The organism is Fluviicoccus sp. (assembly GCF_030646115.1).
Taxonomy (GTDB): domain Bacteria; phylum Pseudomonadota; class Gammaproteobacteria; order Pseudomonadales; family Moraxellaceae; genus Fluviicoccus.
The window spans coordinates 113,681-170,952 of the sequence record NZ_JAUSMX010000002.1; the positions used below are offsets into that span (position 1 = coordinate 113,681).

Annotated in this window: 50 protein-coding genes, 1 tRNA gene and 1 pseudogene (1 of these 52 cut by a window edge); 24 read left to right on the forward strand and 28 right to left on the reverse strand. The window is 57.2% G+C overall.

Annotated features, from left to right (window positions below; genetic code table 11):
* Positions 1-75: 75 nt before the first annotated feature.
* Positions 76-297 (forward strand): translation initiation factor IF-1, encoded by a 222-nt coding sequence (infA, locus tag Q7T36_RS00580; RefSeq protein ID WP_304842893.1) that lies wholly within the window; start codon positions 76-78, stop codon positions 295-297.
* A 131-nt stretch (positions 298-428) separates the two neighbouring features.
* On the opposite strand, the gene clpA is transcribed toward infA, so the two are convergent.
* The 3 genes from clpA to icd all read right to left on the reverse strand — a co-directional run bounded on the left by clpA (position 429) and on the right by icd (position 4,547).
* Entirely contained in the window at positions 429-2,720 is a 2,292-nt protein-coding gene (clpA, locus tag Q7T36_RS00585) for an ATP-dependent Clp protease ATP-binding subunit ClpA (RefSeq protein WP_304842895.1), read from the reverse strand.
* A 21-nt stretch (positions 2,721-2,741) separates the two neighbouring features.
* Complete coding sequence (gene clpS / locus Q7T36_RS00590) at positions 2,742-3,107, reverse strand: ATP-dependent Clp protease adapter ClpS (protein WP_304842897.1); 366 nt, start codon at positions 3,105-3,107, stop codon at positions 2,742-2,744.
* 180 nt (positions 3,108-3,287) lie between these two features.
* The gene (gene icd / locus Q7T36_RS00595; protein ID WP_304842899.1) at positions 3,288-4,547 is read right to left on the reverse strand and encodes an NADP-dependent isocitrate dehydrogenase; all 1,260 of its coding nucleotides are present in this window, start codon (positions 4,545-4,547) and stop codon (positions 3,288-3,290) included.
* A 158-nt stretch (positions 4,548-4,705) separates the two neighbouring features.
* On the opposite strand from icd, the gene Q7T36_RS00600 reads away from it, so the two are divergent.
* On the forward strand, positions 4,706-5,284 hold the full coding sequence (locus Q7T36_RS00600) for a pseudouridine synthase (protein ID WP_304842901.1): 579 nt from the start codon (positions 4,706-4,708) through the stop codon (positions 5,282-5,284).
* Here Q7T36_RS00600 and Q7T36_RS00605 read toward each other — a convergent pair.
* Positions 5,263-7,017: a GspE/PulE family protein gene (locus Q7T36_RS00605; protein ID WP_304842903.1), complete on the reverse strand. Its 1,755-nt coding sequence runs from the start codon at positions 7,015-7,017 to the stop codon at positions 5,263-5,265. The genes Q7T36_RS00600 and Q7T36_RS00605 overlap by 22 nt on opposite strands.
* A 380-nt stretch (positions 7,018-7,397) precedes the next feature.
* Here Q7T36_RS00605 and Q7T36_RS00610 point away from each other — a divergent pair, with 380 nt between their 5' ends.
* Complete coding sequence (locus tag Q7T36_RS00610) at positions 7,398-9,374, forward strand: SDR family oxidoreductase (protein ID WP_304842905.1); 1,977 nt, start codon at positions 7,398-7,400, stop codon at positions 9,372-9,374.
* A gap of 163 nt (positions 9,375-9,537) precedes the next feature.
* On the forward strand, positions 9,538-10,386 hold the full coding sequence (locus tag Q7T36_RS00615) for a PA4780 family RIO1-like protein kinase (RefSeq protein WP_370690030.1): 849 nt from the start codon (positions 9,538-9,540) through the stop codon (positions 10,384-10,386).
* Positions 10,387-10,455: 69 nt separating this feature from the next.
* Here the strand turns inward: Q7T36_RS00615 and Q7T36_RS00620 are convergent, their stop codons facing one another.
* Both Q7T36_RS00620 and Q7T36_RS00625 read right to left on the reverse strand, forming a co-directional pair.
* Positions 10,456-10,833 carry a SirB2 family protein gene (locus Q7T36_RS00620; protein ID WP_304842909.1) on the reverse strand — a complete coding sequence of 126 codons (378 nt, stop codon included), beginning with the start codon at positions 10,831-10,833 and terminating at the stop codon, positions 10,456-10,458.
* 3 nt (positions 10,834-10,836) lie between these two features.
* A complete protein-coding gene (locus Q7T36_RS00625; RefSeq protein ID WP_304842911.1) occupies positions 10,837-11,148 on the reverse strand; it encodes a BolA family transcriptional regulator in 312 nt (103 codons plus the stop codon).
* Between the two features lie 129 nt (positions 11,149-11,277).
* Here Q7T36_RS00625 and Q7T36_RS00630 point away from each other — a divergent pair, with 129 nt between their 5' ends.
* Positions 11,278-12,399 (forward strand): ferritin-like domain-containing protein, encoded by a 1,122-nt coding sequence (locus tag Q7T36_RS00630; protein WP_304842913.1) that lies wholly within the window; start codon positions 11,278-11,280, stop codon positions 12,397-12,399.
* Positions 12,400-12,630: 231 nt separating this feature from the next.
* Here the strand turns inward: Q7T36_RS00630 and Q7T36_RS00635 are convergent, their stop codons facing one another.
* Complete coding sequence (locus tag Q7T36_RS00635; RefSeq protein WP_304842916.1) at positions 12,631-13,326, reverse strand: hypothetical protein; 696 nt, start codon at positions 13,324-13,326, stop codon at positions 12,631-12,633.
* Positions 13,327-13,967: 641 nt separating this feature from the next.
* Here Q7T36_RS00635 and Q7T36_RS00640 point away from each other — a divergent pair.
* Together Q7T36_RS00640 and Q7T36_RS00645 are read left to right on the forward strand one after the other, a co-directional pair.
* Positions 13,968-14,741 carry a ferredoxin--NADP reductase gene (locus Q7T36_RS00640; protein WP_304842918.1) on the forward strand — a complete coding sequence of 258 codons (774 nt, stop codon included), beginning with the start codon at positions 13,968-13,970 and terminating at the stop codon, positions 14,739-14,741.
* 129 nt (positions 14,742-14,870) lie between these two features.
* Positions 14,871-15,518, forward strand: a complete 648-nt coding sequence (locus tag Q7T36_RS00645; RefSeq protein WP_304842922.1) for a hypothetical protein — start codon at positions 14,871-14,873, stop codon at positions 15,516-15,518.
* A gap of 30 nt (positions 15,519-15,548) precedes the next feature.
* Here the strand turns inward: Q7T36_RS00645 and Q7T36_RS00650 are convergent, their stop codons facing one another.
* The 8 genes from Q7T36_RS00650 to cysS all read right to left on the reverse strand — a co-directional run bounded on the left by Q7T36_RS00650 (position 15,549) and on the right by cysS (position 25,110).
* On the reverse strand, positions 15,549-16,385 hold the full coding sequence (locus tag Q7T36_RS00650) for a M48 family metallopeptidase (RefSeq protein ID WP_304842924.1): 837 nt from the start codon (positions 16,383-16,385) through the stop codon (positions 15,549-15,551).
* Between the two features lie 72 nt (positions 16,386-16,457).
* Positions 16,458-17,987, reverse strand: a complete 1,530-nt coding sequence (locus Q7T36_RS00655) for an FGGY-family carbohydrate kinase (RefSeq protein WP_304842927.1) — start codon at positions 17,985-17,987, stop codon at positions 16,458-16,460.
* 95 nt (positions 17,988-18,082) lie between these two features.
* Positions 18,083-19,684 (reverse strand): glycerol-3-phosphate dehydrogenase/oxidase, encoded by a 1,602-nt coding sequence (locus Q7T36_RS00660; protein WP_304842929.1) that lies wholly within the window; start codon positions 19,682-19,684, stop codon positions 18,083-18,085.
* 16 nt (positions 19,685-19,700) lie between these two features.
* Entirely contained in the window at positions 19,701-21,296 is a 1,596-nt protein-coding gene (locus Q7T36_RS00665; protein ID WP_304842932.1) for an FAD-binding oxidoreductase, read from the reverse strand.
* Between the two features lie 21 nt (positions 21,297-21,317).
* Complete coding sequence (locus Q7T36_RS00670) at positions 21,318-22,364, reverse strand: DUF4062 domain-containing protein (protein WP_304842934.1); 1,047 nt, start codon at positions 22,362-22,364, stop codon at positions 21,318-21,320.
* Positions 22,365-22,573: 209 nt separating this feature from the next.
* Positions 22,574-23,407: a glutamate racemase gene (gene murI, locus Q7T36_RS00675; RefSeq protein WP_304842936.1), complete on the reverse strand. Its 834-nt coding sequence runs from the start codon at positions 23,405-23,407 to the stop codon at positions 22,574-22,576.
* Between the two features lie 109 nt (positions 23,408-23,516).
* Positions 23,517-23,592: transfer RNA gene (locus Q7T36_RS00680), tRNA-Gly, on the reverse strand.
* Between the two features lie 111 nt (positions 23,593-23,703).
* On the reverse strand, positions 23,704-25,110 hold the full coding sequence (gene cysS, locus Q7T36_RS00685) for a cysteine--tRNA ligase (RefSeq protein ID WP_370690010.1): 1,407 nt from the start codon (positions 25,108-25,110) through the stop codon (positions 23,704-23,706).
* A 99-nt stretch (positions 25,111-25,209) separates the two neighbouring features.
* On the opposite strand from cysS, the gene Q7T36_RS00690 reads away from it, so the two are divergent.
* Genes Q7T36_RS00690 through Q7T36_RS00715 form a run of 6 tightly spaced genes read left to right on the forward strand, consistent with a single transcriptional unit; the run spans position 25,210 to position 29,732 of the window.
* Positions 25,210-26,181 carry a KpsF/GutQ family sugar-phosphate isomerase gene (locus tag Q7T36_RS00690; RefSeq protein ID WP_304842940.1) on the forward strand — a complete coding sequence of 324 codons (972 nt, stop codon included), beginning with the start codon at positions 25,210-25,212 and terminating at the stop codon, positions 26,179-26,181.
* Positions 26,182-26,183: 2 nt separating this feature from the next.
* Complete coding sequence (kdsC, locus tag Q7T36_RS00695) at positions 26,184-26,714, forward strand: 3-deoxy-manno-octulosonate-8-phosphatase KdsC (protein ID WP_304842942.1); 531 nt, start codon at positions 26,184-26,186, stop codon at positions 26,712-26,714.
* A 2-nt stretch (positions 26,715-26,716) separates the two neighbouring features.
* A complete protein-coding gene (lptC, locus tag Q7T36_RS00700) occupies positions 26,717-27,283 on the forward strand; it encodes an LPS export ABC transporter periplasmic protein LptC (RefSeq protein ID WP_304842944.1) in 567 nt (188 codons plus the stop codon).
* The gene (gene lptA, locus Q7T36_RS00705) at positions 27,264-27,794 is read left to right on the forward strand and encodes a lipopolysaccharide transport periplasmic protein LptA (protein WP_304842946.1); all 531 of its coding nucleotides are present in this window, start codon (positions 27,264-27,266) and stop codon (positions 27,792-27,794) included. Before lptC ends, lptA begins: the two co-directional genes overlap by 20 nt.
* Entirely contained in the window at positions 27,791-28,513 is a 723-nt protein-coding gene (gene lptB / locus Q7T36_RS00710; RefSeq protein WP_304842948.1) for an LPS export ABC transporter ATP-binding protein, read from the forward strand. The genes lptA and lptB overlap by 4 nt, the downstream gene beginning before the upstream one ends.
* A gap of 13 nt (positions 28,514-28,526) precedes the next feature.
* Positions 28,527-29,732: a TCR/Tet family MFS transporter gene (locus Q7T36_RS00715; RefSeq protein WP_304842950.1), complete on the forward strand. Its 1,206-nt coding sequence runs from the start codon at positions 28,527-28,529 to the stop codon at positions 29,730-29,732.
* Positions 29,733-29,914: 182 nt separating this feature from the next.
* Here the strand turns inward: Q7T36_RS00715 and Q7T36_RS00720 are convergent, their stop codons facing one another.
* The gene (locus Q7T36_RS00720; RefSeq protein WP_304842952.1) at positions 29,915-30,355 is read right to left on the reverse strand and encodes a hypothetical protein; all 441 of its coding nucleotides are present in this window, start codon (positions 30,353-30,355) and stop codon (positions 29,915-29,917) included.
* Positions 30,356-30,370: 15 nt separating this feature from the next.
* Positions 30,371-30,943, reverse strand: a complete 573-nt coding sequence (locus tag Q7T36_RS00725; RefSeq protein ID WP_304842954.1) for a hypothetical protein — start codon at positions 30,941-30,943, stop codon at positions 30,371-30,373.
* A gap of 287 nt (positions 30,944-31,230) precedes the next feature.
* Between Q7T36_RS00725 and purB the strand changes: the two genes are divergently transcribed.
* The 6 genes from purB to Q7T36_RS00755 all read left to right on the forward strand — a co-directional run bounded on the left by purB (position 31,231) and on the right by Q7T36_RS00755 (position 36,991).
* Positions 31,231-32,598 carry an adenylosuccinate lyase gene (gene purB, locus Q7T36_RS00730; protein ID WP_304843579.1) on the forward strand — a complete coding sequence of 456 codons (1,368 nt, stop codon included), beginning with the start codon at positions 31,231-31,233 and terminating at the stop codon, positions 32,596-32,598.
* Positions 32,598-33,374 (forward strand): nucleotidyltransferase domain-containing protein, encoded by a 777-nt coding sequence (locus Q7T36_RS00735; protein ID WP_304842956.1) that lies wholly within the window; start codon positions 32,598-32,600, stop codon positions 33,372-33,374. Before purB ends, Q7T36_RS00735 begins: the two co-directional genes overlap by 1 nt.
* Positions 33,375-33,526: 152 nt before the next feature.
* Positions 33,527-34,720, forward strand: a complete 1,194-nt coding sequence (locus Q7T36_RS00740; protein ID WP_304842958.1) for a cupin domain-containing protein — start codon at positions 33,527-33,529, stop codon at positions 34,718-34,720.
* Positions 34,710-35,369: a hypothetical protein gene (locus Q7T36_RS00745; RefSeq protein ID WP_304842960.1), complete on the forward strand. Its 660-nt coding sequence runs from the start codon at positions 34,710-34,712 to the stop codon at positions 35,367-35,369. Before Q7T36_RS00740 ends, Q7T36_RS00745 begins: the two co-directional genes overlap by 11 nt.
* Before the next feature lie 74 nt (positions 35,370-35,443).
* Positions 35,444-36,241: an SDR family oxidoreductase gene (locus tag Q7T36_RS00750; RefSeq protein WP_304842963.1), complete on the forward strand. Its 798-nt coding sequence runs from the start codon at positions 35,444-35,446 to the stop codon at positions 36,239-36,241.
* A gap of 3 nt (positions 36,242-36,244) precedes the next feature.
* Entirely contained in the window at positions 36,245-36,991 is a 747-nt protein-coding gene (locus Q7T36_RS00755; protein ID WP_304842965.1) for an enoyl-CoA hydratase/isomerase family protein, read from the forward strand.
* A 46-nt stretch (positions 36,992-37,037) separates the two neighbouring features.
* Here Q7T36_RS00755 and Q7T36_RS00760 read toward each other — a convergent pair whose 3' ends face one another.
* The 6 genes from Q7T36_RS00760 to Q7T36_RS00785 form a co-directional block, all read right to left on the reverse strand.
* Complete coding sequence (locus tag Q7T36_RS00760; RefSeq protein ID WP_304842967.1) at positions 37,038-38,276, reverse strand: oxygenase MpaB family protein; 1,239 nt, start codon at positions 38,274-38,276, stop codon at positions 37,038-37,040.
* Positions 38,277-38,417: 141 nt separating this feature from the next.
* Positions 38,418-39,590 (reverse strand): sterol desaturase family protein, encoded by a 1,173-nt coding sequence (locus Q7T36_RS00765; protein WP_304842969.1) that lies wholly within the window; start codon positions 39,588-39,590, stop codon positions 38,418-38,420.
* Positions 39,591-39,613: 23 nt separating this feature from the next.
* Positions 39,614-40,015 carry a GFA family protein gene (locus Q7T36_RS00770; protein ID WP_370690011.1) on the reverse strand — a complete coding sequence of 134 codons (402 nt, stop codon included), beginning with the start codon at positions 40,013-40,015 and terminating at the stop codon, positions 39,614-39,616.
* Between the two features lie 14 nt (positions 40,016-40,029).
* Complete coding sequence (locus Q7T36_RS00775) at positions 40,030-40,476, reverse strand: SRPBCC family protein (RefSeq protein WP_304842971.1); 447 nt, start codon at positions 40,474-40,476, stop codon at positions 40,030-40,032.
* A gap of 93 nt (positions 40,477-40,569) precedes the next feature.
* Complete coding sequence (locus tag Q7T36_RS00780; protein ID WP_304842973.1) at positions 40,570-42,753, reverse strand: 3-hydroxyacyl-CoA dehydrogenase NAD-binding domain-containing protein; 2,184 nt, start codon at positions 42,751-42,753, stop codon at positions 40,570-40,572.
* 33 nt (positions 42,754-42,786) lie between these two features.
* Positions 42,787-44,001 (reverse strand): acetyl-CoA C-acetyltransferase, encoded by a 1,215-nt coding sequence (locus tag Q7T36_RS00785; RefSeq protein WP_304842975.1) that lies wholly within the window; start codon positions 43,999-44,001, stop codon positions 42,787-42,789.
* A gap of 326 nt (positions 44,002-44,327) precedes the next feature.
* On the opposite strand from Q7T36_RS00785, the gene Q7T36_RS00790 reads away from it, so the two are divergent.
* A complete protein-coding gene (locus Q7T36_RS00790) occupies positions 44,328-45,710 on the forward strand; it encodes an adenylate/guanylate cyclase domain-containing protein (RefSeq protein WP_304842977.1) in 1,383 nt (460 codons plus the stop codon).
* Between the two features lie 90 nt (positions 45,711-45,800).
* Here the strand turns inward: Q7T36_RS00790 and Q7T36_RS00795 are convergent, their stop codons facing one another.
* Genes Q7T36_RS00795 through Q7T36_RS00805 form a run of 3 tightly spaced genes read right to left on the reverse strand, consistent with a single transcriptional unit; the run spans position 45,801 to position 48,151 of the window.
* On the reverse strand, positions 45,801-46,133 hold the full coding sequence (locus Q7T36_RS00795) for an Hpt domain-containing protein (RefSeq protein ID WP_304842979.1): 333 nt from the start codon (positions 46,131-46,133) through the stop codon (positions 45,801-45,803).
* A 21-nt stretch (positions 46,134-46,154) separates the two neighbouring features.
* Positions 46,155-47,831, reverse strand: a complete 1,677-nt coding sequence (locus Q7T36_RS00800) for a SpoIIE family protein phosphatase (RefSeq protein WP_304842981.1) — start codon at positions 47,829-47,831, stop codon at positions 46,155-46,157.
* A gap of 14 nt (positions 47,832-47,845) precedes the next feature.
* A complete protein-coding gene (locus Q7T36_RS00805; RefSeq protein WP_304842983.1) occupies positions 47,846-48,151 on the reverse strand; it encodes an STAS domain-containing protein in 306 nt (101 codons plus the stop codon).
* A 310-nt stretch (positions 48,152-48,461) separates the two neighbouring features.
* Between Q7T36_RS00805 and Q7T36_RS00810 the strand changes: the two genes are divergently transcribed.
* A complete protein-coding gene (locus Q7T36_RS00810; RefSeq protein WP_304842985.1) occupies positions 48,462-49,655 on the forward strand; it encodes a patatin-like phospholipase family protein in 1,194 nt (397 codons plus the stop codon).
* An 87-nt stretch (positions 49,656-49,742) separates the two neighbouring features.
* Here the strand turns inward: Q7T36_RS00810 and Q7T36_RS00815 are convergent, their stop codons facing one another.
* On the reverse strand, positions 49,743-50,285 hold the full coding sequence (locus tag Q7T36_RS00815) for a response regulator transcription factor (protein WP_304842987.1): 543 nt from the start codon (positions 50,283-50,285) through the stop codon (positions 49,743-49,745).
* Positions 50,278-51,543, reverse strand: coding sequence for an ATP-binding protein (locus tag Q7T36_RS00820; protein WP_304842989.1), 1,266 nt, complete (start codon positions 51,541-51,543; stop codon positions 50,278-50,280). Before Q7T36_RS00820 ends, Q7T36_RS00815 begins: the two co-directional genes overlap by 8 nt.
* A gap of 120 nt (positions 51,544-51,663) precedes the next feature.
* Between Q7T36_RS00820 and mfd the strand changes: the two genes are divergently transcribed.
* The 3 genes and pseudogenes from mfd to thpR all read left to right on the forward strand — a co-directional run.
* Positions 51,664-55,110: a transcription-repair coupling factor gene (mfd, locus tag Q7T36_RS00825; protein WP_304842991.1), complete on the forward strand. Its 3,447-nt coding sequence runs from the start codon at positions 51,664-51,666 to the stop codon at positions 55,108-55,110.
* A 197-nt stretch (positions 55,111-55,307) separates the two neighbouring features.
* Positions 55,308-56,501: pseudogene (locus Q7T36_RS00830) on the forward strand (PilT/PilU family type 4a pilus ATPase); the annotation flags it as partial.
* A gap of 194 nt (positions 56,502-56,695) precedes the next feature.
* Positions 56,696-57,272, forward strand: the 5' portion of a protein-coding gene (gene thpR / locus Q7T36_RS00835) for an RNA 2',3'-cyclic phosphodiesterase (RefSeq protein ID WP_304842993.1). The gene runs 20 nt beyond the window's last position; the window shows 577 of its 597 coding nt (coding positions 1-577); it begins with the start codon at positions 56,696-56,698; its stop codon lies beyond the right edge, outside the window.

Here is a 57,272-nt window from a genome sequence, read left to right on the forward strand (position 1 = left end):
ATCCGGAGGGAAATAAGGCAGAATATTCGCCCACCGGCACGCATGTGCATGTTATTTATTCGCTTCAGGGTTGCTATGTCAAACAAAGAAGAGCAGATCGAGATGGACGGCACGGTGATTGACACCCTGCCCAACACCATGTTCCGCGTACAACTGGAAAACGGTCACGTCGTGATCGCCCACATCTCGGGCAAAATGCGCAAACACTACATCCGCATTCTGACGGGTGATCAGGTCAAAGTCGAAATGACCCCTTATGACCTGAGCAAAGGCCGCATCACCTACCGCGTCCGCTAAGCTTGTTGATTAGTAAAAAGCCACATTCAAGTGGCTTTTTGCGTTTGTTGGCAAGTTGGAAATGCCACCCTCTTCCGGAATTCCTGTGAACTTCCCCCCTGGCTTTGCAGGAAGGAAGAAACGCAGGAATTTCAAGCCGGGGTCGCGGTCTTCCGCTCCGCTGTTTCCACATGCAGTGCAATCTTGCCGTTCTCTACGGTGACATGCACCTGACCGCCATGCCCGGCCAGCTCTCCAAACAGAATGATTTCGGCCAGCGGCTTCTTCAGATTTTCCTGAATCACCCGCGCCATGGGGCGTGCGCCCATGTGCTTGTCATAGCCATGCTCGGCCAGCCACAAACGGGCGCTCTCATCCACATCCAGCACCACATGCTTGTCATCCAGTTGGGCTTGAAGTTCGGTCAGGAACTTGTCCACCACTCCGGCAATTACCAGCATATCCAGCGACTGGAACTGAATGATGGCGTCCAGCCGGTTACGGAACTCCGGCGAGAACATTTTCTTCATCACCTCAGCGCCGTCGGTGCTGTGATCCTGTTGGGTGAAGCCGATACTGGCGCGGGTCATGCTTTCCGCTCCGGCATTGGTGGTCAACACCAGGATGACGTGGCGGAAGTCTGACTTGCGGCCGTTGTTGTCGGTCAGCGTGCCGTGATCCATTACCTGCAACAGCAGGTTAAAGACCTCGGGGTGCGCCTTTTCGATTTCATCCAGCAACAACACGCAATGCGGATGCTTGGTGATGGCTTCCGTCAACAGGCCGCCCTGATCAAAACCGACATAGCCGGGCGGAGCGCCAATCAAACGCGATACCGTGTGACGTTCCATGTACTCGGACATGTCGAAGCGCACCAGCTCAATGCCCATGATCTTGGCCAACTGCTTGGTGACTTCTGTCTTGCCAACGCCGGTAGGCCCGGCGAACAGGAAGCATCCCACCGGTTTTTCCGGAGCCTTCAAACCGGCGCGTGACAGCTTGATGGCGGAGGTCAGCGCATCAATCGCCTGATCCTGGCCAAACACGGTCATCTTCAGGTCACGTTCCAGATTGCGCAGCGATTCCTTGTCGTTGGTGGAAACCGATTTCGGCGGGATGCGGGCAATCCGTGCCACCACATCTTCAATCTCGCCAACGCCAATGGTTTTTTTGCGCTTGCTGGGCGCCTGCAGGCGCTGGAAGGCGCCCGCCTCGTCAATCACGTCAATAGCCTTGTCCGGCAGGAAGCGTTCGTTGATGTAGCGGTCCGCCAGTTCGGCGGCCACTTCCAGCGCCTTGTCGGTATAACGCACGCCATGGTGCTCTTCAAAACGCGACTTCAAGCCCTTGAGTATCTGGTAAGTCTCGCCGACCGTCGGCTCAGGAATGTCGATCTTCTGGAAACGGCGCGACAGCGCCCGGTCCTTCTCGAAAATGCCCCGGTATTCCTGATAAGTGGTGGAACCCATGCAGCGCATGCTGCCGTTCACCAGCACCGGCTTGATCAGGTTCGAGGCGTCCATCACGCCGCCGCTGGCCGCCCCGGCGCCGATGATGGTGTGGATTTCATCAATGAACAGGATGGCGTCTTCATGCTTTTTCAGTTCGTTCAGCAGAGCCTTGAAGCGCTTCTCGAAGTCGCCGCGATACTTGGTGCCGGCCAGCAACGCACCCATATCCAGACTGTAGACCACCGCTTTTTGCAGTGCCTCGGGGGCTTTGCCGCTGACAATCAGCCAAGCCAGACCTTCGGCAATGGCGGTTTTGCCAACACCAGGCTCGCCCACCAGCAGCGGGTTGTTTTTGCGGCGGCGGCAGAGAATCTGGGCGGCGCGCTCCACTTCGGCGTCACGGCCGATCAATGGATCAATCTTGCCGTCACGGGCCAGGTCATTGAGGTTGGAGGCATAGGCCGCCAACGCGCTTTTGGGCATGGCATCGCCGCCCTCTTCATCCATGGAGGAAGCGTCGTTGCTGCCGGCGGCATCGTCATTGCTGCTTTCGTCGCCTTGCTTGGTAATGCCGTGTGAAATGAAGTTGACCACATCCAGTCGGCTGATGTTCTGCTTTTTCAGGAAATAGACAGCCTGTGACTCCTGCTCGGAGAAAATGGCCACCAGCACATTGGCGCCGGACACTTCTTTCTTGCCTGAGGACTGGACATGAAACACCGCCCGCTGCAAGACCCGCTGAAATCCAAGCGTCGGCTGGGTTTCACGGTCTGCCTCGCGTGAGCCCAACTTGGGCGTTGTTTCATCAACAAACTGGGTGAGATCGCGACGAAGGCCGGGCATATCCACGCCACAGGCCTTGAGCACCTTCACGGCCGAGTCGTTATCGAGCAAGGCCAACAGCAGGTGTTCCACGGTCATGAACTCATGGCGCTTCGAACGGGCATCCCGGAAGGCCAGATTGAGCGAGACTTCTAGATCGCGACTGAGCATTTCACCACCTGTCTTATCCGCTCATGCGGATTTCTGTTCGACCCGGCACATGAGCGGATGCTCGTGTTCGCGGGCATGGTCTACGACTTGTTGAGCCTTGGTTTCGGCGATATCGCGGGGATAAACCCCGGCAACTCCCTTACCTTCGTAATGTACCGCCAGCATGACACGGGTGGCTTGCTCGCGATTCAATCCAAAGAAACCTTCCAGCACTTCTACCACAAAATCCATGGGTGTGTAGTCGTCATTCAGCAACACCACCTGAAACAGTGATGGCATTTTGAGCGCCGGTTTGGCTTCCTGGACAGCCAGGCCGCCTTCACCGGATTCGCTGCCCTCATCGGGCAACTGGTTTGATATTAGGTCAAATGGAAAGGTATTTCCCATCACAAGGTGCCTACAAAAAGGTATGGGTTTGGTAGCCGCTTTTGACAAGGGGGAACGGACAAGCGGTTAGTTTAAGACTTTGGACGGAGATGGGGGAAACAAAATCGTCAGCAGTGATTACCAAAAACCACAGGCCCCCGGAGGAGCCTGTGGTTATATTGCTTCAGATTGAAGAACGCATCAGTCCATGTGACGGATGATGGCGTCGCCGAACTCCGAACAACGCATCAACGTGGCGTCGGGCATCAGGCGTTCAAAGTCATAAGTCACCGTCTTGGCGTCGATGGAACCCTGCACGCCCTTGATGATCAGGTCGGCGGCTTCGAGCCAGCCCATATGGCGCAACATCATTTCCGCCGAGAGGATGATGGAGCCTGGGTTCACTTTGTCCTGACCAGCGTACTTCGGTGCTGTGCCGTGGGTGGCTTCGAAATTGGCCACGGAACCGCCGAGGTTGGCGCCCGGAGCAATACCAATGCCGCCCACTTCCGCCGCCAGCGCATCAGAGATGTAGTCGCCGTTCAGGTTCAGCGTCGCAATGACGGAGTACTCGGCGGGACGCATCAGGATCTGCTGCAGGAAGGCGTCGGCAATGACATCCTTGATGATGATTTCACGACCAGTCTTGGGATTCTTGAAGGACATCCACGGACCGCCGTCAATCAGTTCGGCGCCAAAACGTTCAGCGGCCAGCTCGTAGCCCCAATCACGGAATGCACCTTCGGTGTACTTCATGATGTTGCCCTTGTGCACCAAGGTGACGGAGGGCTTGTCGTTGTCGATGGCGTACTGGATGGCCTTGCGCACCAGGCGCTGCGAACCTTCCTTCGAAACCGGCTTGATGCCGATGCCGCAACCTTCGGGGAAACGGATCTTCTTGACGCCCATTTCCTCACGCAGGAACTTGATGACCTTGATGGCTTCGGGGCTGTCGGCTTTCCACTCGATACCGGCATAGATATCTTCGGAGTTTTCACGGAAGATGATCATGTCAGTCAATTCGGGGTGGCTGACGGGACTGGGCACGCCCTTGAACCAGCGCACGGGGCGCATGCAGACATACAGATCCAGTTCCTGGCGCAACGCCACGTTCAGCGAACGCATGCCGCCGCCAACCGGAGTGGACAACGGACCTTTGATGCTGACCACGAATTCGCGAAGCGCCTCAATGGTTTCTTCGGGCATGTAGTTGTTGTTGCCATACAGGCGTGCGGACTTGTCGCCGCAGTAGATTTCCATCCAGGAGATGGCGCGCTTGCTGCCATAGGCCTTGGTCACGGCGGCATTGACCACCTTGATCATGACCGGGCTGATGTCAACGCCGATACCATCGCCTTCAATAAATGGGATAATCGGAAAATTGGGGACATTCAGTGACAGGTCGGCGTTTACGGTGATTTTGTCACCATCGGCCGGAACCTTAATCTTCTGGTAACCCATTGTGCAGGTACTCCCTTGTAGGTGTTGGTGTGTGAGCGCCGGCGCGGGGGATGAGGCGCCGGAATCTGCCGCCTATGTTAATGCCTTGGCGGGCAAAAATGACCGTCAACGGGATTTATTAGGGAAATATGCCCATAAGCCAATTTAATGGTAAGTCCATGTCTGAGCTGATTCTTTTTAACAAACCCTATGGCGTGCTGACCCAATTCCGGAAGACCGACGATCGGTCAACACTGGCTGATTTCTTCAATGATCCGGACATTCACCCCTGCGGGCGTCTCGACATGGATTCGGAAGGGTTGTTGCTGTTGACGGCTGATGGCGCGTTGAACGCCCGTATCACCCATCCCAAATTCAAGTTGCCGAAGACTTATTGGGCGCAAGTAGAAGGAGACATTACCGAGGAAGCGGTTTCCTCTTTGACACGGGGCGTGATGTTGAATGACGGCCCCACCCGTCCGGCGCGGGTTCGCAAGCTGGATGCGCCCGGGTTATGGCCGCGTACGCCGCCGGTGCGTTATCGAGCCGCCATTCCCACCAGTTGGGTGGAACTGGAAATCACGGAGGGCCGCAACCGTCAGGTGCGGCGGATGACGGCGGCGGCCGGGTTTCCAACCTTGCGGCTGGTAAGGGTCAGAATCGGGGATTGGGAGCTGGGAAAGCTGTTGCCGGGAGAATGTCGGGAAGTGGAAGCCGGCCTGCCCCGCAGCGGCCGTCAATCCAGCCTGACCCGGTAGGCTTCATGCAGGGAAATATACTTTTGCTGCGCCAGATGCAAGGCATGGGTCGCCAGCGTGGTCATGCCGTTATCGACAGCCAGTTGCTGGATTTCATGGGCGGCAATACCGCCCACCAGCGCTGTGCGAATGACATTGGTCATGACCAGTAGTTCATAGACAGCTCGGCGTCCATGGGTGCCGCGCTGGTCGCATTTGTCGCAGCCCGCTCCCTTATAGAAGAGCTCGTCCAGTGTCGCCCCCATTTCCAAGCGGATGCCTTCGCTCACCTCTTCCACCACCAGGCAATGCGGGCAATTGGAGCGCACTAGTCGTTGGGCCAGCACCCCGCTCAGCGTGCTGCTGATGAGATAGGACGGAATACCGATTTCCAGAAAACGGGTGATGGTGGCCGCCGCGCTGTTGGTATGCAGTGTGCTTAACACCAAATGGCCGGTCAGGGCGCTTTCCACGGAAATGCGGGCAGTTTCCTCATCCCGGATTTCACCGACCATGATCACGTCCGGGTCATGACGCAGAATGGCGCGCAAGGCCTTGGCAAAGGTGTAGCCGGTTTGCTGGTTGACCTGGATCTGCGCGATACCTTTCATATGGTATTCGACCGGGTCTTCAATGGTGATGATGTTGATGGTGTCGCTCTTGATTTGCGCCAGCACCGTGTACAGCGTGGTTGATTTGCCGGAGCCGGTGGGGCCGGTCACCAGGAACATGCCGCTGGTGCGGTCCAGCAGGCTCTTGATGCGTTCGGCATCCGTCCCTTCATAGCCCAGGTCCTCCAGGCGGTGCATGGCATATTGCGAATCGAGAAGGCGGATCACGACGTCTTCACCATTGACGTCCGGCACCACGGACAACCGTAAATCAATGTCCTTGCCCGAGAAGCTGACCCTGGCCCGCCCGTCTTGGGGAATGCGGCGTTCCGAGATATCCATGCCGCCCAGGATCTTGAGCCGCGAAACGATGGTGGCATGCAAGCGCTTGTTGAGGGTGAGCTGGTGCCGCAACTCGCCGTCAATGCGGAACAGTATATCGGCGCTGTCTTCCTCGGGGCGCAGATGGATGTCGGAGGCGCGTTTGATGATGGCGTCGGCAATCAGGTTCTGCACCAGTTGCACCAAAGGGCCCTGGGCGGTTTCGTTGAACCGGGCGGTGTCTTCGGCTTCCGGTGTCTGGCCGATATTGACAAAATCCAGGGCATTGGCAATTTCCCCTGTGTTGTAGTGGGCGGAAATGGCCAGCAGGATTTCATTCCGGGTGGCCACGGCCAGCTCAATGCCTTTATTGGTCATGAACTGCAGGCGTTCCAGCAACTCGTTGTCTGCCGGGTCGGTAACGGCCACCACCAGCATGCCTTCGTGCATCATCAGCGGCATGACCAGTTGTTGCCGCGCAAAGGCCACCGGAATCATTTTGAGGATTTCCGGCTGGATGTCGAATCCAACGGGGTCGACCAACGGCAACCCGAAACCCGCACTGAGGATCAGCGCCAAGTCCCTTTCATTGATGAAGTCGAGTCGATGCAGGGTTGCAGCCAGATGCCGGTCCGGGGCCTTGACCGATTCGGCCAGCGCGGCCTTGAGTTGTTGCGGGGTAATCTGGGTGGAAGTCTCGATGTATTCCTGCAGCGAGTGGGCGGGCATGGGGTGAGGCGTAAACAGGTAACGCCGCAACTCTTCGGAGTTGTAGATGAATCTGTCGACGGTTTGACCCTCTAGCCGGATGGCGTCGCTCATGCGCTCCTCATGTTGTTATGCCCGAACTATCCTGAGTTGTGAGTTGGATTATCGTTGGAATATGGGTGTTGTGCATAAAGCTAAGCCAATGATGCCACACAGGGATATAGCAATATAGTTGGGATGGCTTCAAACCTAAGGGTTGTCTTCCCCTCCTTACTTTGGCCAGTTGACAATCATCCTCAATTAGACTTGTTTGTTTAGTGCTATTGCTCTACACAAAATGTCAAGACTTCTGCTAAAAATAGTGCATTTTATGAGCGTTTTAGAATACTAGCACTATAGACCTCTCCCCTATAATGCCTCACACAACGTCGGGCGATGATGTTTGGGCATGTCAATCCGCCAGACTTTTTTCTAATAAAAGAGGGGTAACTCACATGAACTATTTCGTCACCGGCGGTACCGGCTTCATTGGACGCTTCCTGCTGGCTCGCCTGCTGCGTCGCGAAGGCGCTGTGGTCTATATGCTGGTCCGCAAGTCCTCCCAGCACAAATTCGAAGAACTGCTGGATGAGCTGGGCGCCACCGAACAACAACTGATTCCCGTCTTCGGCGATATTTCCCAGCCGGGCCTTATTTCCGCCGAAGACACTGCGAAACTGACCGGCAAGATCGATCACGTTTTCCACCTCGCCGCCGTCTATGACATGAACATGGACGACGCCACCGGTGAAGCCGTCAACAACCAGGGCACGGCCAATGTGGTTGATTTCGTCAACCGCCTGGGCGGCAAGGTGCGCCTGCACCATATGAGCTCCATTGCCGTTGCCGGCACCGAATGGGACGGCGTGTTCAAGGAAACCCATTTTGATGAAGGTCAGAACCTGACCCATCCGTATTACCGCAGCAAGTTCACCGCCGAAAAAATCGTACGCGACGAAAGCAAGGTGCCCTACCGCATCTATCGTCCGGGCGTGGTGGTGGGCGATTCACAAACGGGCGTCATGGACAAGATTGACGGCCCCTACTATTTCTTCAAGTTGATTCAGCGCATCCGCGACAATGTTCCGAAGTGGTTACCCCTGCTCGGCATTGACGGCGGCCAAATGCCCGTTTGCCCCGTTGATTACGTGGCGGATGCGGTGGATCACATTGCTCACAAGGAAGGACTGGACCGCAAAGTGTTCTGTCTTGTGCAAAACCCGGCTCCGACCGTTGGCGAGATGATGCAAATCCTCTTCGCCGCCGCCCACGGACCGGAGTTTGCCAAGAGCCTTCCCCTGGGCGATGTGAAAATCCCCGGCATGGCCCGCGAACTGCTGGGCAGGCTGGGCAGCAGCCATCTGGCAACGTCCATTTCCAAGTCCATCGGCATTCCCATATCGGCTATCGGCTTTGTCTTCAACAAGGCCATCTATGATGACAGCCACACCCGCAAGGCGCTGGCCGGCAGCGGCATCCAGTGCCCGTCGCTGGAAACCTATGCCGAGAAGCTGTTCGAATACTGGGAATGGTACCTGGATGACACCGCTTTTGCTTCCGGCAAGGCGCTGCGTGTGGTGCGCGGCAAGACGGTGTTGATCACCGGTGCTTCCAGCGGTATCGGCCTGACTGTGGCCAAGAAGCTGGGCAAGGCCGGTGCCCGCGTCTTGCTGGTGGCCCGTGGTGTGGAGAAGCTGGAGCAGACGGCGGAAATGATCCGCGCCGTGGGTGGCGAGGCTTATATTTACCCCTGCGACCTCACCAACCTGCAAGCCATTGACGCCATGGCCGCCCAGGTGCTGGCGGAACAGGGCCATGTGGATATCCTGATCAACAACGCCGGCCGTTCCATCCGCCGCGCCGTGATCGAGTCCTATGACCGTTTCCATGACTTCGAACGCACCATGCAGCTGAACTATTTCGGCACCATCCGCTTGATCATGGCGCTGCTGCCGTCGATGCAGGTTCGCAAGCGCGGCCAGATCATCAACATCTCGTCGATTGGCTGCCTGGCGAATGCGCCCCGCTTCTCCGCCTACGTGGCCAGCAAGGCGGCGCTGGATGCGTTTACCCGCTGCCTGTCGGCCGAGGTGAAGGCCTTCAACATCGAAACCACCGCTATCTACATGCCGCTGGTGCGCACACCGATGATTGCCCCGACCAAGATGTATGACTATGTGCCGACCTACACGCCGGACCAGGCCGCCAATCTGGTGATCAGGGCCATTGTCGAGAAGCCGAAGCGCATCAAGACCTCGCTGGGTCAAACTGCCGAGATTTCCTATGCACTGTGGCCGAAGCTGAATGACCGCATCCTCAGCCTTGGTTTCAAGCTGTTCCCGTCGTCGGCGGCAGCCAAGGGCCTGAACGAGAAAAAACCCAGTGCAGCGGCCATTGCGCTGGCCAATGTGCTGCCGGGTCAGCACTGGTAATCGATTTTTCCGAGTTGGAAGCGATTGGGGGCACTTCGGTGCCCCTTTTTTTATTTTTTCAACGTTCCGGTGCTTTGTGCTGGCCGGTACGCTATCGGCCAATGGTAAGATGACGCCATCTGAACTGACCGGCCACACCAACCGGAAACGACACGCCCCATCGATGAAAACACCGAAACGACTTGAACCCCTGCTGGAAGACGGCATCATTGACGAAGTGGTTTCCCAGCTGAAAAGCGGCAAGGAAGCCACCGTTTACCTGGTTCGCTGCGGCGAAACCTTGCGTTGCGCCAAAGTCTACAAGGATCTCCAGCATCGCAGCTTCCGGCAGGCCTCGGTCTATCGTGAAGGCCGCAAGGTGCGCAATACCCGTGACGCCCGCGCCATGGCCAAAGGTTCGCGCTTCGGCAAGCAGGAAAGTGAAGAAACCTGGCAGAATGCCGAAGTCAGCGCCCTGTATCGCTTGTCCGAAGCCGGGGTGCGCGTACCCGTTCCTTTTGGCTGCCATGACGGCGTGTTGCTGATGGAAATGGTCAACGACGGTGAAGGCCACCCAGCCCCCCGCCTCAGTGAAGTGGATTTCAGCCCTGAAGACGCCGTGGAGTGCCACCAGCAGCTGATTCGTGAAGTGGTGCGGATGCTCTGCGCCGGTCTGGTTCACGGCGATTTGTCGGAATACAACATCCTGATGGACCCGCAGGGCCCGGTCATCATTGACCTGCCTCAAGCGGTGGATGCCGCCGCCAACGCTCATGCGCGCACCATGCTGGAACGGGACGTGCGCAATCTGGCGGAATATTTCGGCCAATTTGCCCCGGAATTGCTGGATACCGCCTATGAACGGGAAATCTGGGCGCTGTATGAAGAGGGAATGCTGACGCCGGAGACGCACCTGACGGGTGTGGCTGAAGAAGATACGACGCTGGTGGATCTGATCAGTATCTTTCAGGCCATTGATGACGCCAAGAAAGAGGAAGAAGACCGGATACGGCGCTTGCAGGAAGATTCTTGAAAGTGCAGGTTGCGTGACTTGAGTTGTTAATGGAGCCATCCATGGCTCTTGAATCAAGCGATCCAACTTTCAGGAAAACACGCCCAACAGTTGCTTGGTCATCGCCACGCTGATGATGAACAGGAATACTGTCAGGGCGGCCAGCAAAAACCCGGCTTTCTGTCCCTGGGTTTTCGCCTTGCGGAATGCCATGACGCCCAGCCCGATGTAAACCACCAGCAGCGCCAGCTTGACATGGACAAACGGCGGGAAGAACCCGCCCGCCACCAGCATTCCAACGCCGGACAACAGCAGCAGCGTATCAATGATGTGCGGGCTGATACGCACCCATTTGGCTTGCAGGCGTTGCGGCGTTTGCAGCAACCACATCCCCCTCACCATGAAGAAGACACCGCTCAACGCCACGCAGGTCATGTGCAGGTGTTTCAGGGCAATATAACCGTCCATAACCTACACCTCCCGCTGATGCTGGCAAGCGGGACTGGCCGGGGCCGCGCCGGTTTCCTGCCATTCTGCCGGGGTATAGGTATGCAGCGCCAGAGCATGCAGTCCGGTTTTCAGTTCTTCCCCCAACACCGCATACACCGCCTGATGGCGTTGCACAGCGCGCTTGCCCGTGAATTCCGGCGACACCAGAACCACCTTGAAATGGGTCTCGCGGTTGGGAGGGCCGCTGTGCATGTGGGATTCGTTGATGATTTCGAGGTGTTCCAGGGTCAGGGCCGCCTGCAGGCGTTCCCGGATGGACTGTTGGCGCGACATGGGCGTCTCCGGAGAAAGTGACTCATCGTATCACAAAAGTTTTTGCGCTCCGAATGCCGCCGGAGTATAAGAAATGGACTAGAAGTTGGCACTATCGTACAACAACAAGATCAGGCAGAGGATACCGTCATGGCCATTACCGTTGTCAGTAAAACACCCGATGAAGTCCGTTACTTTCCGGAGGCCGGTGACCCCGCCGCGCAAATGACAGCACAGCACATGGAAGACTTGATCGAAATCTTCCAGACGCCGCTTTCCGGTGCGTACAACTGGGATTACAGCACGGCAGACGGACGCATCCGCAAGCTCTACAAATTGGGCAAGGAGTTGAACTGGAATGCCGATACCGACCTCGACTGGAGCCAGACCTATTCCAAGGACCTGCCGCCCAGCGACATGGCCTACAACCCTTTTCACGGTTATGAGCCCTTCGAATCGCTGACTCCGGAAAAGCAATTGGAGTTCGGCTGGCATTATCAGGCTTGGACCATTTCGCAATTTCTGCACGGGGAACAAGGCGCCCTGTTGGTTGCCTCGCAACTGGTGTCTTGCGCGCCCAGTTTTGACGCCAAGCTCTATGCATCCTCTCAAACCTTTGATGAAGCCCGGCATGTCGAAACCTTTAACCGCTATCTGCAGGACAAGATCGGGGTGATGTATCCGGTCAACCCGCACCTGAAGTTGCTGCTGGACAAGATTCTGGGGGATGCGCGCTGGGACCTGAAGTTCATTGGCATGCAAATCGTGATTGAAGGTTTGGCGCTGGCGGCTTTCAACACCATGCACATGACTTGCCTGGACCCGTTGCTGAAGGACATCATTTACCTGGTGACCCGCGATGAAGCCAGGCATGTGACTTTTGGCGTCAATTATCTGGAATACATTGTGCAGCACCTGACGCCGCAAGAAATTGAGGAGCGGGCTCAGTTCGCCTATGAGGCTTGTGTGGTGATGCGTGAGAGGTTGATCGCTACTGAGGTCTTTGCCGAGTTTGGTTGGGATGTGGATGCGGCGCGCAAGCACATGCTGGATGCGACTGTGATGCAGTATTTCAGCAAGTTCCTGTTTACCCGTATTGTGCCGAATCTGGCCCGTATCGGTTTGTTGACCGAGTCGGTGCGTCCCAAGTTTGAGGCGTTGGGGATTCTGGAATATGAGAATCTGGTGAGTGACGGTGATGTGGATTGGGCGGCGCTTTCGCAGCCGCTTTATCCTGCGGGTGAGGCTGGTTCGGGGGCCAAGGCGGCTTGATAATGTTGTTCGGGTGGAATGGCGCTCTCCTGATTTCTGGGTACAGGGATTGCCGGGGCGCGAAAACCCCCGCGCTTTGCGCCGCCCCCTTTCCCAGGGGGCTTCAGGTAACAGGGAAAAACTTCTTTAACATCGCCCCCTTGGAAAGGGGGCTGACGCGCAGCTGCGGGGGGGGTATCTAATAAATAACTGCTCGGATCAGCACTCATTCTGTTGCTTCAAACCATTATTTCATTGTTGGAGTTTCCGATAGTTCATTACCGGAACCGATAGCTTAGGAGCATTGTGCACGTCCATTTTCCCACTATTTACTTCATCAAAGGCCTTATCACACCACTTGATTTTAGACCATGTATCTGCGCTAACTACAGGTGCCAAGTCCTTGGCATTTCTTAGTTTAACGGCAGCCTCAAGTTTACGTCGCATTGAAGCATCGTAGACTTGGGACGAAATCTTTCGCTGCAGCGTTATTATCGCTGCATTACGATTTCTCCAGTTAACAGCAGCCGTATTGTATCTGTTAAATGAAGAAGGGAGCGCGTTCAGACAAAGGGACTCAGTCTGCTGAACCAAATCTTCCATAATAATGATACCATTCAATGCCCTTTCTAACTCGACATCGACAACTGGTTTGCTCGGTGTTTTGCTGATGGGGGCTGCTGCTTGGGTTTTTTTCGCATCAACGCGCAAAGAATCATGTACTTGAGATGAGCCTATCTGCGTGTGTTCTTTTTTAGCAGATTCTGTAGCTTTTGATGATTGATTTGACTCACCCATGACAGTGAAGTCTGCGCCGACTTCCGTCGGTGGGCTGTCAGAAAAAATTATTTTGCCATCCTTTCCAATAATCTTATAAACAGGCTGAGCCAGTGCTGAGCCTGTTGCACAAATTAATATCGAAATAGAAAGTAAATTATTGATTCTCATAAAAAATCCCATCGAATTTAACGACCTGTCTATGGTCTACCTACCCCCTCCACACACAAGCCAATGATCAATTCTTCACGGTTGAGTTTGGTCTGACCGTGACTGACTTATGTCTGTCTCGCGAAGGTGGGTATTACCGGTTTAATGGTGGTGCAAACCTCACGCCGCCACGCCAATTCTTTTCGGCTGGAGCGCAGCATGATGAACCTGCACCACCCAATTAATGCGGGCCTTCATTCTCCGCCATGTTCAAGCTGGCATTTGCAGCAAGTGCAATGATCCAAAATGATTGATTACTATCCGGTTTTACCACCTGATAGTCAATCCCTGGCACTCATCCAGTCCGGCCGGACTTTGAGCTTTTTCATCGCTACGAGATGGTCGCGTTCGCCTTATGATTGTCCAAGGAGGAAGTCTCGTACGACTGCATCTATCGAAGTGGTACAAGACCCCTCCACCAGCCTTGCCTGTAACTCATAAAACGGGGGGAGACCCTGAGCGTCTCAGTTTAATATCAATCAGAATTCCTGATGATTACAATAAATATATATCTCTTTTCTTGTGGTGATCCAGACTTTATCATCCGCAGCGAAATCCGGGAGCCTCGTACCCGGCATCCTTGACCTTGCGGAGTAAAATTCATGTCTGCTTTCAATGAAGAAACCGTACTGAGCGTGCATCACTGGAATGACACCCTGTTCAGTTTCACCACCACCCGCAACCCGACCCTGCGCTTCAAGACCGGCCAGTTCGTCATGATCGGCCTGCTGGTGGAAGGCAAGCCGCTGATGCGCGCCTACAGCGTGGTCAGCGCCCACTACGAGGATCATCTGGAGTTCTACAGCATCAAGGTGCAGAACGGCCCCCTCACCTCGCGCCTGCAACACCTGCAGGTTGGCGACAAGCTGCTGGTGTCGCGCAAGCCCACCGGCTCGCTGATCATGGACAACCTGCGTCCGGGCAAGAACCTGTACCTGCTGTCCACCGGCACCGGCCTGGCCCCGTTCATGAGCGTGGTGCGTGACCCCGAATTCTATGACGCTTTCGAAAAGATCATCCTCACCCACGGCGTGCGCTGGAAAAGTGAACTGGGCTATTTCGAACACATTACTGAAGACCTGCCGGAACATGAGCACTTTGGCGATCTGGTCAAGGAACAACTGATCTATTACCCGACCGTGACCCGCGAAGATTTCGAAAAGCAGGGCCGACTCACCGACCTGATTGAAAACGGCAAGTTCTTTGAAGATATCGGCCTGCCCGAGTTCGATCCGGAGTTTGACCGCATCATGATCTGCGGCAGCCCGGCCATGCTGAAAGATCTGGTCGAGATTCTGGAAAAGCGCGGTTTTGTGGAAGGCACCAGTCACTCACCCGGTGACTATGTCATTGAACGTGCGTTTGTCGAGAAGTAAGCCTGCAAGGCGTTCCCCCGGTTTCCGGGTGGAACGCCCTCCCCGTTAACATTCCCTTTACATTCCGGTTGTAACAGTCTTCACTCAAAGCGGTCAAAACAAGAACCACCATCGCTGGAGACACCGCTCATGGATAACCGCCCCGCCTGCCTGCATTGCCAGACCAATCGTCGTCGCCTCATAGGCGGAGGACTCGTTTTGGGTCTGGGCCTGTTGTTGCCAACGGTGAGTGAAGCCGCCGGCCATTTCCGTCAGTTTACTGGCGATATTCTCGTTGATGGCCGTAAGGCCACGGCCCAAACCCGTATCCGGCCCAATTCCCGTATCGAAACCCGCTCCGGCGGCAGCGCCAGTTTTGTGATGGGCAATAATGCCTTTCTGTTGAAACCCGAATCCTCGGTGCATCTGGCCCGCGCGCAAGTGCGTTCTGGAGCCATTTCCGGCTTCCGTTTGCTGAGTGGGGCCATTCTCGGGGTTTTCGGGCCGGGTCCCAAAAAGCTGGTCACCACGACCGCCACCATCGGCATTCGCGGCACCGGCGTCTATTTTGAGTCCCGCCCGGAATCGAGTTATATCTGCCTGTGCTACGGAGCGATCGACCTGAATGCCAACATCGCGCCCCAAGCCTTGCAACCGGTGAGCGCCACGCACCATGAAGCCCGTAACATTGCAGCGGCGGGAGATATTCAACCGGCAGGCATGCTCAATCACACCGATGAGGAGTTGATCATGCTGGAAGATATGGTGGGAAGAAAGCCGCCATTCCTGACGGCTTGATTGGACATTGGCGTTCTGCCAACCCCCGTTTTAACTGCGGGGGATGATGGCCGGCGCTTTGGGGGGATTGCGGCGGGCGGCTTCATAGAGCGGCAGCACGGTCGCCATTTGTCCTTGCAGTTCGTCAATGCGCTGGGCGCTGGACGGGTGAGTGCTGAGAAATGCCGGTGGTGCGCTCTTGTTGGCGGCATTCATCTTTTGCCACAGTGAGACCGAGGCCCGGGGGTCAAATCCGGCGCGCGCCATCAGCTCCACGCCCATGACATCGGACTCTGACTCCTGGCCGCGACTGTGCGGCAAGGTGAGTCCGAGGGTAGTGGCGGTTTGCAGCAGCGCCGCCTTTTTCGAATCCATATTGGTCAAGACTGCCAGCAAGGTCATGCCCGCTTGCTGGGCATAAGCCTGGGAAATGCGTTCACGCCCATGCTCGCGCAAGGCATGGGCAATTTCATGGCCCATGATGGCGGCGATTTCATCATCATTCAGTTTCAGGCGTTCAATAATGCCGGTAAAGAACATGATCTTGCCGCCGGGTGCGCAATAGGCATTCAGCTCGTTACGCGTTTCCAGATTGACTTCCCAGCCCCAGCGCACGGCATCCGGCCGGAACACCGCCACTTGCGGCACCAGTCGGTCGGCAATGCGGCGAATTCGCTCCAGGGTGGCCTTGTCGGTGTTCAGGGTGCTCTTCTTCCGGGCAGCATCCAGTTCACCCTTGTAGGATTGCAAGGCCATGGCATCGACTTGCGAGCTGGGCAACAGCAACAACTGTTTGCGGGTAATGCCGGTGGCGCCCTGCTGGGTGCTGCTGGTACAGGCGGTCAGGACAACCAGGGTTGGAACTACCAGCCATTTACGCCAGTTCATGGCAGATAACCTCATGTGTGAGCAATAGTGACAGTGTAGCGCATGTCACCCGGCTAACCGTGTTGTGAATGGTTAACCGTGGCGGTATAGCTCGGCCAAACTGCGCACCCAGGGTCGATAGACCTGATGGAACAGCCGGTCATGTACGGCGGCGCGATCGGCGCGCGGGTAGAAAATGCGCACGATGCGGCTCATGGCCTGAACGGCGGTCGGGAAATCCGGATATACACCGGTACCCACCGCCGCACAAATCGCGGCTCCCAATCCAGACGTTTCATGGGTATGGGGGCGGTGAATGGCCATGCCAAACACATCGGCGGCGGTTTGCATTACCGCATCGGATTGCGCCCCGCCACCGGCGGCAAACAGCATGGTGATGGGTTGCCGGGTATAGCGGGTGACATGCAACTGGCCGTCACGCAGGGCATACAGCAGCCCTTCCACCAGCGCCCGATACCAGTCAGCCTTGCTGTGCTGGGTGCTCAGACCCAGCAACGCGCCACGGGACAGGCTTTCACCACTGGACTGCACGCTGAGTCCCGGTTGCCACATCAGGCCTTTGGCCCCGGCCGGGGTTTGCATCAGCCACTGATCCAATACCGCCAGCCAGTCGCCGCCCCAGTCTTCAGCAGCCGAAATTTCCGGCCCGGCAATCTGGTCGCGGAAATAGCGCACCAAGGCAAAACCTTGCGGAATCTGGCTTTCCAGGCAGTATTCGCCCGGCACGGCCGCCGGATAGGGCGGCATGGGCGGATTGATGGAAATATACTTGCGGGTAATGGTATTGAAGGTGGCCGTGGTGCCGAAGCTGAGCGCGCCCTGCCAGGGTGAAATGCACCCTGCCCCCAGCACTTCACAGGCCTTGTCTGCACCGGCTGCAATTACCGGCAGGTTGACCGGCAAACCGGTTTCCCGGGCGGCTGCCTCACTGATATTTCCCAGCAAGCCACCGGCGGGCACCAGATCCGGCAGTTTGTCGCGGGGAACGCCCAGCGCCTGCCAGTGCCAACTCCAGGCGGCATGCCATTGGTGCTTCTTATAGTCGAAAGGAATGTAGCCGACCTGTGAGGGAACCGCATCGCGATAGAGGCCGGTCAGCCTGAAACTGAGATAACCGGACAGCAGCAGGAATTTGCGGGTCTTGCGCCAGGTTTCGGGGTCATGCACTGTCAACCAGTTGGCCTGGGCGCGACGGCGCAATTTATGGATGGTTTCCTGATGGCCGCTGATTTGGTGCAGTTTTTCCCAATAGCGCGGCAGCGGCGGCATTTCGGCCGCCTGACGTTCATCCAGCCAGAGAAAGGCCGGACGCAAGGGTTTGCCCTGATCATCCACCACGACCACGGTGCCGCGCTGGGTGGTCAGGGTCGCAGCTTTCAGGGTGGCGGGATCAATGCCTTGCTGCCAAAGATTGCGGCAGGTCTGGGTGACGCAGTCCCAATAATAGTCGGCATCCTGCTCGGCCTGGCCCTGTTCCGGAGAACGATAGGGAGGATCGAAAATGATCTGGCTGCGTGCCAGCATTTCGCCATTGGCGTCAAAGACAAAGGAACGCAGGCTCTGGGTGCCACAGTCAATGCTGAGAAATCGGGCAGGATTCATGGTTCGCCAACCGCTGGTCATGGCCCGGACCGGGCGTGTTTCTAGTTATGAAAACCCCGCCGGTAATGGGCGGGGTTGACTGTATCTTTTTACGATCAGGCTGCGGCGGCAACACGGACCGGTGCGGGAACACTGTAGTAACGCTGCCAGATATCCCGGTAACGCACCACTTCAGCCTCCCAGCAAGCTTCTGTCCAGTCCTCATCCAGCGCCATGGCGCGGATGGTCGGCAGGCATTCTTCCGCTCCGTGCGGCATCAGCAAGCCCAAGCGAGTGCGGCGCAGCAGCAGGTCGTCCAGATGCGCAACCTGTTCGTGGCGCAGGGCCCAGCGCAACTCCGCCCACAGCGTCTGTGTGCCGGGAATTAGCTTGAGTTCGTCAGAGGGCATTTCCTGGACAAATCGCTCTGCCAGATAGCCGAATTTGCCGGTAAACCGGCGGTACAGATCGTCAGTGCAATCCGGCAAGGCGACGGAGTTGGTCGGCTGCGTGAAAATACCGGCCTTGCGGTCACGGGTCTTCAAGCCGGGCAGCCAGATTTCGGCGGCGGTCAGCACATCCTGGGCAATTTGCCGGAATGTGGTCAGCTTGCCGCCGGAGACGCTGATCATGCCCTTCTCGGCCCACACGGCATGATCGCGGCGTTCCTTGGACGGGTCCAGCCCCTTGCCGCTGCTGACAATGGGCCGCACACCGGCCCACGTGGCAATGATGTCAGCGTCGGTCAGATGCGCATTGGGGTACTCATGGTTGGCCGCCCGCAGCAGATACCGGACTTCCTCGGCCGTAATCACCGCTTCGTCATCCAGATCATCCTTGTGATCCAGGTCGGTGGTGCCGATTACCGTGCGCCCTTCCCAGCTGTAGATGAACATGGCGCGCTTGTCATCCGGATGGAACAGGATGACGGCGTCGTTCAATGGTATGCGCTCCGAGGAAACCACCAGATGACTGCCGCGTTGCGGACGCACGGATACGGTTTCTGAGGCTACATCCTGACGCATGCGGTTGACCCAGGCGCCCGTAGCGTTAACAACGACTTTGGCGCGCAAATCGGCAGTTTCACCGGTCATTACATTACGCACTTGCAGGCCGGAGACCTGATCGCCGTTCAGCAGGGTTTTTTCGGACTTGACGTAGTTGATGGTGACCGCGCCGTCACGACGGGCTTCATCCAGTACACGCAGCACCAGACGCGTGTCGTCGGTCACGGCGTCGGTATAGCGGGATGCTCCTTGCAAACCAGCGCTGCGATAACCGGGCACCCGCTCCAGGAACTTCTTGGTGTTAAAGAATCCCCGATCATGAATGCCGGCGAGGAAATCATAAGCCATCAGCAGGATGTAAAACGCCCAGCGGTTGGACTTGATGCCGCCGCCATCATAGTGGGCGAAGAAATAACTCATGCGGTCCACCAGACCGGGGGCCTCGTTGAGCAGGCGCTCACGCTCCACCAACGAGTGCCAGGTCAGACGGATGTCGCCCATGGCGATGTAGCGCAAGCCGCCGTGTACCATTTTGGAGGAACGGCTGGAAGTGCCGAAGGCGTAGTCCTGCTGCTCAATCAGCAACACCTTGCTGCCGGTGCGGGCGGCTTCCCGCGCCACACCGGCACCGGTAATGCCGCCGCCGACCACGATAATGTCCCACTCCGTCTCCGGCAGCTGCTGCCAGAGCGTATTGCGATGATCAGTCATGTGTTTTGCCGCACTCTCAGTCAATCAACAGTTTGCCGGGGTTCAGACGCTGGTCGGCGTCAAAATGGCTGGCCAGGGCGCGCAATACGGCCATGCCCTGCTCGCCCTTTTCCGCCGGCAAATATTTGGCATGGTCACGGCCCACGCCATGCTGGTGACTGATGGTGCCGCCATGACGGACAACCTCGTTGGAGGCAGCCGCTTTCAGCTTGGTCCAGCGCGCCAGGGTCTCGTCATAGTCGCGGCCGACACGGAACACATAAGTGGTGTAGATGCTGGAGCCTTGTGCATACAGGTGCGACAGGTGGCTGAAGGCCAGAACCGGCTCCTTGTCGGCGGACAAGCCATCGCGCAGCGCCTGTTCCACATCGCGGGTATAGGACGTGACTTTCGGCCAGTCTACCGCTGTTTCCAGTGTGTCGACGGCATAACCCAGCTTCCACAGCGCTTCCCGGAGGTAAGGCGCCTTGAAGCGGTTTTGCTGCCAGCGGGTGCCCAGCGTTTTACCGGTGGGAACCGCTTCGTATTGCTTGAGGATCTTGTTCAGTTCCAGCAAGGCATAACGGACTTTGCCATGCGAACCCGTGAAGCCAACAGTCAGCATGCACTTGCCTTCACCGGCACCGCGCCAGCTGAGCATTTTTTCGAGCCCGGCAATGGCTACCTTGTGCCCGGCCAGAATCAGTTGGGTGCGGGTTTCTTCCGAGTTGCTGACGCGCAGCATCGACAAGGGCAGTTTCTGCTGGGCGATTTCACGGACGGCGGCTTCGGCGCTGGCGAAATCGGGCAGGAAGTAAACCCGGAATTCTTCGCGTTCCGGCAGGCGGCTGACGCGGACCGTGGCTTCGGTAATGACCCCGAAACGGCCTTCCGAACCCATCACGATTTCGCGGATGTCCGGACCGGCGCTGGATGCGGGCATGGTCGGCATCACCAGGCTGCCGCTCAGTGTTTCCATGCGGCCGCCGGCAAACAGTTGCTCTATGCGACCATATTGCAGGGATTGCTGGCCGCTGGAGCGGCTGGCAACCCATCCGCCCAGTGTCGACAACTCAAAGGATTGCGGAAAATGTCCCAGCGTGTAGCCATGCGGCTTCAACAGGGCTTCCAGTTGCGGTCCGGTAGCCCCGGCGCCGATGGTGGCCAACTGGGAACTGCGGTCCAGATGAATCAGGTGGTTCAGGCGCGCCAGCGACAGGGTCAGCACCGGCCGGTTGTCTGGCAGCGGATTGATGTGACCCACCACCGAGGTGCCGCCGCCATAGGGAATAACGGTCCAGTCGTGCTGCTTGGCCAGGGCCAGCAATTCGGCGACCTGGGCGCTGCCGGTGGGAAACGCCACACCATCCGGAAATACTTCAAACCGGCCGGAACGCATGGCCAGCCAGTCGGGCAAGCTTTGCCCACGGGCATGGCGGACGCGGGTCTCGGCGCCGGTATCAATCAGGGGGTGTTCGGGTAACCGGCTGGGCGGAACCATGGCAAGAACCTCGTCCAGCGAGGCGTCTTTCAACGGGGTTCCGGGCCCCAGCAGTTCTTCTAGGAAAACGCGGGCATTGGCGTGAATGGCCATGGAAACACGGCTATCACCCCAGCTGTTCCATTGGCGCATATCAGCCTCATGGTAAAGGGGTTAACTGGCGGGTCGGCTGGTGACCCGGCGGACATTGATGACATTGGCCATGTAACGTTCACCGGGCGCGGTCAGTTGCATCCACAAACGCTGGTCTCCCGGTCGGGCAACCTTTTGCAGCAGGCCCAGACTGAGGAATTGCATCTTGATGGTATTGAAGCACAGCGAGGTCACCTGGATATCCACCACGGCATGCGTCTTGGGATATTCGCGCTGAACATCCTGCAAGGCGCAACCCTGCAGGCGTTCATTGATTTTGGCCAGGATGATGTCTTCAGGCTGGGGCTGCAACAGGTGAGGACCGAAACTCACCAGCAACTCGTTCCATGATAGGCGGCTCTTGGAATAGATATCTTGACAATTGCCGCCAGCGTAGGCGCGGCACTTGTACTGTACTTCGAACACATCTTCGCCTTTGGCCAAACCTTCACTGCTGAGGGCGCTGCTGCGCAGCCATTTTTCCCGCTCTTGCTCAAGCTCTTGAACCCGCTGGCGCAACTGCTCGGTTTCTTTCTGAATTTCAAAGAGTTTATCGGGATTGCCCTTGCCGACCCGGATCCAGCCGGCGGCGGGATGACGGCGTATCAATTCGGGGGTGAATTGCTGCAACAGCATTTCCAGGTCACGGGCATTGCGCCAGTAGAGGATGGAGTCCCGTTCTCGCTGCAACAGCTTGCGGAAGTCCCCGAATTTAAGGCGGCCTTCCACGGTCTTTTCCTGCACTTCCGGCGGGCGGGTATCCGGACTCTCATGCATCAGGATCAGCATGGGTTTCTGCTTGGTGGCGGCGTACACGTATTCCATGTGGATATAGCTGACGCCGGAAGGCATCAGTGAGCCGTAACGGCTTCCCAGCAGCAGCAGGTAATAGTCGCTTTCATCAATCTGACGTCGAATGGCCACCATGGCGCCCAGACTCTGGTTGTGCTGTTCGAGCGTGGTGGGCAGGCATCCCAGTGCAGGCAGGGTTTGCGTGACAACGGCACGCTCCTCCCGCAGGTCGGAATAGGTGGCACTGATGAAGACTTGGTAGCGCTTGTCGGTCACTGTCAGTCGATCCTGAATTATTTATCGGCCGGCCAGATAGGGATCAATGGCCGAGCATCTCTCGTAGTTTTCACCAGACGATACCACTTGAACCCGGTGTTGACCAGTCCGACTGCTGTCCGGCAATTGCTACAACGATAAGGAAGTAAATGAAAAACAAACATAATTTGTATGAACGGTGCGAATTTCCGCACAGTTTTCCCGGAAAATCAACTCACCGAGATGCAATAAGCCGATACTTCTTCGCCAAAAAACACGCTGGCGGGCCGGTTGAACAATTCGGGATTTTCAGTGGTCAGGAAAGTCCGGCTGCCCGAGCGGGTTAAACGCGCATCCATTTCCGGGTGACGGCCCAGGTATTCCCGCATGCTATCCGCCACAATGCGGCCCTGGCATAGCAGGCTGATGTGCGCAGGCAGGTACTGGCGGATTTTGGGCGTCAGTAGCGGATAATGCGTGCAGCCCAGAATGACGGTATCAATATCCGGGGACTGCTCCAGCAAGGCCTTGACATGCCGTTCGACAAAATAGTCGGCTCCCGGACTGTCCTGCTCGCCGTTTTCAACCAGCGGCACCCACATGGGGCAGGCTTGCTGGAAAACGCGGACATGGGGATACAGTTTCGCCAGTTCCAGGACGTAGGACTCTGACTTCACGGTGCCCGGTGTCGCCAGTACCCCGACATGACCGGTTTTGGTCAGTTCTCCGATGGCCTCCACACTGGGGCGAATGACCCCCAGCACCCGTTTTTGCGCCCCCAGCAGCGGCAAGTCATGCTGCTGGATGGTGCGCAAGGCCTTGGCCGAGGCGGTATTGCAGGCCAGGATGACCAGCTCGCAACCCTGATCAAAGAGATATTCCACACTTTCGAGGGTAAAACGGTACACGGTATCGAAGGACCGCGTTCCGTAGGGTGAACGGGCATTGTCGCCAAGATACAGGTAGTCGTATTCCGGCAAGGTCTTCACCAGTTCACGCAAAACGGTCAGGCCGCCGAAGCCGGAGTCAAAGACACCGATCGGACTGGAATAAGGAGTAGGCATAATTGTTTCAGCAGCTTGGGATGCGGCTGATGATAGCCCAGTCGCGGGCGGCGTGGTAAAGCCGGGACGAAAAAAAACCGACCCTCGTGGAGGACCGGTTTAGAAAGCTTGGAGCGGGAAACGAGACTCGAACTCGCGACCCCGACCTTGGCAAGGTCGTGCTCTACCAACTGAGCTATTCCCGCTTCGCGTCAATGACTTGTCAGTGACTTGGTGGTGCGTATTTTAAGAATCCGGCGGGAAGTGTCAATACCGGTTTGTATCGGATGCCGGTATTTTAGCCATAAACCCTGAAATCAGTTTCGACGCCAGGTGGTCCCCTGCCGCGAGTCCTCCAGAACAATGCCGGTTTCCAGCAGATAGGCGCGAATGCGGTCGGCTTCGGCATAATCACGTTCAGCCTTGGCGGTGTTACGGGCCTGGATCAGGGTTTCAATGTCTTCCGGCAGCAAGCCATGTTCTGACTCGCCCTGCAGGAACTTTTGGGCGTCATCCTGCAACAGGCCCAGAACGGCCCCGAGCTCGCGCAGGCGGCCTGCCAGACCAGCAGCGATTTCCGCACCCCCGGATTTTTCAGCCCGATTGATGTCCCGCGCCAATTCGAAGAGCACGGCCAAAGCTTCCGGGGTGTTGAAGTCATCGTCCATGGCCTGACGGAAGCGTTCGGCGTACTCTTCACCCCCATTGGCGGGAATAACCGGCAAACCCTTGATAGTATGGTAAAAACGCTCAAGTGAACTGCGCGCCTGGTTCAGCGCGTCATCCGAAAAATTCAAGGGGCTGCGATAGTGGCTGGAGACGATGAAGTAGCGCAGCACCTCGGGCGGGAACAGTTTGAGGACGTCACGAATGGTAAAGAAGTTGCCCAGGGACTTGGACATTTTCTCTTCGTTGACCTGCACAAAGCCGACATGCATCCAGGTATTGACGTATTTTTCACCGGTGGCGCCTTCGGACTGGGCAATTTCGTTCTCATGGTGCGGGAACTGCAAATCACCGCCGCCGCCGTGAATGTCAAAATGATTGCCCAGGCAGCAGGTGGACATGGCCGAGCATTCAATATGCCAGCCCGGACGGCCGTTGCCCCAAGGGGAAGGCCAGAACGGTTCACCGGGCTTGGCGGCTTTCCACAACACGAAGTCCAGCGGCGAGCGCTTGGCCTCCTCGACCTCCACCCGCGCCCCTGATTGCAGTTCGTCGAGGTTGCGGCGCGCCAGACGGCCATAGGACGGGAACTTGGCGACTTCAAAATAGACATCACCATTGGGTGCGGGATAGGCAAGATGGTTATCCACCAGACGCTCCACCATGCTGACAATACCGGGTACGTGTTCGGTGGCTTTGGGTTCCATGTCCGGCTTGGCAACTCCCAGTGCAGCCGCGTCTTCATCCATGGCGGCGATGAAACGGCCGGTCAGGGCTTCTATGCTTTCGCCATTTTCTTGGGCGCGTTTGATGATCTTGTCGTCAATATCGGTAATGTTTCTTACATAATCAACATGATAGCCTACACTTCTCAAGTAACGTGTAATGACGTCAAAAGACACCAGCACACGGGCGTGGCCGATATGGCAATAGTCATAGACCGTCATGCCGCAGACATACATGCGGATATGGCCTTCATGAATCGGCTTGAACTCTTCTTTTTGTCGGCTTTCTGTGTTGTAAATCACTAACATGCTGTTACTTCCGAAAGTTGCCATGACACGGTTGCGTGGATTATAGAGGAGAGCCGTGCCGTGGTACTACCATCCACGCAGAGGCTGGGCGATAATTGCCGGCTTGTTAGCAGGAAAATGACTATGTCCGACTTCAATTTTGTCGCAGTCGGTTTGCGGGTGGTCGCTGTGGAAATGGCCGCCCTCGAAAACCTGAAACCCCAGATCAACGAACAATTCCGCCAGGCCTGCGAGCTGATGCTGGCCTGCAAGGGCCGCATCGTCGTAACCGGCATGGGCAAGTCCGGACATATCGGCAGCAAGATGGCGGCCACCCTCGCCTCCACCGGCACCCCGTCCTTCTTTGTGCACCCGGGTGAAGCCAGTCATGGCGACCTGGGCATGATTACCGGTCAGGATGTGGTGATCGCCATTTCCAATTCCGGCGAAACCGCTGAAGTGCTGACCATTGTGCCGCTGATCAAACGTATGCATGCCAAACTGATCAGCATGACCGCCAATGAAGCTTCCAGCCTGGCGCAACTGGCGGATGTACATCTGGAAATCGGGCGCAGTGAAGAGGCCTGTTCGCTGGGATTGGCCCCGACCTCCAGCACCACAGCCACGCTGGTTTTGGGCGATGCGCTGGCGGTGGCCCTGTTGGAGGCCCGTGGCTTTACCGCTGAGGACTTTGCCTTGTCGCACCCCGGCGGCTCCCTGGGACGCAAGCTGCTGCTGAAGGTTTCTGACCTGATGCACAAAGGCGACGGCGTACCGGTGGTGGCGGAAGACACGCTGATTCGTGACGCCCTGCTGGAAATGACGCGCAAGGGCTTGGGCATGACCGCCGTGGTGGATGCCGACGGCCGACTCACCGGAATTTATACGGACGGTGACTTGCGGCGCTGCCTGGACCGGGATTTTGATATCCGCAGCATGCATATCAGGGATGTGATGAATGCCCGGCCGAAAACGATTTCCCCCAACTTGCTGGCGGTGGAAGCCGTGGCGATGATGGAAGAAAAGAAGATCAATGGTGTGATCGTGGTGGGAGCGGACGGCAAGCCGGTCGGCGCCCTCAACATGCACGACCTGCTGAAAGCCGGAGTGGTGTAATCATGTTGTCTGTACGAATTACCGAGAAAGCCCGCCAGATCCGTTTGCTGGCGCTTGATGTGGATGGGGTGCTGACGGACGGCCGCCTGTATTTCACCGAAGACGGTCAGGAAATCAAGACCTTCGACTCGCAGGACGGCCACGGCATCAAGCTGCTGCAGAAAACCGGGATCGTTTGCGCCATTATTACCGGCCGCACCAGCCAGCTGGTGGAGCGTCGCGCCCGCAACCTGGGCATTACCCTGCTGTTGCAAGGCAGGGAAGACAAACTGGTGGCGCTGAAGGAACTGTCGGTGCAGTTGGGTATTCCGCTGGAAGAAATGGCCTATGTTGGTGATGACTGGCCCGACCTGCCCGCCATTCGCGCCGCCGGTTTGGGTGTGGCCGTGGCCAATGCCCACCGCGAAGTGCGTCGCTATGCCGATTTTGTGTCATTGGCCACCGGCGGCCGGGGCGCCGTGCGGGAGGTTTGTGACCTCATTCTGGAAGCCCAGGGGCGTTATGAAGAGGCGCTTGCGCCTTATCTGGAGTAGGCATGGATATCCGCAACGTGGTGAGCCTCTCCGGCGGCTTGTTGCTGCTTGGGGCCGCCGGTTATTTCTGGGGAGGGTTCGGCAAGATGTCGCTGCGACCCACGGTGCCGGTCGTGACCGGCCTGCCGGATTATGAAGTAACCGGTATTACCGGGTTGCGTACCGATGCGCGCGGTCAGGTCAGCGAAAAACTGACGGCGCAGTCCCTTAAACACTTTCCGGACAACGATCAGGGCGAGGTGCAGGCCCCGGTATTAAGCATGTATCAGGACGGCCGGGCCCGCTGGGAATTGACAGCGGATCGCGCCTTGACCCGGCTGGATAACCAGGAACTGGAGTTGCGTGGTAAGGTGCATGGCCGCAGTCTGGCCGGTAATATTCCGATTAGCCTTGAAACCGAATTTCTGGTCGCCAACCGTACCAGCCAGGTGATGAGCAGCACCGCACCAATAGTCGTGCGCAACGGTGTCAACATGCTCAGCAGTCAGGGATTCCGTGCCGATATTCAATCGGGAGTGCTCGTGCTTCCGGCCCAAGTCAGGGGAAATTATGTTCTTCCGTCCCGCTAGTGCGGCGCTGTTGCTGTGGGTTTCGGGTCAGGTTCTGGCCTTGCCCGGCGATCGTGACCAGCCGATCAGTGTTTCCGCCGATCAGGCCACCTTCAATGAAAAAACTGGAACGGTTTTTTACACCGGCCATATCCTCATTCAACAAGGCACGCTGAAAATTACGGCCGATGAACTGGTGGTGACGACCGATGCCACCAAGGGTACGGTAATCAGCGCCGTGGCCAAAGGCAACCCGGCGTCTTTCGAGCAACAGCCGCGCCCGGATCACGGCCCGGCCATTGCCGAAGCTGCCCAGGTCACCTATCAAGCTGTGGATGGCATCATCACCCTGGACGGCAACGCCCGCCTGCGTCAGGAAGGCGCCAGCTTTCAGGGCGCGCGCATCAGTTACAGCATGGATCGGGGTGAAATTGAAGCCAAGGGCGACAAGCAGAACCGGGTGCAACTGGTTTTCCCGCCTCCGGCCAAGGCCAGCCGCCTGAACAAGCGTTTGGGTGAGGAGAAGCCATGAGGTTGCGCGCTGAAAACCTCGCCAAAAGTTACAAAGGCCGCACAGTGGTCAAGGATGTCAGCCTGTCGGTGGAACAGTCGCAGATTGTGGGCTTGCTGGGACCGAACGGAGCCGGTAAAACTACCAGTTTCTACATGATTGTGGGCTTGGTGCCCATGGACGCCGGACGCATAACGCTGGGTGATGAAGACCTGTCGCTGCTGTCCATGCACGGCCGCGCCCGCAAGGGCATCGGTTATTTGCCGCAAGAAGCGTCCATCTTCCGCAAGCTGACCGTGGAAGACAACATCATGGCCATTTTGCAGACGCGCAAGGAACTGACTAAACCTCAGCGTCAGGAAAAAATGGAAGAGTTGTTGAACGAGTTTCACATCACCCATATTCGTAAAAGCCTGGGCATGAGTCTTTCCGGGGGTGAACGCCGCCGCGCCGAGATTGCCCGCGCCCTCGCCGCCGAACCTGCCTTCATCCTGCTGGATGAACCCTTTGCCGGGGTGGACCCGATTTCGGTGGCGGATATCAAAAGCATCATTACCCACCTGAAACAGCGCGGCATTGGTGTGCTGATTACCGATCACAACGTGCGTGAAACGCTGGATATCTGCGAGCGCGCCTACATCGTCAACAGTGGTGTGATGATTGCCGAAGGCACGCCGCAGGAAGTGCTGGAAAACGAAACCGTGCGCAGGGTCTATCTCGGCGACAAATTCACTCTTTGACAGGAAAGCCCCCATGCGCAGCCGCCAGGCCAGCCTGTCCTTTATCCTGATTACGGTGTTTCTGGATGTGCTGGGCATTGGCCTGATGTTGCCGGTGCTGCCCTCCCTGGTGGGTTCGCTCACCACCTCCCATGACAATCAGGCGATGTGGTTTGGTGCGCTGACCGTCACCTACGGCATCATGCAGTTCCTGTGTTCGCCCTTGCTGGGGGCCTTGAGCGACCGTTACGGGCGGCGGCCGGTGTTGTTGCTGTCGATGGCCGGGCTGGGCTTCAGTTATATCGTCACCTCCCTCACCCATTCGCTGGTGCTGTTGCTGCTGTCACGCGTGGTCAGCGGCGGCACCGGCGCCAGTTTTTCGGTTGCGAATGCCTATGTGGCGGATGTCACCCCGGCGGAGCATCGCGGCAAGGCCTTTGGCGCACTGGGTGCGGCGTTTGGCGTCGGTTTCATTTTCGGGCCGATGGTGGGCGGTTTGCTGGGGGCCATCGACTTGCGCTTGCCGTTCATGGTGGCGGCATGTCTCTCCTTTTTGAATGTGTTGTATGGCTGGCTGGTGTTGCCGGAATCACTGCCGCCTGAGCGCCGGGCTCCCCTCACCCTGAAACGCGTTAATCCGTTCAGTGCGCTGGGACATCTGGGCGAGTTGAAGGGCGTGTCGGCGCTGGTGCTGGTGTTTGTATTTTCAGGTTTCGCCCAGTTCATTTTGCAAAATACCTGGGTGCTGTATACCGAGTTCCGGTTTGGCTGGACGCCCTGGCAAAACGGTGTGGCGTTGTTTGTGGTGGGCATGACCTCGGCCGTGGTGCAAGGCGTGCTGATGGGGCGGTTGCTGAAGCGCTTTGGTGAAGTGAAGATCATCATGTTCGGCTTGTGTTCGTCGATGACGGCCTATGTGCTTTACGGGCTGATTACAGATGGTCTCTGGCTGTATCCGGTGATTGTGGCCAACTTCCTGTCCTTTGCGGTGACTCCGGCGTTGCAGACGTTGATTTCCCGAGCCGCTGCCGCGAATGAGCAAGGTGTGGTGCAAGGCTCGCTGAATGCCATCAACAGCATTATGCTGGTGATTGCGCCGTTAGTGGGCGCCAGTATTTTGGCTGCGGTGGGGCATTTGCATCCGGGTGATTGGCGGATGGGGTCTACTTTCTTTTTGAGTGCTTGCCTGCAGTTGGTGGCGTTGGTGGTGACGGTGAGGCATTTTCGGAAGTTGGGATGAGCCGATGGTGATAAGGAAGCAGAGGCAGTTTGGATTTATATCGTTGCCCAGGCAGCCAAAGCGTTTGTTTTTGCCGTTGGATACGGTTTCAGGGCTGGTTGCTGCCGGGTCGCAACTCATGTATAGCGATGATATAGTTTCTGACCCCGTTTCCTGATGCCACGATGCCACTTTTATTATGGTCAATATAATTCAAATATGTTTTCAAAAACAGCGGATTGTAATTGCCTGCATTCATTAATAAGGTCTTCTCTATTTGGTAGTTGAAGTCTCGTTTTAGCCCTATATTCAAGTTTTTTTGTCTTATAATTCAGAGCCAAGGCTTCAATACAATTAGTTTTAAATGGTAATTGTTGACCGGTACTTTTCGAGAACTCGAGCAGAGCTTCTAAGTTATGTCCTACCCCCTTAAGCTCACCAATGCTTCTCCCTTTTTTATACAAATAAGCTTTTAGCATCAATTCAGCAGCGTGCCCAAGAAGGTAATATATGACCATTGAATAATTTGTTTTTGTTGGGAATGTGTTTGAAAGGGTTATTGCAGCTTCTAAAAATTCCGATGACAAAGAATAGAGCGTACCATCATCTTCTAATCCATCACCATCCACAGAGAAAATATCCATCAACCCTAGCACCCTTCAATAAGCCCATGATGGCAGTATAAATTGAACCTCCGACCTTTTATCGCCACTTTTATTCTCATACTCTCCAACACCTAGGAACATTAGAAAATCGGTATTCAGCTTTTGCCCTACTAGCGGCCTTGTATTGTGCCAATACACACTCGCTGTAATCGGAATAAATGGATTGGAGTAGAGTGCTTTATAAACCTGGATTTCTTTTCCATTTTCATCTTTAATGCCATCAATTGGTATCACTTGGAGGCATTGAAAAGATGTGCTTAGAATTGTGCCGCTATCCCTGCCCACAGGGTCTTCAAGAAAGTATGAAAATCCTTTCATCGATTTTTCTGTGACTCGTCCTTCTTGAAATGCAGACATTAGATGAAGCATACTTTTAACTCTGATTAACAGATCAGGGCTGTAACTGGTGGCAAGCATCTTTTTTTTGATAGTCTCAAATCTCTCATTTAACTTTTCCGCATGGGCCTTTTCTTCAGCATCTTTTTGCCTATACAATTCGGCTTTGTGGCTATTAGAGGCACATCCAGAAAATACCAATACGATGAAAAGCACGACTAATTTATTCATGTATTCCCTATATATTGTGAACTTCACTTTGGCGATACTTGTCGCCCTAAATCAAAAGTACCTGCCACCACCACCCCGAAAAACCCCTTCCTAATCAACACATTTCCCGGATTTCGGCGACCTAAACCCAATGGATAGATCGCCCCAAAAACTATCACCCCACCCACCCCCTGTCAACCAAAAACCCACCCCATCACCCCCCCCAAACACCCGCCAAGGATGCATCCCCGCCCCACTTCCATTATCATTCGCCCTTCTCGTGAAACAACCCCCCGGAGCAGCCCATGCTGAGCAACCTCACCGCCCTATCCCCCGTTGACGGCCGATACGCCGGCAAAGCCGACAGCCTGCGCCCCTGGTTCAGCGAATTCGGCCTGATCCGCGCCCGAGTCACCGTGGAGGTGCGCTGGCTGCAACAGCTGAGCCGTCATCCCGCCGTCGCCGAAGTGCCCGCCTTCACCCCCGAAGCCAACGCCTTCCTCGACACCCTGGTCGCCAACTTCAGCGAAACCGACGCCGAATGGATCAAGACCAAAGAACGCATCACCAACCACGACGTCAAGGCCGTGGAATACTTCCTCAAGGACAAAGTTGCCGCCATACCCGAACTGGCCGCCGTCACCGAGTTCATCCACTTCGCCTGTACCTCCGAAGACATCAACAACCTGAGCCACGGCCTCATGCTGAAGGCCGGTCGCGACACCATGCTGGAACAGATGAAGGCGCTGCACGAAGCCATCCGTGGGCTGGCGCACCGCTATGCCGACCTTCCCATGCTGTCGCGCACCCATGGCCAAACCGCATCCCCCACCACGCTGGGCAAGGAAATGGCCAACGTCGCCTACCGCCTGGGCCGTCAGGTCAAGCAACTGCAAGGCGTGGAAATCCTCGGCAAGATCAACGGCGCCGTTGGCAACTACAACGCCCACCTGTCCGCCTATCCGGACATCGACTGGGCCGCCAACGCCAAAGCTTTTGTGGAATCGCTGGGCCTCGACTTCAACCCTTACACCACCCAGATCGAACCGCACGACTACATCGCCGAGCTGTTCGATGTGATCCGCCGCTTCAACACCATCCTCATCGACTTTAACCGCGATGTCTGGGGCTACATCTCCCTCGGCTTCTTCAAGCAGCGTTTGAAGGAAGGCGAAGTCGGCTCCTCGACCATGCCGCACAAGGTCAACCCCATCGACTTTGAAAACTCCGAAGGCAACCTCGGTCTGGCCAACGCCATCCTCGCCCATTTGGGTGAAAAGCTGCCGATTTCGCGCTGGCAGCGTGACCTGACCGACTCCACCGTGTTGCGTAATCTGGGCGTGGGCCTGGCGCACAGCCTGATTGCCTATGAAGCGGCGCTGAAGGGCATTGGCAAGCTGGAAGTCAACGAAGGCCGTCTGGGTGATGACCTGAACAACGCCTGGGAGGTGCTGGCTGAACCGATCCAGACCGTGATGCGTCGTTATGGCATTGCCGAACCGTATGAAAAGCTGAAGGTGTTCACGCGCGGCAAGGTCATTACCGCCACCGACATTCAGGCTTTCCTGGAGAGTGCTGAAATGGCGGTGCTGCCGGAATCGGCCCGCGCCGAACTGCGCGCCATGACCCCGGCGACCTACATCGGCAATGCCGCAGCGCAAGCCAAGGCTGTTTGATGGACGTCATCCTTCAGGAACACCTTGATGGCATTGCCCGCGAACACGGCATCACCATTTTGTGGGCCAGCGAAGCGGGCAATCGCGCCTGGGGGATTCCGTCGTCGGACAGCCGCTATGTGGTGCGTTTCATTTATGTCCATGAGCCCGCCCATTATCTGCGCGTGTTCGACAAACGGGATGTGATTGAGTTGTCCGGTGACGGGCCATTCGATTTTCTCGGTTGGGACATCAAGAAGGCCCTGGGGATGCTTCGCAAGTCGCATCCCGTCCTGCGGGAGTGGCTGTCGTCGGTAATGGTGTACCGTCAGCATGAGGCCGGGATGCAGCCGTTGCGGGAATTGTTTGACGATACCCTGCTACCCTCTGTTGCCGGTATTCATTATCTGTCACTGGCCAAGGACTACATCACCAAGCTGGCGGAAGACCGTGACCTGCGCTTGATGCGCTATGTGTCAATGTTCCGCGACCTGCTGGCCTGCCAGTGGGTCATCCGCCATGGCACACAACCGCCCATGGATTTTAGGGCGCTGCTGGATGAGTTTCTGCCGGGTGGAGATATCCGGGAACAGGTGGATGAACTGCTTGAGTTGAAGGCTCAAGTTCGTGAAGCCGAAATGATTCCACCGCAGCCGGATCTGGATGAGTATCTGTTGCGCCTTTACGGACAGTTGCAGCGCAGATTGCCGGGACAAATTGCGGTTATGGAAACGGAGCGTTTTGATGAGTGCTTCCGCAGTATTCTGAAGATGGTTCATCCGGACTGGCATATTTAACAATTGTAGGTCGGGCTTCAGCCCGACAACACTCTCCGATCGAAGGGCGGTGTCGGGCTGAAGCCCGACCTACAGACCTTCCTACAGGCAATTCTCCCCCCTGCCGCGTTATAATCAGCGTTTACTCCTCCCGACTGGACGAAACGGACGCCATGACCCATACCTCCCCGATTCCCCTGCCGCACCTGGGCGGCCTCACGGCTGACGAGTTCCTCCGCGACTATTGGCAAAAGAAACCCTTGCTGGTGCGCAACGCCTTCCCCGATCTGCCGGAACTAGTGGGACGTGATGACCTCTTCGAACTGGCCCAGGAAGACGGCATCGAAGCCCGGATCGTGCTGGAAAAAGACGGCAAGAAACCCTGGGAATTGCGCAAGGGCCCTTTCACCCCCAAGCAATACAAACAACTGCCGAAAACGCATTGGACCTTGCTGGTGCAGGCCGTGGATCACTATTTGCCCGAACTGGCGGCTTACTGGGAAGCGTTTTCGTTCGTTCCCGGCTGGCGTACCGACGACATCATGATTTCCTCCGCGCCGGTGGGCGGTTCGGTGGGGCCGCATTATGACCAATACGATGTGTTCCTGGTGCAGGGGCAAGGTCAGCGGCGCTGGCAACTGGGCGAAAAGTGCGACAGCCACTCCCCGTGTCTGGCGGACACGCCGCTGCGCATCCTCAAGGACATGCCGGTTACCTTTGATGAAGTCGTCAATCCCGGTGATCTGTTGTATGTGCCCCCAGGCCTGGCCCACTTCGGCGTGGCGCAAAATGACTGCCTGACCTTCTCCTTCGGTTTCCGCGCCCCGATTCTCAGCCATGTGCTGGAACAACTGGTGGATGCCGCTCTGGAGTCGGCGGGTACGGACAAGCTTTACGCCGATCCCGGATTGACGCCACAGGCGCACCCCGGCTGGCTGAATCCGGTGCATTTGCAGTCGCTGAAAGCGCAGGTGCTGGACCTGCTGCGTGACCACAGCCGCCTGGACGCGGTGCTGGCCCCCTTCCTGAGTGAGCCCAAGTATTCCGACTACGAGCCGGTGGGTGATGATATTTCTCCCGAAGACTTGCTGCACACACTACAGTCCGGGGCACTACTGTGCCGTGATCCGGCTTCGCGCATCATTTATCTGGGTGAAGAGGGCCACGCCGACCAGTTGTTCATCAACGGTGAGGCGGTGACCGACCTGCCGGACAGCCGCTTCGTCGCCAAGCTGGCCGACCATCGGCAACTGGGCTGGGAAGACTTGCAGGATTGGCTGGCGGATGCTGATAATCTGGAATGGCTCTGTCAACAGATTGCACAGGGTTTCTGGCTGATTATGGGAGAAGAAGACGATGCCGAATGACAACAATAACGCACCGGAAACGGTTGATCTGGACGCCCCGATCCCGTTTACCACGGAAGGCTTGCCCGAACATCTGGAGGTCGTCAAAGCCCCCCAGCCCGGTTGGGACGGTGACGAGCCGTCGGCGCCCAAAGAGCCGGTCACCTTGCCGGAGTTTGAACTGGGTCGGGATGACGTGCTGATTCCCTTGCCGACGCTGGACCATTTGCGACTGGCGGCGGTGCAATTGCTGGGTCAGGCTCAACGTGAAGTGCTGTTGGTGACGCCGGATCTGGAGTCACCCCGCTTCAACAATGAGGAGTTCTTATCCGCCCTCTCCGCCTTTGTGCGCACCAGCCGCCATACCGTAACCCGCATCCTGGTGGGAAATCCGGATGATGCTGTGCGTGAGGGCCACAAGCTGATCAGCATGATTCACCGGCTTTCCAGCCGTATTGAAATCCGTCAGCTCAGCGCCGACGATTTTGATCCGGAAGTGTCTTGGATGCTGGCCGACCACTGGGCGGTGCTGCGCTGTACCGACCGCAGCCCGTGGCAAGGCGGCTTGACGCCGAAAGACGCGGCGCACGGCCGCCGCTACCGTGATTTGTTCCAGTCGTGGTGGGAACGTGGCACCGTGATCCCGGATTTTCGTAACCTGAAAATCTGAAGATACTGACTTGGCAACCAAGCAAAATTGCTTATACAGTCCGACTGTCTGACAACTTTGATGGGGATTAGGGTATGAGCATTTTTGTTCCGGGTTTGTTGAAAGGCCAAACGGCTGTCATTACCGGCGGCAGTTCCGGCATTAATCTGGGTATTGCCAAACGTTTTGCGGAACATGGCGCCAACATCGCCATTATTGCCCGCAATCCGGAGCGTCTGGAGCAGGCTTGCGCCGAGATTGGCGCACTGAACGGCGGCCAGGTGATGGCTTGTCCGGCGGATGTGCGTAACTTCGAGGATCTGGACAAGCAGATTACGGCAGCCGCGGAACGATTCGGTCCGGTGGACCTGGTGGTCGCCGGGGCTGCCGGCAACTTCACCGCCCCGGCTGCAACCATGAGCGCCAACGCCTTTGCCGCCGTCATCAGTATTGACCTGCTGGGCACCTTCAATTGCTGGCGGGCGGCGCATCGCCACCTGCGCACGCCCGGTGCGCGGCTGATTGCCATTTCCGCTCCGCAAGGGCAATATCCAATGCTGATGCAATCGCACGCCTGCGCTGCCAAGGCCGGGATTGAACAACTGGTGCGGGCGCTGGCCGCCGAATGGGGGCCGCAGGGCGTCACCGTCAATGCCATTTCACCCGGTTTTGTGGCCGATACCAAAGGCGGCACCATCATGGGTGAAGAGCTGGCGAAGCGCTCCATTGCCGGTCTGCCGGTAGCCCGCTGGACCACGGTGGACGAAATGGCCGATCTGGCGCTGTTTATGGCCACCCCCGCCGCCTCCTACATGACCGGGCAGATCCTGGCGCTGGATGGCGGCATCTCGGTGCTGGGCGGCGGATATTTTACTCAACTGTTCAAAGGATAAATCATGCTGCTTTCCCGCGATTCCCTGACGCTGACCCGTGAAGGTGATGTCTTCCGCATCACCATGACGGATACCGCCAATGACAACACCTTCTCGCATGCCGTGCTGGATGACTGGAACGCCGCCCTGGATCTGGTCAGCCAGACCGCCGGCAATGCCGCACTGGTGATTGGCAGTGCTTCGCCGAAAACCTTCAGCACCGGCATCAATCTGGGCTGGATCGTGACCCAGCCGCGTGCCGAGGTGGATCGTTTCCTGCATCGTTTTGATGAATTGTTCCTGCGGGTAGCCACCCTGAACCTGCCCACCATTGCCGAAATCAATGGCAACTGCTACGCAGGCGGAGCCATTCTGGCGGCCGCTTGTGATTTCCGGCTGATGCGTTCCGATCGCGGTCGCTTCTGCTATACCGAAGTGAAAATCCGCCTGCCCTTCACCCCGGTGATGATGGAAGTGGTGCGGCTGTTGCCCAACGCCCAGGCCATGTTTGAACTGTCGGTGACGGCGGATGCCTGGGGCGGGGAATTGTGCGCGGCGCGTGGTGTAGTGGATGCAGCTGTGACCGCAGAAGATCTGCCGCTGTTGGCGTTGGAGCGTGCCGCACAGTTGGCCACCAAGGATCGCCCCACCTACACCGCCATCAAGCGCGGCATCCGCGACCGGGTGAATACCATGGCCGTGGAACGCGGGCTCAGCGAACCGGCTAAGCTGGGGTTGCAGCCGGACAGTAATCCCTTCGGCAAAATGTAAGCTTTGTTGCGGGGATGCATGACGTGTCCCCGCAACATACCCATGTCTAGCGTGTGAACTGCTCCACCGCCTTGTACTCCGCCCCCTGTACCCCCAGATGCTGGTTCAACCAGCGCGCCGACGCACGTTGCGCCATCTTGTCCCGCCAGTCATCCGCCCAGCGGCTGTGTTTGCGAATGGTTTCCAGCCCGTACACCATGGGAAATTGCAGCACCGGAGCCAGTCCCCATACGCCGGGTTTGGGCAGGCCGTGGTTGCGATAGGTATCACCGGGCAGGAAGAACCAGGTCATGCCCAGACTCAGCCAATAATCCATAGATTTGCGCAGGAAGGTGAAACCGGTATCGGCATCGCCAGGGGCAAATGACTGTACATAGGAATGCGCCAGGCTGCGGCCATCTTCACCAGCCTTTTTCGGCCCCTTGATGAAAGAAGCAAACAACAGGCTCAAGCCCTCTTCCACCGTGGACGGATACCAGCGCGGCTGCACCCCCATGACATGGCCCACATAGCGCCAGAAGTGCATCATCGACTCGATTTCCTCACGGCTGGCGCGATAGCCCATCACCTTCAGGCCAATGCCGGGGGCAATGCTGCCGGCAATCAGGGTCAGCAAGGCATCCCCTTGACTGATGGGCATGCCCCACGCTTCCAGATCCCATTGCGGGTGACGCAGCAAGCCCTTGCGCACAAACACATGCATCAGACGCACCTTCACGGCCGTTTTCACGCCGATGCCGCCGCTTTTCATGGCCTCCGGGGATGAGACATCGCGCCAGAACGAGGCGGTTTCCAGAAAGCGGCGATTGGCGGATTCACCGGCATAAGCACCGGTAAAAATCAGCGGCTTGGTGACGGAGTTTTCCTGATAGGCATCCAGCGTGATGGAGCCCAGGAAATTGTAGAGTTGCGGTCCATAATGCCGGAATACGCGCGCGCCCTGCTCCACCCGCCTCCAGTCCAGCCAGGCCGGAGCCTGTTCAAATTCGGCAAACAGCTGTTTCAGGCTCTCAGGCGCATCAGGAACGGCATGCACGCCCTCCGCCAACGCCTTCTCAACCATGGCGCGACCAGCGGCTTGACCTTGCTTGAGGTAAACCTCTTCCACAAAACGCTCCGCCACCGGATCGGCGTCGTAGTAGGACTGCGCCCAGGTGCGAATGACTTCATCGGGTAATTTCGGGTCTTGCCTGAACAGGACACGTGCCAAGCGCATGCGCCAGACATTCAGCGGTTTTTGGACGTTTTCGAAGTACTGGAACTCGGTGGGAATGCGTGAGGACATGCGGTTACTCCATCAACAGGAAATAATATTCTCGTTTTCCCGGTCAGTTTCACCGCTAACTTACAAACTGTCAATAAGGATTGGACGAGCGTCCGGATTATGCGGCGATGTTGATTTTATCGCCGCACTGGAGGCTCCCCTTCAGGCCTCGGGTTTGTCCGAAGGCTTTTCCTGAGGTTGGGGGGCATCCGGATTCCAGACAAAAGGAAAGCGCAGTTGTTTCCAGAAGCCGTCCGGCACATAGTCGCCCAGTACGCCGTAATCCGAAGGCCATTTGCGCTCGGTTTTCACCGCCGTCCCGAACAGATGGTCGAGAAAGGCAAAATGGGCGGCGTAATTGCGGTCCAGCGCTTCGGGATCCTGCGAATGGTGCCAGTGGTGAAAATTGGGGGTCACGATGACATATTTCAGCGGGCCGAGGCTGACCTTGACGTTGGCATGGTTGAACACCGCCTGGAAGCCCACGACAATGATGTAGGCATCAATCACGTCTTTGGAGAAGCCCAGCACGAAGACCGGCGCCAGCACCAACACACGGGTGATCAGCAACTCCAGAATGTGCTGTCGCGAGCCTGCCAGCCAGTCCATGCTTTTGACACTGTGATGCACGGCATGCAGTCGCCACAGCAGCGGTACTTCGTGGTAGGCGCGGTGTGTCCAGTATTGCACCAAGTCGGCGGCAAGGATGATCAGGAACAACGCCGGCCAGAACGGCAGCGCCTGCACCCAGCCCTGAATGCCGTCCTTGACCGCCCAGCCCAGCATCCCCTGCAGCGCATGGTTAGTCACCAGCAACACCAGCCCTACACCCAGATGATTGACCATGAAGTGCTGCAGGTCGGTTTGCCATTCCGGCCGGAATACGGCCTGCTTGCGGTGCGGGAACATTTTTTCAATCAGGATAAAAACCAGGGTCGACTTCAGCAGGTCCAGGATCAGCCAGTCGAGACCGATATAGGGCGTGTTGTCGGCAAAATCCCCGACAGGAACCCGGTGGCCGCCCATCATGGCCGCCAGGATAATCAGGAAAAATGCTGAGCCTGACAACCATCTCGTCCGGTCCAGAACAATGTTGAACAGCGAAATCGCTCCGCCGCTCATCAGGCTCCAGAACAGTACCTGCCGCAACAGTTCAACGTTATAGACCTTTCGTAATTCCGGGGTGGTCAGGTAGGCGGGGAAATGGAAAGCCAGCACGCCCAGGAAGGACAGGATGGCCAGCCCGAGAGCGATGATGCCGGACACCATGCCGACGCCGCGTGGCAGGTGCCCGCTGCTTTCGGACAGGCGGTTGAGTTCGTCGAGTTCACGCATGCGGATTCGTCCCTGACTGGGTTTTATTGAGGTTTCATGGCGCTGTAGCGCGGCAGACCGTCGGTCACGGTTTCCCAGTCGGCCTTGGAGTCGATGTAGATATGATAGGCATTTTCACAGCGAAAAGGCGTCTCAATGGTGCCTAGCCGCAGACGGATCACGCCGGGCAAGTCGTCGCGGGCGCTGTAGAGCGGACTGCCGCAATGACTGCAAAAGACGCGGGCTTTGTGGGGAACCGCCCGATACTCCTTCAGCAGCTCCCTGCCCTGCGTGATGCGAAACTGTCCGGCATGGACAGGACTGACGGCAACATAAGCCGATCCTTGGGCTTTACGGCACATGGAGCAGTGACACATCGAGATTTCTTCAATCCGGCCGTCATATTCATAACGGATTCCGTTGCAAAGGCAGCCGCCAGTCAGCATATCCAGGTTTCCCCTTATTCCGTGACTTCTGCTTCAATCAGTTTGGCCAGCAGCACCAGCGATTCCTGCCATCCGAGATAACACATCTCGACGGGGATGACGTCCGGAATACCTTCCTGAACCACCTGCATCTCGGTTCCGCAAGCCACCGCCTTCAGGGACACCGTTACCTGGATGACTCCCGGCAGGTTGGGATCGTCGAACTTGTCGGTATAGCGGATCAGTTCATTGGGGATCAACTCCAGGTATTCACCACCAAAAGTATGGCTGTGCTGGTTGGAAAAGTTGGTGAAGGACATCCGGAATGTGCCGCCAACCCGTGGCTCCATATGATGCATAACGCCGGTAAAACCATTGGGCGGAAGCCACTTGACCATGGCGTCAGCGGTGAGGAATGCACGATAGACCCTTTCCGGGGGTGCCCGCAGCACGCGGTGAATGCGAACGGTATTGGTAGCCATATCTGTTTCTCCCTGAGTTCGGGAAATACTACAACAAAAAACCCGCATCGTTGCCGATACGGGTTTTTTGTTTACAACCTTGAAGTCAAAACCTTACTGGAAGGTTTCGCCCTTCTCGGCCATATCACGCAGCAGTTTCGGCGGCGTGAAACGCTCGCCATGCTTGGCTGCCAGTTCATCGGCGCGACTGACAAACTCCTTCACGCCAATGAAGTTGACATACTGCAACTGACCGCCGGTCCAAGGCGCCATGCCGATGCCGAAGATGGAGCCGATGTTGGCGTCAGCCACCGAGCGCAGCACACCTTCTTCGAAGCAACGCACCGCTTCAATCGACTGGCGATACAGCAGGCGTTCCTTCAACTCTTCAAACTCGGCCACGGATGGCTGTGCCTTGTCGGCCTTCATGAAGTGCTTGGCAAGTTCCGGCCAGATGAACTTCTTGCCATCAGCCGGATACTCGTAGAAGCCCGCGCCGTCCTTCTTGCCCGGACGCTTGAACTCGTTGAGCATCTTGTCGATGACTGGGACCGCAGCGTCAACCGGCAAAGGCGGCAGGCCTTCGGCGGCCAGATCCTTCTCGGTCTGCACACGGACTTTGCGGGTCAGCTCCAGGTTCACTTCGTCCAGCACGGCCAGCGGGCCAATCGGCATACCGGCTTGCGCAGCGGCTTGCTCGATGGAGACCGGGCTCCAGCCTTCGGCCAGCATGTTCACGCCTTCCATGCAGAAGGTGCCGAACACGCGGCTGGTGAAGAAACCACGGCTGTCGTTGACGACAATCGGGGTCTTCTTGATCTGGAGGACATAGTCAAAGGCTTTGGCCAGCGCTTCGTCGCCGGTTTCCTTGCCCATGATGATTTCCACCAGCGGCATCTTGTCGACGGGCGAGAAGAAATGCAGGCCGATGTAGTTTTTGGCGTTGCGCGAGGCTTCGGCCAGACCGGTGATCGGCAGCGTCGAGGTGTTGGAGGCCATCACCAGTTCCGCGCCGCAGGCGGCTTCGGCGCGCTTGGTGACATCGGCCTTGATCTTGCGGTCTTCGAACACGGCTTCAATCACCAGATCCGCACCGGCCAGCAGGCTGTAATCGGTGGTGGCGGTAATCAGCGCCAGCTTCTCGGCGGCGGCTTCCTTGGTCATTTGACCCTTGGAAACACGCTTTTCCAACAGCTTCTGGGTGTAGGCCTTGCCACGGTCGGCAGCATCCTGGGCGGCATCAATCAGCACCACTTCAATGCCGGACATCGCGGACACATAGGCAATGCCCTGACCCATCATGCCAGCACCGAGGATACCGACCTTCTTGCTCTTCCACTCGGGGTAGGTTGTCTTGGAAGGGCGCGAGCCGCCGCCGTTGATCTTCTGCAGATCAAAGAAGAAGGCCTTGATCATGTTCTTCGAGTGCTTGCCGACAGCCAGCTTGGTGAAGTAACGGCCTTCGATCTTCAGCGCGCTGTCGAAATCGACTTGGGCGCCTTCCACGGCGGCGCACATGATCGCCTTCGGCGCGGGATAGTTGTCCTGGGCGCCCTTCAGCTGCTTGCGCAGATTGGAGGGGAATGCGGGCAGGTTCATCGCCAGCGCCGGGGTGCTGGGTGTACCGCCGGGCATCTTGTATCCCTTGGCATCCCAGGCTTGCTGGGCGGCCGGGTTGGCGAGGATCCAGGCGCGGGCCTTGGCCAGCATGTCTTCCGGAGTCTCGGCGATTTCGTCGATGATGCCGGTGGACAGCGCCTTGGCGGGCTTCATGCGCTGGCCTTGCATCAGCACGTTCATCAGACCGTTCTGGATGCCCAGCATGCGCACGATCCGGGTGACGCCGCCGCCACCGGGCAACAGGCCCAGGCTGACTTCGGGCAGGCCGAACTCGGCCTTGGGGTTGTTCAGGGCGATACGGCGATGGCAAGCCAGCGCGATTTCAAGACCGCCACCGAGGGCGGTGCCATTGAGGGCGGCCACAACGGGCTTGCCCAGGGTTTCCAGCACGCGCAATTGTCGCTTGATCTCGGTGACACCGGCTTCAAACTCGGCGGCATGTTCCGGACCGGCCTGGATCAGCGTCTTTAGGTCGCCGCCGGCAAAGAAGGTCTTCTTGGCGGAAGTGACGATCACGCCCTTGATGTCGGCCTTTTCGGCTTGCAGGCGGGCCACAGTGTCAGCCATGGAGCGGGTGTACAGCTCGTTCATGGTGTTGGCGGACGAAGTCGGGTCGTCCAGGGTCAGGGTGACGATATTGTCCGCGTCTTTTTCCCAACGGATAGCTGTCTGGGTCATGGTGTTATCTCTCTGAATACTTTAGGCCGGGGCTCAAACGCGTTCGATGATGGTGGCGATACCCATGCCACCGCCCACGCACAGGGTGCACAGCGCGCGCTTCAGGCCGCGACGCTCCAGCTCGTCCAGCGCGATCTGCACAATCATGCAGCCGGTGGCGCCCAGCGGGTGACCCATGGCGATGGAGCCGCCGTTGACGTTGACGATGTCGTCTTTGATGCCCATGTCCTTCATGAAGCGCATGGCCACCGAGGCGAAGGCTTCATTGATTTCCCACAGGTCGATGTCCTTGGCTTCCAGACCGGCTTTGGCCAGCGCCTTGCGGGCGGCGGGAGCCGGACCGGTCAGCATGATGGTCGGGTCAGCGCCGGACACGGCGGTGGCGATGATCTTGGCGCGGGGCTTCAGGCCCAACTTCTTGCCAGTGGCTTCGTTGCCGATCAGCATCAATGCTGCGCCGTCAACGATACCGGAGGAGTTGCCGGGGGTGTGGACGTGCTCGATCTTCTCGATCCAGTTGTACTTTTGCAGGGCCACGGCGTTGAAGCCGCCCATCTCGCCCATCATGGCGAATGAGGGATTCAGACCGGCGAGGCCTTCCAGCGTGGAATTGGCCTTGATGAATTCGTCTTCAGCCAGGATGGTCAGGCCGTTGATGTCCTTGACCGGTACAATCGACTTCTTGAACAGGCCTTCGGCGCGGGCATGAGCGGCGCGCTTCTGTGACTGCAGGGCGAAGTTGTCGATGTCGGTGCGGCTGAAGCCTTCAATGGTGGCGATCAGGTCGGCGCCAATGCCTTGGGGCACAAAACCGGTTTCGAGGTTAGTCTCCGGGTCCATCGCCCAGGCTCCGCCATCGGAACCCATCGGCAGGCGGGACATGGACTCAACACCGCCCACAACTACCAGGTCTTCAAAACCGGAGCGGATCTTCATCGCACCCAGGTTGACCGCTTCCAGACCGGAGGCGCAGAATCGGTTCAACTGCACACCGGCAGTGGTGTCGTTCCAGCCGGCTTTCAGCGCGGCGGTCTTGGCAACGTCTGCGCCCTGGTCGCCGACCGGAGTCACACAACCCAGCACCACGTCGTCGATGTAATTCTTGATTTCCGCGCCGTTGCGTTCTTCCAGCGCGTGCATCAGGCCCACCACCAGATCAACCGGTTTTACCGTATGCAGGGAGCCGTCTTTCTTGCCCTTGCCACGCGGCGTGCGCACGCCGTCATATATATAAGCTTCTGTTGTCATCCGTTGTACCTCGCGGGGGGTGGGTTGGGACAGGCTCGCCCAAGTTTTTGGACGAGCGTATTGCAAGTCGCGCAATTATTACCAAGCGCCCGCTTGCTTGGCAAGGAAAAATTGCAAGGAATCTATTTCCGGGTGTTTCTGTTGCACTTGGGTAAGGCCTGCGTTTAAATCAAAATCAATAACTTGACCTCTTGAGGTAGGGTGTTTATCTTTGAATGGATTTTGACATGGACTGTTGGAAATAGAGCAAGATCAGGTCTTGATCGGCAGGGGCTTGCCGGACAGGTTTTCCAGCTCACACTATTTTAATAATCAGAGTCTCAGGTATGGCTGAACCCACACAACCGCTGCATCAACTGTTGGAGATTGGGGCCAAACACACCCGGATGCTGGCGTTTATTGTGGCTGCCAGCATTTTTGCCGCCGGTATCTTCGGTGGTGTCTACTCCACCCGCTTTATTGCCTTTATCCCTCTGGCGCTGGTGGTGCCTTATTTCCAGACCTGGATGCACCGAAGGTTGCTGAAGTCAGTGCCGACACAGGCCCTGGCGGTTACACTGCTGCTGGATGGGTTGATCACGGGTTTTGGCATTGCGGCCTTGCAATATGCCTTGGTGCCGATGCTGGTTTTCATTGCCATGCTCAATGCGACCGTGCTTTCTTTCGGCAGCTTGTTCCTGTGGATTTTTACCGGTTTTTTCTGCCTGCTCGGCGCCCTGTTTGGCGGCTTGGTTCTGGGGCTGGACCATCATGTCACCGCGATACCGACATCCATGACTCTGGTATCGCTGATTGGCGCCGCTTTGTATTTCGGGTTCTCGTCCTTTCATTCCCGCGAACAGTCCCGCGCCCTGCTGGTGGCTAAAAACCAAATTCTCCAGCAGCAGGAAGAACACTTCCAGACCTCGCGCAAGTTGATCAAGTACCTGCCCCCGCAGGTGTGGGAATCCATTTTTACCGGCAAGCGTGATGCCCGCCTGCAAACGCAGCGTAAAAAGCTGACCATATTCTTCTCAGACATCAAGGACTTCACCGAAACTTCGGATGAAATGCCTCCGGATGCCCTGACCGAGATGCTGAATACATACTTTGAACATATGTCGAAGATTGCCTTGCGCTACGGCGGCACCATCGACAAGTTCATTGGTGATGCCATCCTGATTTTCTACGGCGACCCCACGTCACGGGGAGCCAAGGAAGATGCTACCGCCTGTGTCTCCATGGCGGTGGATATGCGTCGGGAAATGCAGATTTTGCGCCAGAAATGGCAAAGCATGGGTATCGAGCGCCCGTTGCACATTCGCATGGGCATTACCACCGGTTATTGCCACGTCGGCAACTTCGGCTCGGAAAGCCGCATGAGCTACACCATTATCGGCCGGGACGCCAATCTGGCAGCCCGCCTGCAAAGCGTAGCCTCACCCGATGAAATCCTGATTTCGCACGAGACTTACATGCTGGTGCGTGACCGTATCCTCTGCAAGGAAAAAGGTGCTGTTACCCTTCGTGGCATTGCCAAGCCGGTCCAGGTTTGGGAAGTTGTCGATTTCACATCAGAAACTCAGGAGACGTCCATGTGGGTAGAGCATGAGCTGAATGGATTCGCCATGCACATGGATATCAACAAGATTCGTAATTATGACAAGGAGCGTGTTATCAAGGCTCTGGATCAGGCAGCCCAGAAACTGAAGAACACGCCCATTCTTTAGAGCTGTTTGTGATGCGAAGACAAGTGTGTTGTTGCACTCCATAAAAAACCCCGGCTGTGCCGGGGTTTTTTATGATTATTTCGACGCCAGTCAATCCACCAGCTTGCGAAGTTCGCGATCCACGATGCTGAACTCGGCCTCCACGGCTTCAATAAGCGCTTCACAGTCCGCCAGACCGCCGGCTTTGGCGGCAAGTTCCAGCTTCTCACAAAGCGCCGTCAAGTCATTGGCTCCAAGATTGGCGCTGGCTCCCTTCAGGCTGTGTGCAGCCTGACGGCCTCCGTTATTGTCATTAGCCTGAAAGGCCTGACGAATCAGCTGCAGCCGCAGCCGGGCATCCTGAAGGTATGTTTCCACCAAAACCTTGAACTCCCCTTCCAGGACTTCTTTCAACTCATTGAGTTGCAATGCGTCGAGATGCACGGCCTATTCCCCTGTTAGTAATTACAGCCAGTTCCACTCAAATTCGACCCGCACGCAGTTACCGGGCTCCAGAAACTCCATTTTTCGGCAAAGTGACTCAATCAGGCGGATGCCGCGACCATAATAGTGAGTAATGCCGCCATCGGCTGAAGCTCCATGTCCACCCATGAAGCCGGGGCCAGTATCCCTGACTTCCAGAATCAGCACCCCGCCCTTTTCATTGGGGGCATGATTCATGTCAAAACGGATGGAGCCAGCCTCCAGTTCGTTCAACCGGTCATGACGCAAGGCATAATAGGTTGCGAAACCGTCGGCATTGCTTTTCAAGGCAGAATCCAGACCCAGAATGCCGTGCTCAAGCGCATTGGAATACAACTCTGCAAGAATGGTGTTCAGAGTGTTGGTGTACGGCTTGAGGCCCGGAACCTGAATCAGGAAATGGGTCAATAACGGCACCGGGTCAAACAGGCGCAACGAGTCGGTTCCGAATTCACAGTTGAATGACCAGTCTGCCAATCCGCGATGCACCATGCGCGGTTTGATGGACAACGGTTGCTCCAGGGACAGCGTCGGGGCTTCCTGCATCCGGACTTCAATCAGGGTGTGATCGTCGTTCTGCTCTTCACTTTCAACTTCAAATTCACGTACCCCTTTGAGGATACGGTCAAATACGCTGCCTTCCGGCTCGGCTTCCTTGAAAATCTCGATCAGGCGGTCAAGGCCGAACATGTCGCCATCACGGCCCTGAGTTTCAATCAGACCGTCGGACCAGAGATAGATCACATCATCCGGGTCCATCTCATAGATGTTGGGTTCGTAACGGAATTGCGAGGCGCCCAGAATGCCCAGCGGCAAATGCTTGGAGGCTATCTGCTTCAAAAGCCCGGTGCGTTCATTGAAAATGACGCCTTCGGGCAGGCCGCCGGCCCAGACCTCAATGCTGCGGTTGCGGAAGCTGAGTTGAACTGCCGTTGCGCAGCAGAAAACGCCGATGGGCAGAATGCTCTTCAGCTTGCCATTGACCTCGCGCAGCACATCTTCCAGGGCAAACCCCTTGGACACCATGCCGTGGAAAACTTCAGCCAGCGGCAAGGCGCCAATGGCGGCAGGCAGGCCGTGGCCGGTGAAGTCACCCAGCAGCACCAGCAAGTCCCCGTTGGGCTGGCGGGCGGCCAGCACCACATCGCCGTTAAAAATGGCTTTGGGGGATATCAGATAACGGATGTTGGGCGAGTTGAGCACGCCGTAATGAGCAATCTTGTCGAAGATGCTCTTGGCGGCGATTTGCTCCTGCACCAGATGTTCGCGCTGACGCTGGATTTCCGTGTGCAAGCGGCGCATGCGGGAAAAGGCATGGATCTTGGCCTTGATCACCACCGGGTTATACGGCTTACTCAGGAAATCATCCCCGCCCGCCTCCAGGCATTCCGCGAGGTCACTGGCTTCGTTCAGTGATGTCAGGAAGATGATGGGAACCAGATCTTCACCGGCAATCCGGCGAATTTGCCGGGCGGCTTCGATGCCGTTCAGGTTGGGCATCATGACATCAAGCAGCAGTATGTCGGGACGCTGTTCTTCATAGAGCCGGACAGCCTCTTCGCCATCCACCGCCAGGGTTACTTCATGTCCCAGGCGCTTGATCAGGTTGGCAAGTATGAGGCGGTCGCTCGGATTATCTTCGGCAATGAGCAAACGCAAGGCGGCGATTCCTGCTACAGGATGGTGAACAATTGTTCGAAATTGGAGATGGCCAGTATCTTTTTGACATCGGCATTACAATTGATAATGCGGACGTTGGAACTGTCGCCACCGGCATGATCACGCAACAGCAGCAACATTCCCAGCGCCGAACTGTCCAGATAGGTGGTGTCTTTCAGGTCTACCACAAAGGTAACCATGTCATTCGGGGCCTGTTCATAGGCTCCCCGGAATTCCTGGTGGGTACTAAAGTCAAAGCGGCCCTTGATTTTTATGATCAGTTCTTTGCCGTCAGCCGAACTCGCTGTCAGTACTGCCATTCTGCCCACTCCCTCTCACTTGTACAGTATGGAATCACATCGCCATTCTAGTTTTTATTCATAACGGACCGCTTGATGCGTTGGCGCAGTCCATCTTTGATTCTAGACAGAATTGGCGGAGCGCAACAGTCTCACATGCACAAAATCGTGCTCCTCCTCACGGTTTTTACACTGTTTGGACAATCCCCGACCGTATGCAGCATGCACTTATTTGTCTTCGGCGTCCACAACGCTCCAAAATGCCCGGAATAGCGAAATCCGGACCATCCGCTACACTCAGGTTCATGCGGGCTCAGTTTCAGGAGTAATAATGACTTCCAGCCATACCCCTACGATCGGTCTGGTGCTTTCAGGCGGTGGAGCCAGGGCCGCTTATCAGGTCGGCGTGCTCAAGGCAGTCAGTGAATTGCTGCCGCCGGTTTGCTTCAACCCGTTTCCGGTGATTTGCGGAACTTCTGCAGGCGGGCTGAATGCCGTCAGCCTGGCGTGTCATGCCGACTGCCTGCAGGATGCTGTGGCGCATCTGGAATCAGTCTGGGCCAATTTCAGGACACATCAGGTCTATCGTACTGACTGGCCTGGCGTTTTGAGATGCGCCTTGCGCTTCATGTGGACGATGGCATTTGGCCGCATGCGGAATGACCGCCCGGTTTCCTTGCTGGACAACAGTCCCTTGCGTGACTTGCTGTCCAGCCAATTGCCGCTGTCACGCATTGGTGATGTCATTGAGTCCGGATTTCTGAAAGCGATCTGTATCACGGCGTCCGGTTATACCAGCGGCGAATCCGTCAGTTTTTTCCAGGGGATACAACACCTGGACGGCTGGAACCGAGCACGCCGGATCGGCATCAAAACCCAAATCAGCATTGATCATTTGCTGGCTTCCTCAGCGATACCACTGCTCTTTCCCGCCATTCACCTGAATCGGGAGTTTTTTGGTGACGGTGCATTACGGCAACTGGCGCCCATCAGCCCGGCCCTGCATTTGGGGGCTGAGAAAGTGCTGGTCGTCGGTGTCAGCAGTGATGGTGAAAGGAAGCAACGCGAAAAAACCACGATTTATCCCAGTATTGCGCAAGTCGTGGCCAACATTCTCAACAGCTCGTTCATTGACAGTCTTGAAAGCGATATTGAGCGGCTGATGCGCATCAATCGGACCATCAGTCATATTCCGGAGGAGATACGCGCCCGGCATGTGACGCTGAAACATGTGGATGTGCTGGTGATTTCACCGGCGGGCAAGACGCTGGACCGCATTGCCATGCGACATGCCCGGTATTTGCCGAAAAGCATCCGCACCTTTGTCAGCGGATCGGGGGCCACCAAACGCAGCGGGTCGGGTGTACTCAGTTACTTGTTGTTCGAGTCGTCGTATTGTCAGGAATTGATCCAACTGGGTTATGACGATGCCATGATGAAAAAGGGCGAGCTGAAGGCGTTCCTTGGTTTGCCGAGCCATGAATCGGACAACGTCCTGATTTTTCCCAGGTCCGGCACGGCGTGATAAGTCGGACATCCTTGTCCTGCATGAGACAGGATCATTATACGGACTGAGGCGTCCGCTGCCGATGTGACATATTGCCGCAGGCGGTCAGGCCCGGACCGGGAATTTCCCCAGCTTGCGTTGCAAGGTGCGCCGGTGCATTTTCAGGGCGCGCGCTGTCGCGGAGATGTTGCCCTCGTGCTCCTGCAATACCTTGTGGATGTGTTCCCACTCCAGCCGCTCGACAGACATCGGATCGTCCGGAACATCCAGTTCCGTGCTGCCTTCAGTACGGCCGAAAGCCTGGATGATGTCATCCGGGGTGGCCGGCTTGGCCAGATAATGCACGGCGCCCAGCTTGATTGCTTCGACGGCGGTGGCAATGCTGGCATAACCCGTCAGCACCACGATCCGGGTCTGGTCGTCCAGCTCATGCAGATATTTCACCAGTTCAAGACCGGATGCGCCCGGCATGCGCAAATCCACGACGGCAAACTCCGGGGGATTGTATTTTGCGGTCAGCATGCCCTGCTCAGCCGATTCGGCCGTCAGTACTTCAAAGCCGCGCCGCTGCATGGCGCGCTGCAATACTTGGCGAAAGGTTTCATCGTCGTCCACCAGCAGCAGCAGCGGCCGGATTTCGTTATTCATGGAGCTCCCCGAGAATTGGCAGGCTGACAGTCACAATTGTTCCCCCCCCTTCGCGCGGGCTGATCCGGACCTCCCCGCCATGACGCTCCACGGTGGCATTGGACAGCAACAAGCCGATGCCCATGCCATTCTCGGTGCTGGACCTGACAATACGGCTTCCAGCAACCGGCATCAGGTCTGCAGCCAGTCCTGGTCCGCGATCGCGAATCTCCAGCCTGACCCGGCCCTGCCGAATCTGATAGCGCAGTGAGACATCCTCGGGAGAAACGTCTGCGGCGTTATTCAGCAAATTCAGCAGGGCCTGCTCCAGTTGCCGGTCAACCGCTATCTGGCCGGCATTCGGGGACATCATTAGCGGACGTTGTATTTTGACGGTCGGCCGCAACAGGCTGAAGTGTTCCAGCACCCGTTCGGTAAAATCGATGAGCGGCATGGGCTCTGCATCGGTGCTACCTTGCCTGACCTCCAGCACCATGCGCACCAGCTTTTCCTTGCAGACCCCGATTTGTTGTTGCACCAGCCTGACATCCGCTTTCAGGTTTTCGGGCACGTCCTGCTCCAGATCGGCCATCACCACGGCCATGGTTGCCAACGGGGTACCCAGTTCATGGGCAGTTCCTGCCGCCAATGTCGCCAGCGCCAGAATTTGCTCCTGACGCAGATTTTGTTCCCTGACCAGCCTGAGCGTCTGCAAACTCCCTTTCAATCGCGACGAGAGATAGGTGACGAAACCCGTGATCAGGCAGGCGCTGATAATGAAGTTGACCCACATGCCGAACAAGTGCAATGAAATCTGGCTGGTCATGGCAGCCGACGGCTCCGGCAGCGGGATACTGTTATCCATGAGGCTGCCGTACAGGAATATAGTCAGGATAACCAGGCAGCAGGTATAAGCCACCGGCACCATGACGGCGGCAATCGCCAGCGGCACCAGGAATAATGATACGAAGGGGTTGAATGCGCCGCCGGTAAAATACAGCATGACCGCCAGCGCCAGGGTGTCAAAGGTGAACTGCAGCGCCAGTTGATCGGGCGGAGTTTCACCCGTTTGCTCTCGTGCCAGACACCACATGGACCAGATATTGAACAACAGTTGCAGCACCAGCATTAAGCATAACGGCAATAGCGGCAAGTGCATGCCCAGACCGGCCTCCGCCAGTGCGATTGCCAGGGACTGCCCGGTAATGGCCAGCCAGCGCAACGCAATCAGCAAGGCCAAAGGCGATTGCAGCAGCAACTTGAAATAGGGCGGCGTCATGGGACTTCAATCTGGTGGCAACAGGCAGTGTGCGATGATGCTGTGGCATTCCCCCTGCCGTCAAATCCGTTACAATCGGCCGCGACAAAATGCCGCACCCTGTTTCCCGAGAAAACCGCCATGACTCAAGCCTTGCTGACCACCCTCGCCTCCCTGCCCACCGGCCCGCAGGATCGCAAGACCTGGGCCTCGCTGTCCGGTTCCGGCATGGGTTTGGCCATTGCCGAAGCGGTCCGTGCCTGGCAGGGGCCGGTGTTGCTGGTGACGGCGGACAGCCAGCAGGCGGCGCGTCTGGAGGAGGAAGTCCGGTTTTTCAGTCAGGATGAAGTGCCGGTGCTGCACTTCCCGGACTGGGAAACCCTGCCCTATGACCAACTCTCTCCGCACCAGGACATTATTTCCGACCGGTTGCGCATTCTCGCCAGCCTGTCGGGCCTGCAGCGCGGACTGGTCATCACCAGCATCACGACTCTGGCCCAGCGCCTGGCTCCGGCGACCTGGCTGGCGGCGCAAAGCTTCAGCCTGAAATGCGGGCAGCGCTTCGACCTCGACCAGACCCGGTTGCAGCTGGAGGCGGTGGGCTATCACGCCGTGGAAACGGTTTACGAGCATGGCGAATATGCGGTGCGCGGCAGCCTGATGGATATATTCCCCATGGGCGCCACGGCGCCGGTGCGTATCGAACTGTTTGATGATGAAATCGAGAGTTTGCGCCTGTTCAGCCCGGACAATCAGCGCACCACCGAAAGCATTACCCAGCTGGAGCTGTTGCCTGCGCGCGAATACCCCTTCGACAAGCCCGCCGTGCGCCGCTTCAAGGATCAGTGGGCAAACAGTTTTGAAGGCGACCCCAAATTCTGCCCGGTGTACCGTGACGTCAGCAGCGGGCTGGCCTCTGCCGGCATTGAGTACTATCTGCCGTTGTTTTTCGAATCGACGGCGACCCTGCTGGATTACCTGCCGGGCAATGCCCTGATGGCGCTGGAGTCCGGCATACAGCCGCAGCTGGAACATTTCTGGCTGGAAGTGCAGAGCCGTTACGAAGATCGCCGCCATGACCGGCAACAGCCGATTTTACCGCCGGAACGCCTGTTCCTGCGGGAGAACGAACTGTTTACCGGATTGAACCGTTTTGCGCGACTGACACTCAACAGCTCGATGGAAACCGGCAAGCCCGGGACAGTCAACCTGCCGCTGACCGAGCCTCCTGCCCTTCCGGTGGATCGCAGCGAACAGCCGCTGGCGGTGCTGGCTGCTTATATTTCCTCGCAGCCGCGTGTCTTGATGTGCGCTGAAAGCGCCGGTCGCCGGGAAAGCCTGCTGGAGCTGTTGAAGCCCTTGGCCGTCAAGCCGCAGATGGTTTCGGGCTGGTCAGAATTCCTGGCCGGGGATGCGCCCTTTGCCCTGACCGTGGCGCCGCTGGAACGGGGTTTATGCCTGCCGGGACTGACGGTCATCGCGGAGTCCCAGTTGTTCGGCCAGCGGGTCATGCAACGCCGGCGCCGGAAGGCCGTTACCGGCGAGGCCGCCGCCGAACTGGCCATCCGCAGCCTGAGTGAACTGACGCCGGGCTCGCCGGTTGTGCATATCGATCATGGCGTCGGCCGTTACCAAGGCCTGGTGACGCTGGACATGGACGGCCAGGTGCAGGAGTTCCTGTTGCTGGAGTATGCGAACCATGCCAAGTTGTATGTCCCGGTTGCCAGCCTGCACCTGATTGCCCGGTATACCGGCGCAGATGATGCCCATGCGCCGCTGCACCGACTCGGCACCGAAAACTGGAGCCGTGAGAAGCGCAAGGCCGCCGAGCAGATTCATGATGTGGCCGCTGAGCTGCTGAATATCAGCGCCCGACGTGCTTCGCGGCCGGGGTATGCCTTCCGGATGGAAGAAGCAGAATATGCCCGTTTTTCCAGCGGCTTTCCCTTCGAGGAAACAGCCGACCAATCCAATGCAATTCTCGCCACCCTCGCCGATATGCGCGCCCCGCGACCGATGGATCGACTGGTATGCGGCGATGTCGGTTTCGGCAAGACGGAGGTGGCGATGCGCGCCGCTTTTGTTGCAATTCAGGACGGCAAACAGGTGGCTGTGCTGGTGCCGACAACCTTGCTGGCGCAACAGCATTATGAAAATTTCCGTGATCGTTTTGCCGACTGGCCGGTCAGGATTGAAGTGTTGTCGCGCTTCCGCACCGCCAAAGAGCAGCAGGCCGCACTGGAGGCTCTGGAGGACGGCAAGATCGACATCATTATCGGCACCCACAAGTTGCTGCAGGACAGTGTAGGTTTCAAGCAACTGGGGTTGATGATCGTGGATGAAGAGCACCGCTTTGGTGTCCGCCACAAGGAAGCCTTGAAAAACCGGCGCGCCGATGTCGACATGCTGACCCTTACCGCCACCCCCATTCCCCGCACCCTGAACATGGCGCTGTCCGGCCTGCGTGACCTGTCCATCATCGCCACCCCGCCCGCCAAGCGGCTGGCGGTGAAGACCTTTGTCCAGGAACACACCCCGGCCATCATCAAGGAGGCCATCCTCCGTGAACTGCTGCGCGGCGGTCAGGCGTATTATCTGCACAATGATGTGGCGACCATCGAGAAATGTGCTGCCGACCTTCAGGGTCTTATTCCCGAAGCCCGCATCGGTATTGCCCACGGCCAGATGCGTGAGCGCGAACTCGAACAGGTGATGCAACAGTTTTACCACAAGCAATTCAACGTGCTGGTGTGCTCCACCATTATTGAAACCGGCATCGACATACCGTCCGCCAACACCATTCTCATGGAGCGCGCCGACAAGCTGGGACTGGCGCAGTTGCACCAGCTGCGCGGCCGTGTCGGGCGTTCGCACCACCAGGCCTACGCCTATCTGCTGACCCCGAACAAGAAAGCCCTGACTGTGGATGCTGAAAAACGGTTGGAAGCGATCCAGCGCGCCGGAGAACTCGGCGCCGGTTTCGCCCTAGCCAGTGAAGATCTGGAAATTCGCGGCGCGGGGGAACTGTTGGGCGAAGAACAAAGCGGGAACCTGCATGCTGTCGGTTTCACCTTGTATATGGAAATGCTGGAGCGCGCGGTCAAGGCGATCAAGGCCGGAAAAGCACCGAACCTGGACCAGCCGCTCGAACTGACGGCCGAGGTCAACCTGCGCATGTCGGCCCTGATTCCGGATGACTACCTGCCGGATGTCCATAACCGCTTGCTGATGTACAAGCGCATCAGCCATGCGGAAACAGTGGAGGCAATGGATGAATTGCAGGTGGAAATGATCGACCGCTTCGGCCTGCTGCCCGCACCCGCCAAAAACCTGTTTGCCTCCCACCGGCTGAAACTGCAAGCGGCGGCTCTGGGCATTCGCAAGATTGACATCGGCCCGCAAGGCGGCCGGATGGAATTTGCCCGTGACACTAAAGTGCAGCCGATCACCCTCATCAAACTGCTGCAAAGCCAGCCGGCGCAGTTTCGCATGGAAGGCGGCGACAAGCTCCGCATCAGTGTCAACCTCACCGAGCCGGAGAAACGGTTACAGTACATGGAGGATTTGCTGAAGAAGCTGGGAGGATAAATGCAAGCGGGTTGACGGCCCGCCCGACAGACTGCCGGTTTTTTCAGATAATGCGGCCTGTCGTGACTTATCAATGACAGTACCGATTCGGTATCATCGCCGGGTCTTTGTGTGCTGACCGGGTCTCAATCTGAAGATCCGGCGCACTGATTTTCCACCCGGCCCGTTTGGGCCATACCGACAAGAAGAAAGAAGACATGTCCCATTTGACCGAAGAACAAGCCCATGCCTTCATGATGCGCCTGCTGACCCGCATGAGTCAGTCTGGCGGCTCTGACCTGTTCATCTCCAGCGACTTTCCGCCCAGCATGAAAGCTAACGGAGAGATGCAGCCGCTGAGCAGCCAGAAACTGACCGGTGAAATCACCCGTGACTTGGCCCACGCCATCATGAACGAAACGCAGCGTGCTGAGTTTGCCAAGGAAATGGAATGCAACTTCGCTATCAATGTTCCAGACGTTTCCCGCTTTCGGGTCAATGTTTTCGTGCAGCAGCAATGTGTGGGCATGGTAATCCGCACCATTTCTTCGGAAATTCCCACGTTTGAGAAGTTGTCGCTGCCCGAAACGCTAAAAGACCTGATCATGCAGAAACGCGGGCTGGTGCTGGTGGTCGGCGGAACCGGTTCGGGTAAGTCCACTTCGCTGGCCGCGATGATTGATCATCGCAACAGCACCTCCAAGGGCCACATCATCACCGTGGAAGACCCTGTTGAATATGTGCACCGGCCGAAGCAATCGCTGATCACCCATCGCGAAGTGGGCGTGGACACCCATAGCTGGCACCACGCGCTGAAAAACACCCTGCGTCAGGCTCCTGATGTCATTCTCATTGGCGAAATCCGTGACGCAGAAACCATGGAACATGCCATTGCCTTCGCCGAAACCGGACACTTGTGCCTGGGCACGCTGCACGCCAACAACACCAACCAGACCTTTGACCGCATAATCAACTTTTTCCCGGATGAGCGCCGCAACCAGTTGTTGATGGATTTGTCGGCCAACCTGCGCGGCATTGTCTCGCAACGCTTGGTGCGCACGGAGGACGGCAAGGGGCGTCGCGCCGCCATCGAAATCCTGTTGAATACACAAATGGTGTCCGAACTGATCTTCAAGGGCGAGTTCCATGAAATCAAACCGATCATGGAAAAATCCCGTGAACTGGGGATGCGCACCTTCGACTGGGCCTTGTTCGAACTGTACAACGAGGGCCATATCGCCTATGAAGAGGCGATTCGTAATGCGGACTCGGCCAATCAACTTCGCCTGAACATCAAGTTGAAAAGCCAGCGCGGAGAGCCGAAAAACTTCCAGTCGGCGGCAGCGGCGGCGTCTTCTTCATTGTCTTTTGACAAGTCCTCGCCGGAGGAAATGGACGCCAAACGTAAGGAAGAACTGGAACAGCAGAAGATGAACAAGTGGATGATGGAGAAAAAGCTGGCCGCCCAGAAGTTGCAACTTCAGGATGCTCCGGACAAATAACGCCTTGAAACGATTTTCCCAAAGAGAATCATTGCGCAGGGATGCGCGGCGAAACACTATAGAAGTCCTCGTTACAAACCAAGCCAGGACACGGGGATAACGGTATGCCCGAGCTGATTGCCTCACCGCCCGCCAAGCGCTTGTTTCTGGCGCTTCCCATTCCCACTCAGCTGAAATCTACGATAAAAAACATTCAAAAGCCTTGGCAATCCCTTGATTTACCAGTCAATTGGCAGGGGGGGAAGCTGCTGCACCTGACACTGGTTTTCCTGGGGGAACAGCCTGTTGACCGGATTGATATCCTGACGGAACTCATGGAAAACGTCGGTCGGCAAACGGCGCGCTTCCGCTTGCAACTGGAGGCTCCGGGTGCGTTTCCCTCTTTTGGCCACCCGCAAGTATTGTGGATGGGTGTTGAACCGTCCATGGCATTGATCCGCTTGCAGCGGCAACTGGTGCTGGAACTGGAGTCAGCCGGTTTCGCCCGCGAGGTACATCCTTATCACCCGCACATCACGATCGGGCGTTGCCCGCATGAGCTTTCACGCCCTGACCGGCAGCGCGTGCAGGCCGTGTTATCCAAACCGCCGGTATTAGTTGGGGAATCCGGCTGGGAAGTAGACCGCATGCATCTGTATGAAAGTCATTATGACGAACACGGCCTGCATTACACCCCGCTCA

What these genes read in the sequence shown, in the direction of transcription:
- infA (WP_304842893.1), top strand. Translation starts at nt 76, where the DNA reads ATGTCAAACAAAGAAGAGCAGATCGAGATGGACGGCACGGTGATTGAC.
- clpA (WP_304842895.1), bottom strand. Translation starts at nt 2,720, where the DNA reads ATGCTCAGTCGCGATCTAGAAGTCTCGCTCAATCTGGCCTTCCGGGAT.
- clpS (WP_304842897.1), bottom strand. Translation starts at nt 3,107, where the DNA reads ATGGGAAATACCTTTCCATTTGACCTAATATCAAACCAGTTGCCCGAT.
- icd (WP_304842899.1), bottom strand. Translation starts at nt 4,547, where the DNA reads ATGGGTTACCAGAAGATTAAGGTTCCGGCCGATGGTGACAAAATCACC.
- Q7T36_RS00600 (WP_304842901.1), top strand. Translation starts at nt 4,706, where the DNA reads ATGTCTGAGCTGATTCTTTTTAACAAACCCTATGGCGTGCTGACCCAA.
- Q7T36_RS00605 (WP_304842903.1), bottom strand. Translation starts at nt 7,017, where the DNA reads ATGAGCGACGCCATCCGGCTAGAGGGTCAAACCGTCGACAGATTCATC.
- Q7T36_RS00610 (WP_304842905.1), top strand. Translation starts at nt 7,398, where the DNA reads ATGAACTATTTCGTCACCGGCGGTACCGGCTTCATTGGACGCTTCCTG.
- Q7T36_RS00615 (WP_370690030.1), top strand. Translation starts at nt 9,538, where the DNA reads ATGAAAACACCGAAACGACTTGAACCCCTGCTGGAAGACGGCATCATT.
- Q7T36_RS00620 (WP_304842909.1), bottom strand. Translation starts at nt 10,833, where the DNA reads ATGGACGGTTATATTGCCCTGAAACACCTGCACATGACCTGCGTGGCG.
- Q7T36_RS00625 (WP_304842911.1), bottom strand. Translation starts at nt 11,148, where the DNA reads ATGTCGCGCCAACAGTCCATCCGGGAACGCCTGCAGGCGGCCCTGACC.
- Q7T36_RS00630 (WP_304842913.1), top strand. Translation starts at nt 11,278, where the DNA reads ATGGCCATTACCGTTGTCAGTAAAACACCCGATGAAGTCCGTTACTTT.
- Q7T36_RS00635 (WP_304842916.1), bottom strand. Translation starts at nt 13,326, where the DNA reads ATGAGAATCAATAATTTACTTTCTATTTCGATATTAATTTGTGCAACA.
- Q7T36_RS00640 (WP_304842918.1), top strand. Translation starts at nt 13,968, where the DNA reads ATGTCTGCTTTCAATGAAGAAACCGTACTGAGCGTGCATCACTGGAAT.
- Q7T36_RS00645 (WP_304842922.1), top strand. Translation starts at nt 14,871, where the DNA reads ATGGATAACCGCCCCGCCTGCCTGCATTGCCAGACCAATCGTCGTCGC.
- Q7T36_RS00650 (WP_304842924.1), bottom strand. Translation starts at nt 16,385, where the DNA reads ATGAACTGGCGTAAATGGCTGGTAGTTCCAACCCTGGTTGTCCTGACC.
- Q7T36_RS00655 (WP_304842927.1), bottom strand. Translation starts at nt 17,987, where the DNA reads ATGAATCCTGCCCGATTTCTCAGCATTGACTGTGGCACCCAGAGCCTG.
- Q7T36_RS00660 (WP_304842929.1), bottom strand. Translation starts at nt 19,684, where the DNA reads ATGACTGATCATCGCAATACGCTCTGGCAGCAGCTGCCGGAGACGGAG.
- Q7T36_RS00665 (WP_304842932.1), bottom strand. Translation starts at nt 21,296, where the DNA reads ATGCGCCAATGGAACAGCTGGGGTGATAGCCGTGTTTCCATGGCCATT.
- murI (WP_304842936.1), bottom strand. Translation starts at nt 23,407, where the DNA reads ATGCCTACTCCTTATTCCAGTCCGATCGGTGTCTTTGACTCCGGCTTC.
- cysS (WP_370690010.1), bottom strand. Translation starts at nt 25,110, where the DNA reads ATGGCAACTTTCGGAAGTAACAGCATGTTAGTGATTTACAACACAGAA.
- Q7T36_RS00690 (WP_304842940.1), top strand. Translation starts at nt 25,210, where the DNA reads ATGTCCGACTTCAATTTTGTCGCAGTCGGTTTGCGGGTGGTCGCTGTG.
- kdsC (WP_304842942.1), top strand. Translation starts at nt 26,184, where the DNA reads ATGTTGTCTGTACGAATTACCGAGAAAGCCCGCCAGATCCGTTTGCTG.
- lptC (WP_304842944.1), top strand. Translation starts at nt 26,717, where the DNA reads ATGGATATCCGCAACGTGGTGAGCCTCTCCGGCGGCTTGTTGCTGCTT.
- lptA (WP_304842946.1), top strand. Translation starts at nt 27,264, where the DNA reads ATGTTCTTCCGTCCCGCTAGTGCGGCGCTGTTGCTGTGGGTTTCGGGT.
- lptB (WP_304842948.1), top strand. Translation starts at nt 27,791, where the DNA reads ATGAGGTTGCGCGCTGAAAACCTCGCCAAAAGTTACAAAGGCCGCACA.
- Q7T36_RS00715 (WP_304842950.1), top strand. Translation starts at nt 28,527, where the DNA reads ATGCGCAGCCGCCAGGCCAGCCTGTCCTTTATCCTGATTACGGTGTTT.
- Q7T36_RS00720 (WP_304842952.1), bottom strand. Translation starts at nt 30,355, where the DNA reads ATGGATATTTTCTCTGTGGATGGTGATGGATTAGAAGATGATGGTACG.
- Q7T36_RS00725 (WP_304842954.1), bottom strand. Translation starts at nt 30,943, where the DNA reads ATGAATAAATTAGTCGTGCTTTTCATCGTATTGGTATTTTCTGGATGT.
- Q7T36_RS00735 (WP_304842956.1), top strand. Translation starts at nt 32,598, where the DNA reads ATGGACGTCATCCTTCAGGAACACCTTGATGGCATTGCCCGCGAACAC.
- Q7T36_RS00740 (WP_304842958.1), top strand. Translation starts at nt 33,527, where the DNA reads ATGACCCATACCTCCCCGATTCCCCTGCCGCACCTGGGCGGCCTCACG.
- Q7T36_RS00745 (WP_304842960.1), top strand. Translation starts at nt 34,710, where the DNA reads ATGCCGAATGACAACAATAACGCACCGGAAACGGTTGATCTGGACGCC.
- Q7T36_RS00750 (WP_304842963.1), top strand. Translation starts at nt 35,444, where the DNA reads ATGAGCATTTTTGTTCCGGGTTTGTTGAAAGGCCAAACGGCTGTCATT.
- Q7T36_RS00755 (WP_304842965.1), top strand. Translation starts at nt 36,245, where the DNA reads ATGCTGCTTTCCCGCGATTCCCTGACGCTGACCCGTGAAGGTGATGTC.
- Q7T36_RS00760 (WP_304842967.1), bottom strand. Translation starts at nt 38,276, where the DNA reads ATGTCCTCACGCATTCCCACCGAGTTCCAGTACTTCGAAAACGTCCAA.
- Q7T36_RS00765 (WP_304842969.1), bottom strand. Translation starts at nt 39,590, where the DNA reads ATGCGTGAACTCGACGAACTCAACCGCCTGTCCGAAAGCAGCGGGCAC.
- Q7T36_RS00770 (WP_370690011.1), bottom strand. Translation starts at nt 40,015, where the DNA reads ATGCTGACTGGCGGCTGCCTTTGCAACGGAATCCGTTATGAATATGAC.
- Q7T36_RS00775 (WP_304842971.1), bottom strand. Translation starts at nt 40,476, where the DNA reads ATGGCTACCAATACCGTTCGCATTCACCGCGTGCTGCGGGCACCCCCG.
- Q7T36_RS00780 (WP_304842973.1), bottom strand. Translation starts at nt 42,753, where the DNA reads ATGACCCAGACAGCTATCCGTTGGGAAAAAGACGCGGACAATATCGTC.
- Q7T36_RS00785 (WP_304842975.1), bottom strand. Translation starts at nt 44,001, where the DNA reads ATGACAACAGAAGCTTATATATATGACGGCGTGCGCACGCCGCGTGGC.
- Q7T36_RS00790 (WP_304842977.1), top strand. Translation starts at nt 44,328, where the DNA reads ATGGCTGAACCCACACAACCGCTGCATCAACTGTTGGAGATTGGGGCC.
- Q7T36_RS00805 (WP_304842983.1), bottom strand. Translation starts at nt 48,151, where the DNA reads ATGGCAGTACTGACAGCGAGTTCGGCTGACGGCAAAGAACTGATCATA.
- Q7T36_RS00810 (WP_304842985.1), top strand. Translation starts at nt 48,462, where the DNA reads ATGACTTCCAGCCATACCCCTACGATCGGTCTGGTGCTTTCAGGCGGT.
- Q7T36_RS00815 (WP_304842987.1), bottom strand. Translation starts at nt 50,285, where the DNA reads ATGAATAACGAAATCCGGCCGCTGCTGCTGCTGGTGGACGACGATGAA.
- Q7T36_RS00820 (WP_304842989.1), bottom strand. Translation starts at nt 51,543, where the DNA reads ATGACGCCGCCCTATTTCAAGTTGCTGCTGCAATCGCCTTTGGCCTTG.
- mfd (WP_304842991.1), top strand. Translation starts at nt 51,664, where the DNA reads ATGACTCAAGCCTTGCTGACCACCCTCGCCTCCCTGCCCACCGGCCCG.